Here is a 42921-nt window from a genome sequence, read left to right as displayed (position 1 = left end):
GGCAGCCTCCGCCGATTCCGCCGGTACGGCGTGTGCCGGTGCGGCAGCCTCCGCCGGCGCTGGCGTGGGTTCCGCCGGTTCTGGCACTGGTGGTGTTGGTGGGGTGTGGATGTGGTTGTCGTCCATGGTCTGGCCCAACAGCAGGGCCGCGGCAACATCGGCGCGCAACTGGGTTAGGGTCCGTGATTCGTGGGGTCCTTGGGCGGCTTGGGCGGTGGTGGTGCACTGGGAGAAGATCGCAGCGACCGTCGGGGAAGGCCCAAACAAGCTCAACCACGCCATCCCGTCCTGTCCCCGGCCCACGCGTAGGGACCGGTCCTTGAACGCCCGCCGCGTCCTGGCTGCCATGGAGTCCGGGAAGGTGCGTTCCCTTGCCCGCCGGGCCTTGTCCCTGAAGCTCGACCCCGCGCACCCTTCGGCCTTTCCCAACAACACCTGTTCGAAAGCATCAATGACGGACTGTGGGTGCCCGGCGTCCCGCAACACGGTCGTCTCCTCAGCAATCACGACCGCCTGCTCCCACCCCAACCCACCCTCACTAAAAATCTTCATCGTCGCCGGAAGGTGATGGACCAGGACCGCGGCATGATCCATCAGCTTCCCCGCGACCGCTTCGGTAATGGTCAGCAACCCGGCCACCTCAGCCCGGATGCCCATCATCTGGGTCTGGCGCTGCCAGGCATCCAACCCCAACACCGCACCCTCCACCCGGGCGGCCGCTTGGAGGCGTTCGACCAACACCACCAACAACGCCGCACACCGGTTCCGATGCACACCCAAAGCAACAAGGGCGTCAGTGCAATCATCCAACAAGCCCCGCACCCCACCCAACCGCGAGGAACCACGATCCTCCGAGGTGGCATTAGGGACAGGGAAATCAGGCAACCCCGCCAAACCAGCCACATCCACAGCAAGGGAGGAAAAAGAAGGAAGAGTCAGCCCAGTGATATGGTCCGCCACAGAAACTGCGGTGGATGAACCCTCCGGACCCGCCGGGAAATTCACTGAACTACCCATACCCCCATAATAAACCCCACCAACGAGTAGAACAAGAGAAGCGAGAAGCTATTCGAAACTATCTTCCCATTGAATCGGCGCCAGAATTCATGTCCATTGAATGCCGCGCCAGCCAACTGCCAAGACCAGGCAATGTAAATCCTGTCCCTACCTGTTGCGGTCAGCCCCATTTGTTGGTGCCCGTAGTTCAGGATCTGGCCTGCATCTCATTTCCTCGAGAACAGTGAATCTCACATTTCGTGGGCATATTGTCTCAATACATTGCCCGTCTGAGCATCAATGTGCACTAGGGGTTCAACCGGTACTGTGGGCTACCCAGCTTCAAGACTCCACACGCTGCCCAGTGATAAGGCTTGGAAACCCCATCAAGCGATTCCAAGGGATGCCTCCGTTATGAATCTCGGGGGACGCAATTTGGCCAAGAGGATGAAGGTATGGCGGCCAGATAAGCGTGGCTGTCTGCACCAGTGGGCGCAGATCCACGTTTCTGTCAGTTGATGGCCCGGTGGCGTGCCGGCAGAGATGAAAGCTTGTGGCCGCCATGTGGGTTTAAATGCTGGTTCGGAAATGATGGCGGATCCTGCAACACAATTCATGTGGAGGCATCTTGGGGTTGAAAGCACAAAGGTAGCAGTGTTGTGAAGAACCTGCCCGGGGCAACGAGGGTGGCCGGGGGACTGCCGCGTTTTGCGTTGGTTGCTGTGCTTAGGCGGGGTTGCAGGTGGGCCAAACAGATCCAGCAGGGTCCGCCAGTCACACATGCCAGGCCATATGGGGCAGGTACCGAGTGTGCTGTGGGCTGCCGGAAGTGGCCTGGTGGAGTGGTGCTGAAAACCTCTATGCCCCAAGCCCTGACGTGCTCCAGGCCCGGCACGGACCCATCGCGGGGAGATGAACCCGAGGGGCCGAATTGTTCCTCAAATATGATGCGGGCTTGGTAAAAGAACTTTGGCCCTTGCGGAATCTGCACACGTGAAGGGTCCTTGGTGATTGCCGTCCTTGATCGCTTTGGCAGACCCTTGCTTTTGATCGGCAAATTGCCCGTCAAGGTGAAGCAAGGCGGGATGGGGACCATCGATCGAAAATGTCAGAGCGTTATTGCAGAAGAGAGGTTTCACGTGAAACTCGAATCATCGGCAGGCGCTATTGACTACCCGCTACCCAGACACACACCGACCGTGCAAAAAAATATTCCTTAGGATCGATCTGGGGGAATCGAACACCATAGATCATTTTAAGCAAAGGCAGGCCGGACAATGTCCGGCCTGCCTTTGTGAATTAACTTCCTACTTCAAATAGTCAGCAAATTCCTTCTCAAAGTACTGCTTGGGGCGCGCACCAATAACCGTGCTCTTGACCTCGCCGCCTTGGAACAAATACACGGCCGGAATCGAGGTGATGCCGTACTTGGCTGCAATGCCGGGGTTGGCATCCACATCCACTTTCACCACTTCGATCTTCTCGGAGTAGTCCACGGAGAGCTCATCCAGGATAGGACTGAGTTTGCGGCAGGGGCCGCACCACTCGGCCCAGAAGTCCACAATGACAGGCTTCTCTGAGTTCAAGACCGTGTCGTTGAAGTTTGCGTCGGTTGCATTGCTTGCATTGCTCATGAGTAGCTACTTTCTCTTAGGAATGGTGCTCGGCCAGGAAATGCTCCACGTCCAAGGCAGCAACGCATCCTGAACCTGCAGCGGTGATGGCTTGGCGGTATGTCGGATCGACCACGTCGCCGGCAGCGAAGACCCCTTCGACACTGGTCTTGGAGCTCCGTCCGGCAACGGCAATGGTTCCGGCCGCTGTCAGCTCAAGAACGCCCTTGACCAGGTCCACGCGGGGGTCGTTGCCAATGGCAACGAAGACGCCGGTCACAGCCAACTGGGACTGTTCACCTGTCACCAGATTGTTAAGGCGGACGCCGCTGACCTTGCTCTCGCCTTCGACCTCCACCACCTCGGAGTTCCAAATGAAGTTGATCTTAGGGTGGTTGAGGGCCCGGTCGGCCATGATCTTGGATGCGCGCAAGGTGTCGCGGCGGTGGACCACGGTGACGGACTCGGCGAATTTGGTCAGGAAAATGGCCTCTTCCATGGCTGAGTCGCCACCGCCAATAACGGCAATGTTGTGGCCCTTGAAGAAGAATCCGTCACAGGTGGCACAAGAACTGACGCCATGGCCAACAAGACGCTTCTCGCCTTCCACACCCAGTTCACGGTATGCGGATCCGGTGGAAATAATGACCGTGCGGGCCTTGAATTCCTGGCCATCGGCCAAGGTAACAGTCTTGACTGCACCCTCAAGCTCCACGGATGTAACGTCGTCGTACATCACCTCGGTGCCAAATTTCTCTGCCTGCTGACCCAAATTTTCCATCAGGTCCGGGCCCATGATTCCTTCGGGGAAACCGGGAAAGTTCTCCACTTCGGTGGTGTTCATCAGCTCACCGCCGGCAGTGACGGAACCGGCGATCATGAGAGGTTTCAGATCCGCACGGGCAGTGTAAATTGCTGCCGTGTAGCCCGCGGGACCGGAGCCGACGATGATGACGTCGCGGATATCATGTGCGGGGGTGGCTTGCGTGCTCACGAGTGAGTTTTCCTCTTCCTTCGGTGACCGGACTGCCCGAATGCAGTCCATGGACCTTCACCATTCATAACAGGGACGGTTGGATGGATATTCCGCTACAGGGCTGCAGCGGAGGAACCAAGGGCTTACTTGATGCTGATCTCAGTGATCTTTAGACCATAGGGATATGTTACGAACGGTTGAAGCCGGGGCAGTTCCGTGAAGCTGATGATGACGTACTTGGCCTTGACGCCGGGAGGGGCCGTGAAGGTGAAGTCCGGAGCGCTGAAGGAGCCGCTGCCGATCTTGGTGGCGCCCTCAAGTCCGGGCGTGCTGTTGGTCAAAATGTTGAACTGTCCGCCGGAGCCGGTCAATTGGTTGATGGTGACCGAGCTGATGTCGGATTCCGCGGCGAGCTCCACAACCAGGTTGATGCCGGTGTTAAGGCCGGCGAAGTCGGCTCCGGAGTACTCAACCGTGGGCCAGTAGGTGGCCTTGTTGCCGTCAAAGGCATCTTGGAGGCGGGGGAAATAGGCTTCACCGTAGTTTTGCACACCGGGTGCGTAGGCGGTGATGTCGGTTATCCCGGCAATGACGGGGGCAACAGGTGCCGGAGCGGCGGGCGCAGAGGGGGTCTGTTCCGCGTCAGATGGCGCGGCCTCGGCCGAAGTGGTGGTGTCCGCGGCCTGATTGTCCGTATCACCAAAGAGCGTGCCAATATGCTGCACCGCGAACACCAGGGCGCCAATCAACAGGACGGTGAAAAGGGCGCCGGTCAGCCAACGCCCGCCGGTTCGGGGCGCGTTGGAGACGTCGTCGTCGTCCAGCTCATCATCCTCATAGCTGTCATCAATGTCATTCCCACGCAGCTCTGCCGGGAATGTCCCGGCCGGTCGCGCAGCGGTTTCCGGCCCGTCCTCCTCGAGGGGGCCATAATCGTCCTGCTCCCACAGGGTGACCTTGGGTGCTGCAGCGGTTTGCGCGGCCAGGGGAGGCACGACGGCGGCAGCCGGGCTGATCTTTTTGGCCGGAACCGCCGCCGTGGCGGGCGCAGTTGCCGGTGGGGACTTCTTGGACACCGCTGGCTGGGGTTCTCCGGGTGTCAGGGGACTGTTGTCTTCGTAAACGTAAGGTCCATCAACCGGCGCAGGGTCACGGCTGGTGCCAAAAATTTCCGTGCCCAGCGTGTCGGTGAAAAACGGCTCCTGATAAACCTCTTCCGCAGGCTCGGTGGGAACCACAAGGTCCAGCAATTCGGCCGGGGATGTTCTTGAGGCAATGAGATAGGTGGCCTCATCCTGCACACCCAGGTCAAGGATGGAGACGTTGGAGACGCGGCCGCCAGTGGCCACTTCGCGTGCACTCTGCATCAAGTGCTGCGAGTTCTCCACTGCGGCCACCAGTATGCTGACCGGACGGTTCAGGACCTGGTCCAGCCCGTCCAGAATGACGTCGTTCTCAGCTGACGCCAAAATCCGGCCGGTCACTTTATAGCGGCCGCCAAGGATGGAGCCCACATCGATGGGTTGTGGCACCAAGTCCTCCTCATTGCATGCATGGCGGCTTGTGGAAGTGCTGCGCACTCAGCCGTATTTTCACTGATTCTATAGGACAAAGCGCCCAGTCCCATGGTTGTGGCATGCATTGCGGCTGGTTCACAAAATGCAATCAGCCCCGGGAAGGCAGCCGGCCGCGGACTTTGCTCAGCAGTGGAGTGAGCACGGCGTCCACTTCAGAAACACGCAGCAGCCTCAAAAGCAGCACGTAAACTACCAACATCACCGTGCCGACCACTGCCATGGTGACCACGGCCGCTGGCATGGAACTCCACATAAAACCTCCCGGCGTGGAACTGCCGAACAAGTGCAGGGCCAGTTCGCCTGCGATTCCTGCGACCAAAGCCGCCGCAATAAAGCGCATGTGCGCGCGCAGGATGAGTCCGCCGCCGTAGTTGCCCAACCGCGCCCGCAGGAAAAAGTGGCTTACCACCGGACCCAAAACGTTGGTCAAGGTGTAGCTGGCCGCCAAGGCGTAAATGATGAACTCCTCGGGCAAAAGCGCCGCAGACAGGGCCGAACCCATGCCAATGGCCACCATGATGCATTGAATGATGAAGGGTGTCCTGGCGTTTTCCTGCGCGTAAAACACCCGGTTCAGGATGAAGTTGATGCTGTAGAGCGGGGCGCCAATGGCCAAAATGGTCAAGGTGGTGGCCACTTGGCGGGCATTGATCTCACTGCCGCCGCCAAAGAGCATTCCAAAGGGCCCCGAGAGCACCACCAGGGCCACGGCGGCAAACACGGTTGCCAAGCCCGTGTTCCGCAGCGCTGCGGCCAGGGAATTCCGCAGGCCGGACATGTCCTTGTTGGCTGCGGCATGGGACATGGCCGTGAACATTACTGTGGCAATGGACAGCGCAATGATTGAGTGCGGCATGATGTACAGCTCGGTGGCACGGTTAAGCACCAGGATTCCGGGAATGACGGAGTCAGGATCGGGGGTGCCGTCACCGCCGCTTGGAATGGTGGCCACCCGCAAAATGATGATGAAGCTTAAGTTGCCAATGATCATGGTGCCCATGGTCCAGACCGCCACTTTGGCGGTTGCCCCCAGACCCGTGCCCCGGAAGCCAAAGCGTGGGCGCAAATTCAGGCCCAGCCGGTGCACGGGTATCAACAGCACGAATGACTGCACCACAATGCCCAAGGTGGCCGTCCCAGCCAACATCCACGACTGGCCAACCGTCCAGTTGTCCACGGAGTGCGGGTTGCTGGCATTGCTGCCCGCCACGGCAATGAAGACCAGCAGTCCTGCAATCGCCACCACGTTGTTGACCACCGGCGCCCAGGCATAGGCCTTAAAGGAGTTGTGGGCGTTAAGTACCTGGCCCAGGAGGGAAAACAGTCCGTAAAAGAAAATCTGGGGCAGCAGGAACAAGCCAAAGGTGATGGCCAGCTCCAGCTGCTTGCCCGTGAAGGAGGTGGACAAACCCATAATGGGCGTCACGAGCACCAGCACAGCCGCTGTCAGCGCCAACAAGCCCAGCACGCCCAGCGTCAGCAGCCGGGAAATGAAGTCGGAGCCCCGGTCGGGCTGTCTGCTGGCCTTGGCAATCTGCGGAATCAACACTGCATTGAAGACGCCGCCGGCAATCATTAAAAAGATCAAGTTGGGCAGGTTGTTGGCGCCTTCAAAGATGTTGCCCACGGTGGTGCCAAAGACGGCAATGCCAAATACAATCCCTTTGACGAATCCCAAAATGCGCGAGGCCAGGGTGCCCACAGCCATGGAGGCGCTGGAGCGGGCCGCGCTCGCAGCAGGCTTGGCCGGGTGCTGCTCCCCACCTTCGGACGTGCCGGGAGCAGATGTCTGCGAAGCGGCGCCGTGTTTGTTCGCCGTGGCCTTTTTTACCGACTGCGGCATGCCGGCGTCGGCCGCAGCGGCAACCACTGGTTGCCGCTGCGTGTAGGGCGGGGCCTGCATGGCTGCCTGCGGGGACGCTTGAACCACGGCCAACATGGAGGTATCCGTGCTGGCCTGCATGGCAGCGGATCGTGGCGAGGCAGTGGGCTGGGGCGGGACGTTGGCCCGTTTTTGGTAAGACATCAATCCCATCATCTCACTGGAGGCCCTGAACAGGCTGTTAGAGCCAGGGCTGGAAGTGCTCCGGGAGCAGTTCCCTGGCGAGATCGGTTATGCGGCGTTCATTGGGGAATGAGAGTTTGCGGGCCAGTTCATCCAGGGGAACCCATGCCACATCGACGGCTTCATGGTCCGGATCGTTCTCAATGGTCAAGAATCCGCCGGTGGCCCGAAGCAGGAAGTGGTGGACCGTTTTGTGCACCCGGTGGCCGCTGACGGTGAACCAGTAGTCAATGCTGCCCAAGGGCGCCAAAATTTCCCCGCCGATGCCGGTTTCTTCCTCAATTTCACGCACCGCCGCTTCAGCGTGGCTTTCCTGACCTTCCGGATGGCCCTTGGGCAGGCACCACTCAAGACGGCCGCCACGGTTGACGCGGGCAATAATGGCCACCCGCGGGACGCCGTCGTGCACCTCGACCACCACCCCGCCGGCTGACACTTCCTCCACGGTGGGAAGCTGGCTTGGGGCATTTTGTGGCGCGGGCATGGCCGATGAACCCGTTGGCGGAAGCAACGGGTTCCTCTTCGGCGCGCGCGGCACAGGGTGAACCATGCAGTCCACTCTAGCTATCTTTGCGCCGGGATGATGACAGCGTGCAAGGGGCATTTTGGCTGGATTCCAATGCCAGGGAAACCCGGCCAAGCCCAGCTGCGGAAAAGTCTGGCATTCTTAAGTAACCATGGATTTTACCCCTGACACCACCAAACTTGACCCAGCAGTCCTTGAGTTGGGACAGCTCTTTGCCGACGCCGGATATGAGCTTTCCCTTGTAGGTGGGCCCGTCCGCGACCTGTTTCTGCAGCGGACATCTCCCGATCTGGACTTCACCACCAATGCCACCCCGGACCAGATTTTGGCCGTGGCAGCCGGGTGGGCCGATTCCCACTGGGAGATGGGGCGTGATTTTGGCACCATTGGTTTCCGCAAACGCAAGCGGAACAAGGAGGTGCTGCTCATTGAAATCACCACTTACCGGGCCGAGGCCTACGACCCCGACTCCCGCAAACCCATCGTGGCTTTTGGCGCCTCACTGGTGGATGATCTGCAGCGCCGCGATTTCAGTGTCAACGCCATGGCGCTGCGCTTGCCGGAGCTGGAGCTCGTGGACCCCTACGGCGGTGCGCAGGACCTTGCCGCAGCGCTCCTGCGCACCCCGGCGGCGGCGGAGGATTCATTTTCCGATGACCCGTTGCGGATGATGCGGGCCGCGCGCTTTGCCTCGCAGCTGGGGTTCTCCTTGCACCCTGACGTCCTGGCCGCCATGAAGGGCATGGCCGGGCGGATCAGCATCATTTCCGCCGAGCGCATCCGCGATGAGTTGGTCAAGCTCATTTGCGGCGCCCACCCGCGCACCGGCGTGGACATTTTGGTGGAGAGCGGTTTGGCCGAACTGGTGCTGCCGGAGATTCCCGCGCTCAAGCTGGAAAATGATGAGCACCACCGGCATAAGGACGTCTACCAGCATTCGTTGCAGGTTTTGGAGCAGGCGGTGGAACTGGAGGACGGCCCCGACGGTGCTGTGCCCGGCCCGGACTTTGTGCTGCGCTTCGCTGCCCTGATGCACGACGTCGGCAAGCCCAAGACCCGCCGTTTTGAACCCGGCGGCGCTGTCAGTTTTCGCCACCATGACCTTGCCGGGGCCAAGCTGACGGCAAAGCGCATGAAAACCCTGCGCTTTGACAATGACACCACCAAGGCCGTGTCCCGCCTGGTGGAGCTGCACATGCGCTTTTACGGCTACGGCGAAGCGGGATGGAGCGATTCGGCAGTAAGGCGTTATGTCACCGATGCCGGCCCGCTGCTGGCACGCCTGCACAGGCTTACACGCTCCGACGTCACCACCCGCAATCAACGCAAGGCCGAGCGCCTGTCCTTCGCCTACGACGACTTGGAGGCGCGCATTGCCGTGCTGGCCGAGCAGGAGGAGCTCAACGCCATCCGCCCGGACCTGGACGGCGGCGCCATCATGGCACTGCTGGGCATTAAACCGGGACCCGTTGTGGGCCGTGCCTACAGCCACCTGCTGGAGCAGAGGATGGAACAGGGGCCCTTGGGGCGTGAAAAAGCCGAGGCGGCGCTGCTGCAATGGTGGGCGCGGCAACCGGAGGCGCAGGCTGCTCTGGCTGCGGCACCAGCGGCGCAGGAGACTGCGGAACCCATTAACACCTTAGGAAAATCATGAACAGCTCTTCAGTGCCGTCCCTGCCGTCAACAGTGCCCCCAGTGCCAGGGGGCCCCAAACTCTGGCTGCTGCGCCATGGGGAGACGGCCTGGTCCCGCAGTGGCCAGTACACGGGACTGACGGATATTCCCTTGACGGAAATTGGCCAGGAGCAGGCGCGTTCGGCGCAAAGGGCGCTCGACGGCGTCGACTTTGATCTGGTTCTCACCTCGCCGCTGCAGCGTGCCCACCTGACGGCCACCCTGGCGGGTTTTCCGCAGGCAGTGGTGGAGCCCAACGCTGTCGAATGGGATTACGGCGATTACGAAGGCATTGACAGTGCAGTGGTGCGCGCCCGAAATGCCGGGTACCTCATCTGGGACGACGGAGTCCCCAATGGCGAGTCCTTGGCTCAAGTGGCTGCCCGGGCGGACCTGATTGTGGAGCGGGTCCGCGGGTTGGAACGGCACGACGGCGCCCCGGCAAATGTGCTGCTGGTGGCCCACGGGCATTTCCTGCGCATTCTCACAGCACGCTGGCTGGGCCTGCCCGCAACTGCCGGCAGGCACTTTGTGCTGGGCACGGCGAAGGTTTGCACGCTGGGCTGGGACAAAAAGACTCCAGCCGTGGAGCAGTGGGGACTGTAACTTGGCAGGGGCGGACCCGGGGCAGCCGCTGCATCAGCCGGTAGGCTCGTGGCATGCAGGATTCACACGTCCCGGGGACACCGCCCCGGCAACCCCTGGTGGTGCCCTCACGCAGTGATGCCTTGCTGCGCAGGCTGACGGAACCGGCCGGAGGTCCCATGGGCCGACGCACGGCGCCGGGCCGCACCGACCCCGGCTTTTTCACCGTGGAACGTGTGCTGGTCATCATGACCGCGTTTGCGGCGCTCCTTGCCGTCATGGCGAAGGGGCATTGCCGCACCACGGGTTGGAACACCCCGGATCAACAGTCCACCGTGTGCTGGTCCATGTTTCCCAACGCCTACGTGGAGCACAGGCTGGACGTGGTGTTCCCGTTTTTCGGCCAAGGTTCCAATTTTGACCAGTCGGTGGTGGCTGGTTCGGTGGCGGGTGCAACTGCGTGGCTGACCCGGTCCTCGGGGGAGGGCGCACTACGGCAGCTCGCCTTTTTTGATCTCAATGCGGCCCTGATTGCAGTGCTGTGGATTGCCGTGGTGATCCTGCTGGCACGCAGCGCCGGGCGCCGGCCCTGGGATGCGGCCATCGTGGCAGTCAGCCCCGTGCTGATACTCACCGCCTTTGCAAGTTGGGAAATGTGGGCGGTGGCCCTGGCGGTATTGGGCCTTTACCTTTTTGTGCGGATGAGGACCCTGTGGGCAGGGGTGTTCTTTGGACTTTCCGCGCTGGCTTCCCCCTTCGGGGCGGTGGTGCTGGTGGCGCTCCTGTTCCTGGGGTTCCGGACAGGGCGCGCCACCCGGATGTTGGAAATGCTGGCAGCGGCCATCCTGGCCTGGGTGTTGGCGCTGGCGCCACTGATGGCGCGCAACCCGCCGGCCTTCCCCCTCTACATTCGAGGGCTGTTTGCTGCGGAAGCCTCCGACTCCTCCCTCTATGGCGGGTGGAACCTGGTGGCGGGGCGTATGGCCCTGCCGCTGCTGGGACCGGCGGCGGCCACCGCCGTCGCGGTCGTCCTGGTGCTGGCAGTGCTGGCCGGTGTCGCCTGCCTGGCGCTCTACACGCCACGCACTCCGCGGGTGGCGCAACTTGTCTTTCTTGCTGTGGCAGGCTGCCAATTGGTGGGCAAGGATGCACAGCCGTGGCATGCAGTGTGGCTGGTGCCGCTGGTGGCGCTGGCCTTGCCCCGATGGCGTCCGGTGCTGTTATGGCAGGTGGCCCTGGTGGCGCACTTCATTGCCTTGATGCTCTTTCAAAGCAAGGTCCTGGGCGGGATCAGCAATCAACATGCCATTGACACGCCGTATTTTGTCATTTCCGCCCTGGTGGCCGGGTGCGCCACGGGTGCGTTGATGGTGCTGGTCATTCGTGACATGTTTGCTCCCGCACATGACGTGATGCGCCGCGGCGGGGTCGAGGACCCTCAGGCCGGGGCCTTGCAGGGTCCACCCAGCGACCCGCGGCATGCGCTCGTTTCCCAGTCCAGAGAAACAAAACATCAACGGATCCAGGCGCCCGCCGGGATTGGAGGGCGGCCGGCATGATTGACGTGGCAGTGGTGGGATCAGGTCCCAATGGTTTGGCGGCGGCGGTCACCATGGCACGCGCGGGGCTTTCGGTGCAGCTCTTTGAAACCGCCGGCACCCTGGGAGGCGGCATGCGGACCGCCGAACTCACAGTGCCCGGGTTTCACCACGATGTGTGTGCCTCCGTGCATCCGATGGCCCTGGCGTCACCTTTTTTCAAGGCCTTTGAACTGCAGCGCAGGGTGGAGCTGCTGGTTCCGGAAATCAGCTACGCCCACCCGCTCGACGGCGGCCGCGCCGGCATTGCCTACCGCAGCCTGGAGCGCACTGTGGAGGGTCTTGGCGCTGACGGCCGGATGTGGCGGACCATCATGGAACCCCTGGTGCGGGATATTGCAGGGGTCCTGGATTTTACGCAGAACCAGCTCCTGCGCCTGCCCCAGGTGCCGGCCGCCGCGGTCAAGTACGGCCTGCGCACACTGCTGCAGGGGACGCCGGCATGGAATGCGGGCTTCGCCCACGACGTGGCGCCTGCGATGCTGACGGGCGCCGGCGCGCACGCCATTGGCAGGCTGCCATCCTTGGCCACATCGGGCGCCGGCCTGCTCCTGGGGGCCTTGGCCCATGCAGGCGGCTGGCCGGTGGTTCGTGGCGGATCGCAGGCCATCGCCCAGGTGATGGCTGAAGACTTCAGCTCGCACGGCGGTGCCATCAACCTCTCCCACAGGGTGGACAGTGTGGCGCAGCTGCAGGCGGAGACCGGTGCGCGCGCCGTCATTTGCAACACCACTCCGCGGGCGCTCGCAGCCATGGGAGCCGGGCTGCTGCCGGATCGATACCTGCGAAAACTGGAGTCCTTTAAATACGGTTCCGGGGTCTGCAAGGTGGACTTTGCACTCTCAGCACCCGTGCCGTGGACAGCAGCCGAGCTGCATCAGGCGCCCACCCTCCATTTGGGTGGTTCCCGGGAGTCCATTGCCCGGGCGGAAAACGAAGTGCTGGCAGGGCGTCATCCGGAAAACCCCTACGTGCTGGCTGTGCAGGCAGGCGTCATTGACGACAGCCGGGCACCTGCTGGCGCCCACACCCTATGGGCCTACACGCATGTCCCGGCCAATTCGTCCCAGGACTGCACCGAATCCATCATTCGGGCTGTGGAAAGGCATGCCCCAGGCTTTCGGGACGTGATTATTGCCAGCAGCACCCAAACGGCGCAGGACGTGGGGGCATACAACGCCAATTACATTGGGGGGGACATCAGCTCCGGAGCGGTCACCATCACCCAATTGCTTAAACGTCCCGTGATCTCACTTGATCCGTGGCGCACTCCCGTGCCAGGGCTGTACCTGGGCTCAGCCTCCACACCGCCGGGGCCCGCCGTGCATGGCATGGCGGGCTGGTTCGCGGCCCGCTCGGCCCTAAAGCACAGCTTTGGGCTGCCCGCTCCGGATCTGGCTTTTGACGCCGCGGGCTAAGCGCGCTTGAAACTAGTTCCGCCGGTCCAGCTTACCGAGGGTCTGCCCCGCACCGTCGGTCACCGTCATGACATCGCCGTCAATGTCTGCACCAGCTGCCTTGGACAGCCAGGTGTCCACCCCGTCGCAGGCCATCATGGTGCCACTGAGCTGCTGGAAAGAGAGCTCGTCGCCCACCAGGAACCACTGCCCTGACAGCCGGTTGCAGCCATCGCTGCCGCTGACAAAACCAGCCTGATCAAAGTTTCCTTCACTGTCACTGTCCGCGCCAAGTGACAGTTCGAAATAAGGTTCCTTGTCGGTGTTGTAGCCCTGGCCCCATGTGCCCACCGGCCCGGTTGCGGAACCACAGGAAGAAAGGGTCAAGGCTAAGAAAATGCTGCCGGCAAGGGCTGCAAGGCGTTTCATGAAGGTCATGCTCCGATCGCGCTGGTCTAGACATGCGTTTCACTCATGTTAAGGCATGGCCCCTGATTCGCTCTGCTCGGCTGCGACGGACAGGTCAATTAAGCAGTTGTGGCTGGACACGGGGGGCAGTTGGCGAGGGCATTTGACCTTGACAGGAAATCCTTTTCTTCAACTTCAAGGGAAACGTTCCAAGGTGGATGGGTCTTTTGCCAAAAAATCAACCAGCAGAAGGGCATTTTGGCGTAGGCTCAGCACTACCGCGTGCAAGGATGCAGGAGGACATCGAGTGGCTTTTTCGCAAGGCAAATCGCGAACGTTCCAAAGTGGCATGGCAGTCATCTGCCTGCTGTTGGCTTCCGGTGGCTTTGTGGGGGCCGGTTATGTCAATAACTCCCTTGCCGACGACGCCGCCGCGCAAGGTGCGGTCCACACCTCCCCGGCAGCAGCCCCAGCGCAGGGAGCCGGCCTTCATTCCTTTTCCGCCCAGGGTCTAAGCACGGACATCTCCTTTGCCAACACCTTGATTGGTGCCAAAAAGCCCGCCGCCAAACAGTTTCTTGACCTGAGCAATCCCAATGCCAAGACCCCGCACCTGGCACGCAGCGTCAACGCCATGCGTGGGGAGGTTCCGGAAATCGCCCCGGAGCTCATTTCCCGGGCCCGCAAGGAAATCCTTGCCGCCGCCTATCAAGGCTTGGGGCGTCCCTACGTTTGGGGCGGTACAAGTTTTGATCACGGATGGGATTGTTCCGGCTTTGTCCAATGGGCCTACAGGCAGGCCGGGGTGGCCTTGCCGCGCACCGAGCAGTGGCTGCCCATGGTGGAGACCGACAGCCCGCAGCCCGGGGACCTGGTGGTGCAAAACCCCGATGGGCCCAATCACTGGTCCCACATTGGCATTTACATTGGCAAGGGGCTCATGATCAGCGCCCTGAATCCCTCCGTGGGCACCATCCTGCACAAGCCCGGCGATGTCAGCAGCTCCTCAAGCTACTTCACCATGCCAGTATTTGCCGAAGCTGACGCCAAGGCGAAGGCGGCGGCTGAAGCGAGAAAAAAGGCTGAGAATAATCAGTCAGCGTCAGCTGCTCAAACCGCCACAGCCACCGGGCCGAAAACGCCCGCACCAGGCACAAGCGCCCCCACCTCCGGTGCACCGGCAACCGTGAAGCCCAGCCCCACGCCCTCCGGCACCACCAGCCCTACGGTGAAGCCCAGCCCCACGCCCTCCGGCACACCGGCAACCGTGAAACCCAGCCCCACGCCCTCCGGCACCACCAGGCCCACGGGTGAACCGGGGACATCACCCACGGAAACCGGGAGTGCCAAACCACCGGCGCAGACACCAAGTTCCACATCCCCGACGGATTCCACAGCGGCGCAGACGCCGACCTCCACCAAAGCAGGCGGCGGCACCGCCACACCAAACAGCTAGCCTTCCAGGCGTTGCTGCCCTGTCATGCGCGCGAATGCTGCGTGCGGCACTTTTTGAATCGAGCCCACTGCGCCATGTGCTGGTTTCCGTCTGGGCTGTGCCATGGGACTGCCAGTACTTGAGCTCAACATGAATGCCGGCGGGCCGCTGCACAATTTCCGTGTCAAGACCCTTGCTTGGTGACGCTGCCGGCCCCGAAGGCCTGATCACGGCCGAAGAATTGTTGGCAGCGGCAAACCGGGAACTGTGGGTTCACTTCGAGCACCGCACAGTGGGACGAAACCGCGGCAGGCAGCACCTCTATGGCCACGATAAGCGCAGCGGCCGCGGGAACACCCGGAGCAGGAGCCCGGCAATCCCGGAGCGCCCGGGCAACACGGCTTTCCACCCCACTCATTCGGTCAGGTGCAGCCTGCCGCATCAAGGCGCATGCCTGGTGGATAATGAACTGCAGGGTCCCCTGTGCAGTGCTGTTGCTTTTGAAAAGGTGGAGTCATGAAATACGCTTTCACGCTCCTTGCAGCCGCTGTGGGAGTGGCGGCTGGTGCAGCAGCCATCGTCCTTGGGGAAGCCGACGATTCACCAGGACTGCAGGGCCTTGGGGCCCTGCTTGTTTCCGTCATGCTTGTGTTGGGAATCCGGACATGGCGCACCAGGCGGCGCGGCAGCTAGGGCTCTCTGGACAACGGTGCATCCGGAACCGCGGAAGATGGCAGAATTGGCGCGTGGGACACATAGACGTTGCAAACATTGACTACTTCCTCTCCGACGGCCGGCAACTGCTCAACGGGGTGAACTTCCGCGTCTCCGACGGCACCAAAACCGCCTTGATCGGCCCCAACGGCACGGGCAAGACCACCTTGCTGCGCATCATCTGCCAAGATTTGAAGGCCGATGAAGGTGTGGTTTCAAGGTCCGGGTCCATGGGGGTCATGCGCCAGTTCGTTGGCCAGGTCCGGGATGACAGCACGGTGCGGGACCTTCTGCTCTCCGTGGCCTCGGCCAACATTGCCGCGGCGGGACGGGCAGTCGACGCCGCCGAACTTGCCATGCTGGAGCGCGACGACGAACCCAGCCAAATGGCCTACGCCCAAGCCATTGCCGACTGGGGCGACGCCGGCGGGTATGAAATGGAAACAACCTGGGATGAAGTCACCATGGCAGCCATGGGCATGGATTTTTACTCCGCCCAATACCGCAAGGCCGCCTCGCTCAGTGGTGGAGAACAAAAGCGGCTGGTTCTGGAGGCATTGTTTTCAGGTCCGGATGAGCTGTTGCTGCTGGATGAGCCGGATAACTATTTGGACGTACCGGGCAAGCGCTGGCTGGAAGCCAAAATGGCTGAATCAAACAAGTCGGTTCTCTTTGTCAGCCACGACAGGGAACTGCTGGCCAATGCCGCGGACAGGATTGTCACCTTGGAGCCGGGCATCAATGGTGCTTCAAGCTGGACGCATGGCGGCGGCTTTGAGTCCTACGTCAAGGCCCGCGAAGACCGCAATGCCCGCTTTGAAGAGCTGCGCAAACGGTGGGACGAGGAGCACATCAAGCTCAAGGAACTCGTCAACATGTACAAGACCAAGGCCGCGTTCCGCTCAGACATGGCCAACCGCTATCAGGCGGCCCAAAGCCGGTTGGCCCAGTTTTTGGAAAAGGGCCCGCCGGAGGCGCTGCCCATTGAGCAGAATGTGAAGATGCGCCTCAAGGGCGGCCGCACCGCCAAGCGGGCCATTGTTGCCACCCAGCTGGAGCTGACGGGCCTGATGAAGCCCTTCAGCACTGAAATCTGGTTTGGTGACAGGGTGGGGGTGCTGGGCTCAAACGGGTCCGGCAAGAGCCACTTCCTGCGCCTGCTGGCGGCTGGAGGCTCGGATCCGGACAAGGAACACGAGCCCGTGTCCGACGTGGAAATTGCCCCCGTTCCGCACCTTGGCACAGCCAAACTCGGCGCCCGCATCCGTCCAGGATTCTTTGCGCAGACGCACGCCCGTCCAGATCTGCTCAGCCGAACACTTCTTGACATTCTGCACCGCGGCGATGAACACCGCTCAGGCCTGGGCCGTGAAGCCGCGGCCGGTGCGCTGGACCGCTACGGCCTGGCCGCCAGTTCCGAACAAAAATATGATTCGCTCTCCGGTGGTCAGCAGGCACGGTTCCAGATCCTGTTGTTGGAGCTCTCGGGCGCGACACTGCTGTTGCTTGACGAGCCGACGGACAACTTGGACCTCCATTCCGCCGAGGCCCTGGAAAAGGCCATTGACTCCTTCGAAGGAACCGTGCTGGCGGTAACCCACGACAGGTGGTTTGCCAGATCCTTTGACAGGTTCCTGGTGTTTGGCTCCGACGGCAAGGTCTACGAATCCAATACTCCTGTATGGGACGAGAAACGAGTCGACCGTGCCCGGTAGGCGCGGCCCTGTCAATGAACAAACACCCGTTCCATCCCGCGAAAAGGGCACACCAGGCATGAATCAACAGCTTATCCGCCGGGCGGCCATAGCCACCTTTGTCATCTTTGCCGTCAATGGTTTTGTGTTTGCCAGCTGGGCGGCCCGCATTCCCGCAGTGACGCGCATCCTCGAACTCAGTGCCGGACAAATGGGCATCCTGCTGCTGACCATTGCCGCAGGTTCCGTCATTGCCCTGCCCCTGGCGGGCACGGTTGTGGCCCGCATCGGTACCGCCAGCACCATCAGGACCGGTGGCGCGTCGGCAGCCTTGGGCGGCTTGATCATTGCCGCCGGTTTGGCTGCCGGCGGTGTGGTTCCCACCGCCGTGGGCCTGTTCTTCTTTGGCGTCGGCATCGGATTGTGGGACGTGGCGCAGAACATTGAGGGTGCCGAGGTGGAACGGCAGCTGCGTAAAACCATCATGCCCCAGTTTCACGCAGGGTTTAGCGGTGGGGCCCTGCTCGGTGCGCTGGTGGGAGCAGGGCTTTCAGCCTTGAAGGTAAGCATGCCTGGACACTTGCTCGCCATTGTGGTCCTGGTTGTCATCGCCATCATTGTGGTGCCCCGGCACTTTTTGCCGCAGACGCTGCAGGAGGCCAGCGTGGTGGTTGTGCAATCAACGGGGCAGCAGGCTGTTCCCGTCAAGGAACGCAGCGCATGGTTTGAAAAGCGGACCCTCTTGGTGGGATTGGTGGTGCTCAGCGCGGCGCTCACCGAGGGAGCTGCCAACGATTGGATTGCCAAAGCCACGGTGGACGGCCTTGGCGCCAGTGAATCCGGCGGCGCCATCATGTTTGCCGTCTTTGTTGCCGCGATGACCTTGTTCAGATTCTTCGGGGGTCGGTTGGTGGATCAATTTGGCCGCATTCCCGTGCTTTACGGGAGCTTGGGCTCGGCGCTGCTGGGACTGGTGCTGTTTGTGGTGGCCCCCAACATTTGGCTGGCCGGGCTGGGTGCCGTCTTTTGGGGTGCCGGTGCGGCCATGGGCTTTCCGGTGGGAATGTCCGCTGCCGCCGACGATCCCGCCCGGGCGGCAGCGAGGGTATCGGTGGTCTCCACCATTGGCTATGTGGCGTTTTTGGCAGGTCCGCCCCTTTTGGGCTTCCTGGGTGATCACTTCACCATCCGTTGGGCATTGCTTGCCATTGCCGTGGCCATGGCCGCGTCCCTGCTCACCGTGCGCGCCACCAAGCCGCTGCCAACCACGCACTGAGAACCAAGCGCCGCTGGCGGCGGCACTGTGGCGTTTAACCGGCCGGTATATTCCTTTGTAGGCATTTATCCCGCAACAGGGCCCACAGCAGCAAGGTCAGTCCGATGCCCAACAGGGCCCCGGCCAAAGTGTCCGTGACCCAGTGCGCGCCGACATAAATGCGGCTGAACATCATGGTGATGCTCAAAATGGAACCGCAAATCCAGATCCAGGCCCGGCTCAGCAGAACCGCCGTGACAATCATGGCCGCGACGGTGCCACTTGAATGCCCGGAAGGGTATGAACCGAAGTCAACGTCGACTATCCTGTTTTCCGGCCGGGGTCTGGACACGAGGAATTTCAGCAGGTGGGTGGCCACCACGCCGCCTAAATTGGCGGCGGCCGTGAACAGTGCCAGCCGCCAATGGCGGCGCCACAACAAAAACAGGAACAACATCAGGCAATACATGATCATGCCTTCATTGCCCACAAGGTCCAACACCCAATTGCTTTCATTGAGCCAGGGTGTCCGCAGCCCCACCGCCCAGCGGTGCCAGTGGCCGTCGAGTCCGGCCAACAGCGAATTGTTTCCTGCTTGGGAAAACAGGATTGCACCGGCAAGAACCACCAGCAGCGAAGGAAGGGACAACCACAAAAGGCTGTGCCTGCTCCATTCCAGAGGCCGAAGCCACGCTGGGGAGGGTTCAAAAGTCGGTGTTGTTCGCTCAAGCATGGGGTTAGTCTAAGGGCTGCACCAGGGTGGATCCGGTGCGGCATCATCCCTTAGGACTACCCTGATTCAACACTGAATCATCCCTGAGATAAACATATTTGTGTCCGTCATTGCGTACCGTAGGGGATAGATCCACAGACCCGGCCGTTGCGGCTGGGAGACACCCAAAGGGGACAAGCATGATTGAGGCAGTAAACCTGGCCAAACACTACGGTGCCAAGACAGCCGTGGGCGGTGTCAGCTTCACTGTCCAACCCGGCATGGTCACTGGCTTTCTCGGCCCCAACGGCGCCGGGAAGTCCACCACCATGCGCATGATTGTGGGCCTGGACAAACCAAGCCACGGCACTGTGACCGTCAACGGAAAACCGTACGCCCAACACCACGACCCCCTGCACCAGGTGGGGGCACTGCTCGACGCCAAGGCCGTGCACACCTCACGCAGCGCCTACAACCATTTGCTGGCCATGGCCGCCACACACAACATCCCCAAGCAGCGCGTCAATGACGTCATTGACATGACGGGCCTGGCCGCCGTCGCCAAGAAAAAGGCCGGCGGATTCTCCCTCGGCATGGGCCAGCGCCTGGGAATTGCCTCCGCATTGCTGGGCGATCCGCAGACGCTGATTTTGGATGAGCCCGTCAATGGCCTGGACCCTGAAGGTGTTTTATGGGTACGCAACCTGGCAAAGCATCTCGCCGCGCAGGGCAAGACGGTATTCCTGTCCTCACACCTCATGAGTGAAATGGCGCAGACGGCTGACCACTTGATAGTCATTGGCCGTGGCCAAATCATTGCCGATGCCCCCATTGCCCAGATCCTCGCCGGAACACAGCAGAGCAAGGTCCGGGTGCGGACCCCCGAGGTCACACGCCTTAGCCAGCTGCTGGGCAACAACGGCGTGAAGGTGGAATGCCACGAAAACGAGACCCTTGAGGTCACGGGTTTGGACACGCGCCAAATTGCCCAAACCGCCTTGGCGAACCAGGTGCTGGTCTATGAACTTACGCCGCTGACCACCTCGCTGGAGGATGCGTACTTCAACTTGACCAAGGACGCTGTGGAATACCACTCGCAAGAACTTAACAACGCCGAACCGGCTGCAGCCTCGAAGGGACTCTAAAGATGAGCACGACGATGACTTCCCCACCCAGGCGCGCCAGTGGCGGGGCAGTGACATTTGCCGGAGTCCTGCGCAGCGAGTGGATAAAATTCCGCTCGCTGCTGTCCACCCGCTTGTTGCTGATCTTCACCTTCGTGGCGGTGGTGGGTGTGGCCGCCATGGCCGCCTGGATTCAGGCACTGTCACTTGAAGGGATCATGCAGAACGGCATGGGCATGGGCATGCCGGGGGAACCCGTGGAGCCCATGACTTTGGAGCAGGCCCAACAGGTAATGGGCTTTAGCATCTACGCCATTCCCAATGCCGGCTTGCAGATCGGGGTCTTGATCCTGGGCGCCCTGTCAGTGTTGTTGATTTCCTCGGAATTTGGCACCGGCATGATCCGCTCCACCATGACAGCTGTTCCCAAGCGCCTGCCGGCCTTCTTCGCCAAGGCGCTGGTTTTGGTAGTGGTGTCCTACATCTTGACTCTGGTGGCCGCGGTGGTGAGCACCCTGGTGGCCATGCCCATCTTCAGCGCTTACGGAGTGGAGCTGAATTTTGGCACTGAAGGTGTGTTGTACTCCATCCTTATGGGTGGGCTTTACGTGGCCGGCGTGGCTTTGATGGGCCTGTCCCTGGGCGCCCTTGTCCGCAGTTCCGCAGGCGGCATCATTGTTTTGGTCGCGCTGATGTTCCTGTTGGAAATCGGTACCAGCCTGTTGGGTCTGGCGCCTGGAGAATTCTGGAAGTACGTGGGCCAGTATGTGCCCAGCGTGTCCGGCGGACGCATGTTGGAAATCACCGACAAGGAAGCCTTCATAACCCCATTGTCGGGTGGACTGATTTTCCTGGGCTGGATTGCGTTGATCACTGTTCCAGCCGTCATTTCACTCAAGACCCGTGACATCTAAGCCAGTCAACAGGCCCGTTCCAGGGCTGTAGGCGACTTTTATGCGCACCATGAACCAGGCGGGGAAGCCGGAACGAACGGCCGCCTTCCCCGCCGAACCACCCTCGGTTGAGCGGCGGGCCGAGGAGTTCTCGGCCCGCCGCCTGGGTGTGGTCAGAAAGTATTTCCGCGCCCACCCACGCATCATGGATTTGGTGGTGGTGCTGGTTTACCTGGTGGCCGGTTCAGGCGTCTTTGTCAGTGGCAACTACCAAATTGATTTGGCACCCCACATGGTCATTGTGCTGGCCTCCGCCGTTGTCCTGATGTTCCGCCGGGACCACCCCCTGACAGTGTTGGCCATACTTTCCGTTTTTGAAGTCATCAACCTTGCAGTTGTGCCCATTGCCAGCAATGTGGGGGCCAGTGTTTGGTTTGGACTTTATGCCGTTGGCGTGAAATACAAGCCCGTGCCCAGTTTTTTACTTGCCGTTCTGGCCGCGGTGCCGCTGACCATGTACCTGCTTCTGCTCTACCAGTATCCGCAGGATTTCCTCGCCGTGGGTGGTCCCAGTGCTGAAGTTGCCACCAGCATTTCAGTTATCATCATGTTGTTTTCCAATGTTTTGTCCGTGGGGATTGGGGCCTCCGTGCGGCGCAGCCGCGCCCATGAGCAGGAACTGCAACAGTGGGCAGTGCGGAACTCCCAATTGGCATCCGTGGCGGAACGCAACCGGATTGCCCGCGAAATGCATGACGTGGTGGCACATTCCCTCACCGTCATGGTTGCCCTCAGTGACGGGGCCGCAGTGGTGGTAAAGCGGAACCCAAGCCAAGCGGCCCAGGTAATGGATCAAATTTCACAAACCGGCCGGACGGCGTTGGCTGACATGCGCCGCGTTTTGGGTGTGCTGCGTGACAGCGGTGGCGCGAACCGCTCGCCGCAACCTGACTCCGCCAACATGACGGATCTCATTGACGGGTTCCGGCATGCCGGATTGCCCATCACCTTCTCCCAGACGGGTCCGGCCATCTTGGAGGACCCGTCCCTGGCCCTGACGGTGTACCGGATTGTGCAGGAATCACTGACCAATGTTTTGCGCTACGCGACGGCAGTGTCACGGGTGCAGGTGGAATTGACCAACAACCCCACCAAGGGCCTGTTGCGGATTGTGGTCCGTGACGACGGGCATGGAGCGTTGAATGCCGCGCTGGGCGCGGGGCATGGCATTGTAGGAATGCAGGAGCGGGCACGTTTTTATGCCGGGACTGTCCACGCCGGGCCCCAGCCGCAGGGCGGGTGGCTTGTCGAGGCGGTGTTGCACCCCGCTGAGGGACCATAAACCATTATCAAAGCAGGGGGACATGCTGTGACTGAGGTACCTGCCATCAAGGTGTTGCTGGTGGATGATCAACCGCTTTTGAGGATGGGTTTCCGCCTGATTCTCGAGGGCGAGAACGACATTTGCGTGGTTGGTGAAGCTTCCAACGGCAGGCAGGGGTGTGCGGCCGTGGAACAACTGCAACCGGACGTGGTGCTCATGGACGTGCGGATGCCCGGAATGGACGGCATTGAGGCTACCGGAGTGATCAGCTCCTCGGCATCACAGGCGCGGGTCATCATTCTGACCACCTTTGACCTGGATGAATATGCCTTCGCAGGTTTGCAGGCCGGGGCCAGTGCCTTCCTGCTCAAGGATGTTGCGCCGTCGGACCTGGTGCAGGCCGTGCGGTTGGTGGCCAGCGGTGACGCCGTGGTGGCGCCGCGCGTCACCCAGCGCCTGCTGGAAAATTTTGTGCGCAACAGCCCTTCCCGGCAGGCCCAGCCCGCCGATCCGCTCCTGGAGGAACTCACACCGCGGGAGTTGGAAGTGGCGCAGTGCATTGCCCAAGGACTTTCCAATGCCGAGATTGCCCACAAACTGTTCCTCTCTGAAGCCACGGTTAAAACCCACGTACGCCGGATCCTTACCAAACTGCATTTGCGTGACCGTGTGCAGGTGGTGGTCTATGCCTACGAGACGGGGCTGGTGGTTCCCAGCAACCCTGACTACTAGCGCGCATGATTGAATCAAGGCATGACTTCTGCTGAGCACATTCTGGACCTTCGCGACTTCATTGCCGCTTCACCCTCAAGCTTTCATGCAGCCCATGAGGCGGGCCGGCGCCTGGCCGAAGCCGGTTTCATCCAAGTGGATGAGGCCCAGGATTGGCCGGTGCATGGAAAGTTCTTCCTGATCCGCGACGGCGCCATCATGGCGTGGATCGTGCCTGAGACGGCCACTGCCACAACCGGCTTCAATATTTTGGGATCCCATACGGATTCGCCCTCGTTCAAGCTCAAACCCAAGCCCACCACCGGCCGTTTTGGTTGGTTGCAGGCCGGAGTGGAAGTTTACGGCGGGCCGCTGGTCAATTCCTGGCTGGACAGGGAACTGCAGCTAACCGGGCGCCTGGTGGACCGTGACGGGACGGAAACCCTTGTAGCCACCGGTCCGCTGCTGCGATTCCCGCAGCTGGCCATTCATTTGGACCGGGCAGTCAATGACGGCTTGAAGCTGGAACGCCAACAGCACCTGAACCCGGTGTGGGGGCTGGGCGATCCGCAGGACAATGATCTGCTGGGCCTGCTTGCCTCCCGGTCAGGTGCGGACGCGGCCACCATTGGCGGCTATGACATTGTGGTGGCCGATACCCAGCCCGGACAGGTGTTTGGTGCCCGGGAGGAGTTCTTTGCAGCTGGCCGCATGGACAACCTCACCTCGGTGCATGCTTCATTGGTGGCCTTGCTGGCGGCTGCCGCGGTGCCGTCGAAAACGACCATTCCCGTGCTCGCCGCCTTTGACCACGAGGAGATTGGCTCCGGTTCACGCTCAGGTGCCTGCGGGCCGATCCTGGAGGATGTGCTGACCCGGGTTTCCGACGGGCTGGGCGCCTCGGTCAGTGAACGCCGCCGGGCCCTGGCCAACTCCTTCTGCATTTCCGCCGATGCCGGGCACGCAGTGCATCCGAACTACTCCCAGCGCCACGACCCGGCCAACCTGCCGGTGCTGAACGGGGGTCCGCTGCTGAAAATAAACGCCAACCAGCGCTACGCCACCGACGGTGTGGGTGCTGCGGCATGGGCCGGCCTGTGCGAACGGGCCGGTGCGCCGTACCAGGAATTCGTCTCCCACAACGATGTCCCCTGCGGCTCCACAATCGGGCCCCTGACTGCCACGCGCCTGGGGATCCGCACCCTCGATGTGGGCGTGCCCCTGCTGTCGATGCACTCGGCCCGAGAGCTGTGCGGAGTCGCCGATCCCGCCTACCTGGCCGCCATTGCCACAGTGTTCTTCGTCGACGCGCTTTAGCTTCCCGCCGCGGGCCCGTGCAGCATGGGCACCGGCCCGCAGAGGCCAATAAAGGCGCCCAGTTCCGCCATGGCTTCGGCCCGGGCCGGCATGAAGTTGCTCAGTGACGGGGAGCGGATGACCACTGCCCGCCACTGGCCGCGGGACACGGCCACGTTGATGCGGTTGCGGTTGAGCAAAAACTCCATGCCCCGGGGCGCCGCCGCCGGATCGGCGCATGCCATGGTCACCAGCACCACCGGCGCCTCCTGGCCCTGGAACTTGTCCACCGTGCCGGCCCGGACCCCTGACATCCCGGCGGCGTCGAGGGAGGCGCGGACCAGGTGGACCTGCGCGTTGTAGGCCGCCACCACCAGAATGTCCTCTTGGGTCAGGACCCGTGGAGCCTGGTCCTGGCCGGGAGTCCAGGCAAGGCCAAGATGTTCGCGCACCTGGGCCACCACCATGGCCGCTTCGGCGGGGGATGATTGCTTGTTCTCATCCCCGTTCGCCGGCGGGGTGTGGACCAGCACCATTTCCACCCCCGGGGCCTTCCCCGCCAAGTGGCGTTGTCCGGCAGCCGGGGCGGACTGCAGTTTTCCGTCGTAGCTCAGGCGTGACACGGCGGCGCAGAGCTCCGGATGCATGCGCCACGAATCGGCCAGGAAGTACCCCAGGTCAGCAGGCAGGGTGGCGTGGTCGGCGGAGAGCCAGCCCAGTGCGGATTCATCCACGGGCGCCGGGTGGGATCCCTGTGTCACTTGTGGCAGCTGCCGGGGATCCCCCAGCAGCAGCAGGCGCCGCGCGGCTCGGGACACCGCCAAGGTGTTGGCCAGCGAATACTGTCCGGCTTCGTCAATGACCAATAAATCCAACGATCCTGCCGGAACGTTGGCGCCGGTCATGGTCCATGCAGTGCCGCCTATCAGGGCGCCGCCCTCGCGGCTGAGAAGTTGGCCAAACTGTTTGTCATCGGTGGTTTTCCAGGGCACCGTGTGGTCGCCATGACGCTTCTTCCCCACACATTCCGGGTCCACGCCGGCTTTTTCCACGGCTGCGCGCAGCATGTTTTCCACCACGGCGTGGGACTGTCCCACCACGCCGATTTTCCAGCCCCCGCGCACCAGCGCGGCAATGACATGGGAGCCCACGTGGGTCTTGCCGGTTCCGGGCGGTCCCTGAACGGCAAGGTAGGAATTATCAAGCTTCCGCACGGCGTCCGTGATGGCGGTGACGTAGTCGTGGCTTCGTTTGCTGTGTCCGTCACTGTTCAGCACCGCGGAGGGCAGTGGCCCGCCGGAAGTAAGCCGGGGCGGGGACCTGCGCAAAATGTCGACGCCGGGATGCTTGGCCAAGCGGGGCAGATTCGAGCCCACGGTGTCCGCAAGTTCGGCAAGGGCTGCCCTGATGCTGGTGGTGGAAACGGGTTGGTCAGGTGTCAGGGCACAAGGAAACTGCCCATAGGGCTGGACCTTGGTGGTTGATTTTTCCACCACCAGCAAGGCGGTCAGCTCCGGTGTGGCCGGGTTGGAGACGTCCTCAATGACGGTGACATTGAACAGCCCGCCGCGGAGCGGGGCGGCGGAGGCCGGGGTGTCCGCCAGGACGGCGGAGTTCTGGGCCATGCCTTCCGGCAGCGGGGCGTTGTGCATCCCGAACCAGTTGCTTCCGGGCCGAAAATCGGAACCCTCCGTGGCTGTGCCGGTAATTTTCAAGGTGCGTGTCTGGGTCCTGGCCCGGGGCTTGTCCTCCGGTTTGGCCCAGTCCGCCACCACCTCGACGCTTTCAATGCTGAGCATGTTGCGCTCTTCAGCCCAGTCTCCCGGGCCCTTGCCGAGCCGATCAAAGTGGCCCCACCAGAACTGTTTGTCCTCCCGGCGGTGGTAGCTGGCAGCCGCGGCCACCAGCTCAATGGCCCGTTCTTCAGAGCTCGGCTTGTGCTCCTTGTCCTCCCGGAGCGCAGCCGTGAAGGCGTTGATGGCGGCTTCGCCGGATCCGGGTTCGTAGCTGGCCTTCCGTTCCCTTAACAGGGTGTGTTTCCCGCTGCCCGCATTCCAGTTTGGAAGCTGCTTGGCGGCGCCAATGCTGAACAGCCAGTCCCGCAGTCGCAGGGTGGCGACACAGTCCTCACGGTTGTATGCCCTGATGGCCGCCAGCGTTGCTGCCGCCCTGGCCTGGTGGGCGGCGGTGTCCGAGGCGTCTGCGCCCAGTGCCTCGTCGCGCTGTTGGCAGTAATGGGCATAAGCCACCACGGAGGCCCCGGCGTCCGTCACATCCCCGTCACGGGGCTGGTCCATGTAAAAAGGTTCCAGCTTTTTAATGGAGTAGGAGGAAGCTGAAATCCGCACCGACTGGCGCACAGTGTCCAGCAAATCCACCAACAACCCGGTGCGCAGCCAATCATCCACCACCTCCTCGCCCCACCCGGACCCGTGGCGGAGGGACAAATTCCGCAGGGCTGTTTTTTCGTAGGGCGCGTAATGGTAAACGTGCATATCCGGCCACTCCTTGCGCCGCTGTTCCACATAGCGCAGAAAGGCCTCAAAGGCTGCACGCTCCCCATCACGGGAGTGCGCCCAAAACGGGGTGAACTTCAGCGCGGCATTGGCGGCGGCGCCTGTCCCACCCGCCGGGGGTGCTTCAATGGAGCCAAACAAGTACTCCAACCCCCAGCTGCCGTCTTGGGAATCCTGCCACAGGGGATCGCCCTCGAAATCAAAGAAAATGTCTCCCGGGCTGGGTTCGGGCAGTTTGCTGATGGTCTCCAGCACCTTGTATTTCAACGAGCCTGCAGCAGCTGCATTAGCTGTTGGCGCCGCGTGGGCCGTGGGTTCGAGCCCCAGCTGCATGCGGGCCTGATCGCGCAGGCGCACCAGCGGCCCTGAAGGTGGCGCGGGCAGTTCCGCCAACCCGGCCACGGTGGTGATGCCCCGTTGCCTGAGCTTGCGCCGCTGGGCGGTGCCCATGCCATGGACCAGCAAGAGATCCTGGTGCTCCCGAACCTGCACGGCACAGTAGTCGCAGCGTCCGCAGTGGCCCACCCCCGCCTGCAGCCAGGCCACGGGGCGCGGCTGGCTGCGGTGGCGGGCGGCAAGGGCCCTGAACCTGTCCCGATGCTCGCCATACACTGGCAGCAGATCCGGCAGTGGGTGCCGGCTTTCGCTCTTGTCACCCAATTTCAGGACGGCGGTGGGGTGGACGGGGATTTTCGAGCTCTGCAGCTGGTCTGCGTAGGCGGCCAACTGCAACAATGCGCCCACCCGGGCATGGCGGGCCAGTTTGGTGTCATGCACCGCGTAGGAACCATCGGGCTGGCGCAGCAAAAAGTCTGCAAAGCCCACCAGTTCGCCGTCGAAAAACGTTGCCTGGAACACCACGTCTGCGCCGGTTCGCAGCGCATGGAGGGTCTCATCGCGTTTGGCCACCAGGGCCGGCCAGCTCAACTCCGCACGTTCAATCCGCTTCACCCCGGTACCACGCACGGCGTCCCACAGACCAAATTCGGCTTCGTAGCCTGCAAGGATCGCGGCTTCAAAGTCGTCCCCCAATTGAGCGGCCCGCTGCAGCATTTCATCCTGGCCGAACTCTGCCTTGGCTGTGCGGAACAATTTTTCATCCAGGATCCGCAGTGTCCGGTACTGGCATTCGCTGGCCGCGACAAGATCAGAGGCCGAAAAAATCAGCTGTTGGCTGCCTAAGGGGGAATTCAGGAAAAACATGGTGCCACCTTCCGAAGGGCTTCTGCCCGCAATGTGAATCTAGCAAGCGGCGCTGACATTGCTGCTGCCCGCTGCACGCGGCAGCCATTTAGGGCAAGATGGCACCAGGGTGCCTGTGTCAACGCGGCAGCCGTCCAGGAACTACCAGCAGGAGGATTCCATGCCAGTGTTTCACTATGAAACGCACCTTCCTTACGCCCGCGAGGATGTGTTTGGCTGGTTTTCCCGGCCCGGTGCCCTGGTGCGGCTTACGCCGTCGTTCTTTGGCTCCATTCTGGCCGAGCCAAGCGACGGCCTCAATCCAGGGTCGACGGCGGCCATGGGCGTCAGCGCGCCCGGCGGCCTGGGCATGTGGCTGGGTTCGGCGGCGGGCACCATTCGGGGACTGCTGCCCAAATCCATTGCAGGCAGCAAATGGACGCGCCCCGAGGTCCGCTGGGACGCGCTGCACACGGAACTGGTGCCCGGCACCAGCTTTACCGACGTCATGGACAAGGGCCCGCTGGCTGCGTGGACCCACAAGCACAGCTTCCGTGACGGCGATGCAGGCAGCACCATCATGGTGGATGAGGTCAATTACGAGCTCCCGGCTGCTGCCCGCGGAGAGTGGGCCGGCGGAAAAATGGACGCCGAACTCCAACGCATGTTCGCCTTCCGGGAACGCCAGCTCCGTGGCGACCTGGCATTTCATGCCACGCATCAGGGTGAAGCCAAGGTGATTGCGGTCAGCGGGGCGTCAGGGCTGGTGGGGCGGGCGCTGTGTGCGCTGCTGACAGGCGGCGGGCATACCGTGCTGCGGCTGGTCCGCCGGGCACCGCGGAACGCGGAGGAAATCTTCTGGGACCCCGACGCCGGCATCCTGGACACCGCAGGGCTGGCACGGGCCAGCGTTGTGGTGCATTTGGCCGGCCATCCCATTGGTGGACGGTTCACTGACGCCACCAAGGAGGCCATTTACCAGAGCCGGATCCGCGGCACGCGCCTGCTGGCGCAGAGCCTGGCGGATTTGGCGGCCGACGGGGTGGAGCGCACACTGGTGTCCGGTTCCGCCGTGGGGTACTACGGGGCGCACCCGAATGCTGCGGCCGCATCAACTTCCCTGCAGTCAATGCGCCAAGAGTCGAGGGAACTTGTGGAATCCGACCCGGTGGGGGACGACTTTTTGGCCACCGTGTGCCGGGACTGGGAAGCGGCCTGTGCGCCTGCCGCCGAGGCCGGAGTCAGGGTGGTCAACGTTCGTACAGGCATTGTGCTCTCCGCCGCGGGCGGCGTCCTGCAGCGGCTGCTTCCGCTGTACCTTGCAGGAGTGGGCGGACCTCTGGGAAATGAACAGTGGCAAAGCTGGATTGGTGTTGATGACATTGCCGGAATCTTTGCCCACGCCGCCTTGGACGCCAAGACAAGCGGCGCCGTCAACGGGGTGGCGCCCCATCCGGTCACGGCGGCGGAATTTGCAGCCACCCTGGGCCGTGTGCTGGGCCGGCCGGCGGCCGTAAAGGTGCCGGCCCTGGGCCCTAAACTGCTGCTGGGCGAACAGGGCGCCGCCGAGCTTGCGCTCGCGAGCCAGCGTGCATCGGCCGCTAAAATCCAGGAATTGGGCTACGACTTCCGCACCCCCGAGCTGGAAACGGCGCTGCGCCACATTTTGGGCCACCCGCCGCTCTGAACTGCCAGCGGGCCCCAAACTCCCATCCGGGCTAGGACGCCGTGCCGGTGACCTGCTCCGCGGCGGCTGCATCCGGCGCCGTGCGCAGGGCGCGCAGGCCAAGGGCAGCCATGACAATCAGCACGGCGGCCGCCATCATGTTGACCCACAAGAAGCCGCCGGCCGCCAGGACCGGTCCGGCCAGGGCTGCCATGGCGGCGGCGCCGAAGTTCATCATCATGTCGTTCGCGCCCTGAAGGGGGACGCGCAGCTTTTCCGGCGCAGATGCATTCAGCAGCGACGAGCCTCCGATCAGGCACGCCGACCAGCCAAGTCCCAGCAGGGTCAGGGCCAGGGACATGGGGAACGGTTCGCTGCTGTCTGAAACCACCGCGCCGGTGATGATTGCGGCGAGGAAAATGCCGCAGCCCATCAGCACCACGGTGAGGGCGCCGAGCTTGTCCACGAACCAGCCAAAGAGCGGACTGGCTGCGTACATGCCCAGAATGTGCAGGCTGATGACGACGCCGATGACCTCCAGGGAATGCCCGTGCGCGTCCATGGCGACGGGGGTCATGACCATCACGCCCACCATGATGGCGTGCCCGCCCGTGACGGTGGCCAAAGCGGCCAAGGCGCGCGGGTTGTGGCTGGCCAGGCGCAACGCGCGCCAGGCGCCGTGTGATTTCGCCAAAGTTGCCGGATCCGGGGCCGGGCTGCCCTGGCCGGCACCGGTTGGAGGCGTGCCGGCAGCCGGTGCCAGGAAGAACACGGCCATGACCAGGGCCGCCGTGACGAAGGCTGCCAGCGAGAACACAAACGGGCCCGACAATGGCACCAGGCCCAGCGAGATGCCAAACAACCTTCCCGGCTCGGACAGGTTGGGGCCCGCCACCGAACCAGCAGTGGTGGCCCAGATGACGATCCCCATGGCCCGGCCGGCCTTCTCGGGCGAAGCCCCGTCAACTGCGGCGTAGCGGGCCTGCAGGCCCGCGGCAGTGGCCGAGCCAAAGAACAGCATGCCGGCGGCCATCAGCCAGAACTGCCCCAGGAAAGCCGCCAACAGCACCATGGCTGCCCCCGCGGCGCCCAACGCAAAACCGGCACTCAACGCCCATCGGCGTCCGGCCCGCACCGCAAGATTGGCCAACGGCACGGCAACCAGCCCTGCACCCAGGGCCGACGCTGTCTGGACAAAGCCGGACGCCGCGGTGGTACCAGCCAATTGGGCAGCCAATATGCCGCCCACGGCCACCCCTGACGCAACGCCAACCCCTGACAACAGCTGGCCCACAACCAGTACGATCTGGTTGCGGCGCTGAACATGGGGATGGCTCATGTGTTGATCCTTGTTGCCGGACGGGTGCGATGGCTGTGCCCTGAGGTGGAAGTGGACCAAACCAGTGTGACAGAGGATGCACCGGACCAAGACAACCACCCGGAAGATGCCACTGGCCTGACCGCCCGGCCCGCCGCAGGGCAGGATTCCATTGCGGCCGGGCGGGCTGCGTGCCCGGCCCGTGGACGGCAAGGAAGCTGCCTGCGCGGCAGGTGCGGATGCACTAAAGGAAGCCCATTTCCACTTGCAGGAAAGCCTCGGCCGAGCGCACGGCACCAGCAAATGCCTCGTCTTCCGTGGGGGACTGCTGGGGCCTGCGAATGTACCACTGGTGGATGTTGGTCCGCACCCGGACCACCCCGCCACCGGCCGGGGCGTAAAACAAACCAAAGCGCTGCACAGGCCACTCCGCCGACGTTTCAATTCCCACCAACAGGGCACAGTCCAGGGCAGGGTTGTACCACTGGGCAATGGGTCTCCGCCGGTCCTCCACAAACAACCCGGCAGCATAGCGGCCTGCCGCAGCCTGCCCCATTTGCACAGACAACCGCTCCCGCCACAGCGGCAGGATTGCCGTGTCGCGGCGCTGCCACATGGCAGGTATCAGAGGTCTGTCACTGCGCGAACCCATGCAGCAAGTCTAGTTAAGAGCCGGATGGTTACCAGGGCAAGTTTTAATTCCACGCCGGCTTGGCTGCGGCGCTGCCGTCCAAGGTCTGCAAACAGCGGAAGGCTGCAACACAAAACAAAACTGCAGGAAATAATTGAACTATTTTGGCAATTTACTGGTGCGCCCGGGTTTGAATGGGGTATCTTATAAACAGTTCCGGTGAATTAATCCCGGAATGTCCGCGTGCAAGCAGAAGGGAGGCCATGATGTTTACAGTAATCAAGACCGCAGATCATATGTTCGGTACGGCCCCCACTGGCCGCGACTCCAGGACATCGTAACAACCCCACGTTACGAATGCTGTGGTTGCTAAACCACAGCCGTCCCAAGCCACCAATCCTTCAGGTTTAACGCCCAGCGGCAAACGTGGCTTTTCATGCACAAAAACATTCGCGCACTTTTGTGCTCTCATAATGCCTTTTATCAAAATAAACAGAGGCTTTATTTGCCGCGCCACAAATCCGTTTTATTTAACATTTACAGCAAAGGGGGTGAAAAATGAAAAAGTCCTCATATCCCAAGCGTTCTTCAACGCTGCAGCGGGTGTTCAATGCGCCCTTGGACCAGCAGAAACTTGAGCAGGTTCGTGTGCGTGCGCAGCAGGACCTCATGGCAATCAATCTGCACACCATCCGCTAGTGAACGCCGCTTCCAGAAGGGAGGTGGCATTGATGGCCATTACCCATCACCACCACTGTCAACGGCAATTGGGGCAGGGCCACGATCCTAAAAATGCCCACGCCCATGTTGGTGTCCAACCCATCCATAAAACAGCCCGCACTGTTCCTTGGCGACAAGGAACAGTGCGGGCTGTTTTGTTTGGCGTGGCACCGGTCATTGCAGGTGTTTATTCGCAACCCACGCCATCACCATCGCGGTCCAGTTTTGACTGAAAACCCGGCTGGCCAGCGTAGATGGGTGCGGCGCCTGCCGCACGCACCGCGGCGCAGTTGGGGTAGGGGGCCACGGGCACGGCCGGCGCCACCGGAGCTGCCTCCGCGGGAGCCGCGGGCACGGGAGCCGCGGGCACGACCGGGGCGGCCGGTGCCACCGGGGCTGCCTCCGCGGGGGCCACGGGCACGGCCGGGGCGACCGGGGCTGCTTCGGCGGGGGCTGCGGGCGCAGGAGCCTTTTGATTGGTGGGGGCCAAAATGTCCGCGCAGTCCGCTAGGACCTTTTCCATGGCATCATGTTCACCCGCAGTCACCCACAGCGAGTAGGTGGCCTTGACGGATATTTGCCGGGCCACGTATTCACAGCGGAAGGACTTGTTGGCCGGCAACCAGGTGGCGGCATCGCTGGCACCTTTTTGTTGATTGCTGGGACCATCCACGGCCAGCAAATTCAACGGGTCATTTGCAAAGGCCATGCGTTGATCCGCAGAGAGTTGCTGGGCGCCTTTTTGCCATGCGTCATTCAGGGCCACCACATGGTCAATTTGGACGGCGCTGCTCGTTGCCGGGCCACGGACAAAATCAATGGTGGTTCCCGTGTAGGGGTCGGCGAGCCCGCCCGTGAGCACTATGCAGTCGTGAGTGCCGGGCTTGAATGTCTCAGCGGCCAGGTCCCGCGCCAAGATGTCATTGCGGGTATCGCAGCCATTCCTGTCCACATCCGCCCACGCCGGGCCAAACTCTTCCCGGCTGTAACCGGTCTTCGGCGCCCGCCCCTTGATGGGCAAGGTGGCCAAAGCTGCCAGGGCCGTGGTTGCATAGGCCGGCTGAACGGTGCCTGCCAGGCTGGCGTTGCCGGCATCAGGAACCGTGTCACCATCCAAGGGCGCAACATCGGCGGCGATGTCCTGGGCCTGTGGGCTTGCGCTGGCAGTGGCCGTCTCCACGGAGGCGTCCGACGCCGGTGCCGCCGCCGGTGCCCCGCCGCAGGCGGTGGCGGTGAACAGGACCGTTGCAAGAACAGATCCCAAGATGAAATCACTGGACCTGAAGGTGCGGGGAAGTCGTGATGAAGGCGCGGTGGATGAAGGCAAGGCAGAGTTCTCCCAAGGTGAAATAGGGCAATAAGACTCAAGCTTAGTGCCCGACGCCCCGCACTTACGCCCGTGCCTCCACGCTGGCGCCCGCTGTGACCTCCGCAAGAATTTCCCGCAGCATTTCCTCCCCGGCCAAAATGCCCCGTTGGGAGGTGAGCCGAAGCTGGGGGGCGGCAAATCCGGCGTCGTGCAGTTCCCCGTGAAGGGGCCGGAAAGCCAGCTGCGCGAACTCCAACATGCCCTGATCCAACAAGGAATCCCCGGCCGCAATGACGGTGTCGGCGCCGGTGCGCCGGGCAATTTCAGCCAGGGCATCTGCCTTGTTGATGGGGGCCGGCACGCAATAAAGCTTGCGCCCCTGCACTGAGACTGTCCAACCGCCGCCGGCGCACAAATCCTCCAACTCGATCAGGAAGCTTGCCGGCATGGCTTCACGGTCCACAATGGCGTAGACAAACAAATCCTCGGCCCGGCGCAGACGCAATATCCAGGCCGAAAATTCCGGCCGTGCCAAGTGGGCCTCGATGCTTTCCAGGGGTGCGCAATTGGCATTCATCAAGGCAGCCAATTCCGTGTTCCAGGCGGCATCAGGCACCCCATGATGAAGCAGCACACCACCATTTGAAGTTATCGCATACTCTGCAGTGGCGCCGGGCAGCTGCACACGTTCATATTGCGCCTGCGTGCGGGTGGTGGCGGGAACAAAGGTGGCGGCACGCTGCACTTGGCTGAGCAGCTCCTGCGCCGTGCGCGTCATGTAAGACAGCGGGGCACCGTCATAGACCTCCGCAACCACCATGGCAGGTGCGTCCTTGTCGGCCCCCGTAAGCCAGAGCGCGCTCTTGGAGTATATGAGGGTACGGTCCAGATCACACGCCACCAAAGGTGCAACACTCATGCGTTGGGCACTGCCTTTCCGTCGGCACCCACGGCGCTCTTGTCAAACTGCGGATGGATCAGTCCCACACAGCTGTAGGGCAGTCCCGGAACGTCCTCCACAGGCGTGCCGCGCTGTTCGGCCAGGAGCAGCACGTGGGCCACATCCTCCAGGGCGTCGGGATTGACCAGCACCCGCCAGGGCACACGACGCAGGAGCACGCGGGTGGTCTCGCCCACGCCGGGCTTGACCAGGTTGACGTTGTTGATCCCGTAATCGGCACTGATTTTTTCCACCGCATCCCAGCCACTCCACGTCACCTCCGGGACTTGGCCCTGCTGTGTTGCCAGCTGCCGGGCCACCGCTGCGCCAACGGAGTCGAAGTGTGCGGCAATGGCGTCCAGAAAGTCGTTGGAGACATCATTGCCGGCGAGCTGTGCGTAAAACTTGGCACCGTGAAAATCACCAGGATCAATGTGTTCACGGTTAAACACGGTGCGGGAAACCAGACCCGAGACGGTGGAATTCAGGCACGCGGAGGGGATCAAGTAGTCCTCCCGCGTGCCGAACATGGATACACAGTGGCCCGGATCCGCCAAGACCGCCAAATCGGCGTGGAAGCGGATGCCCGTTTGAGTGGCAAAATCATCCACGGCTGCCGCGAGTTCCCGGGAGATGGCGCCCTTGCCCGTCCATCCGTCCACAAACAGGATCTGTTCGGGCCTAAAGTGCGCTGCCAAATAACGCAGGGCGTTGTGGTCCATGCCCACTCCGCGCACAATGCTCATGGTGAAGTGCGGCACGTCCAGACCGTGGACGTGCCGGGCCCAGCGGCGCATGAGGATGCCGATGGGTGTACCGGCCCGGGCCAGGGACACCAGCACAGGATTGCCGTCCCGGGCCGCCAACGCCAATTCCGTCACCACGCCCACGGCTGTGGCAATCCGCTCGCCCGCGCGCTCCAGGGCCTGGTTGTAAAGGGCTTGGTATTCGGGACTGGGGGAGTATTCCACGGGAAGGGATTCGGCATAGTTCGCGGCACCTGATTGAATGGCGCGTTCCCGCTCTGCAGTGGCCGCCTCCAGGGGCACATGGCTGAGGTCTTTCAGCAACCAGGTCACCTCATGCGCGGCGTAGGAGCCAAAGTCCGGGCCCCTTAGCGGGGTGGGGAGTGTCAACTGGTTCATGAGGCGCTGCTTTCCTGGCGGGGTGCGGTGGTGGAACACGGTGACGGGATGTCTGCGGGCAGGAGGACCACTACAGCGTCCCGTGCCGCGGTGGCCATGGCCGCCCCCAATGAGGGCAGCTGGGAGACGGAGCTGTGCACCACTGCGTTGCGCGGGGTGCCGGGTTCGGGGAACACCACAATGGTGCCGGGGCGCTGGTGCGAGCCGTTGAGGTTATAGGCAAAACGGATCCCGGGGCCATCGTGGCTGAGGTCGTGGCTGGCGAAGCTGAGTGCACCATTGACGGCATATCCCGGGGTGTCCACGGGAACAATGGGTGAGCGGGTGGTGGTGGAGAACAGTACCTGCGTCCCGGGCAGCAGGGCCTCGAGGGCATGGGACACCGCCAGGGGCAGGAACATGTTTTCCTCACACCCCACCACTGCAACCGGGCCCTGGCAGGCCGTGGTTTGAAGATGCGCGGCAACCTGGCGGGCAATGGCTGCAATGGTGGTTTGATCCGGCGGTGCGGCATTGCCAAAACGGTCACTGCGGATGGGGGCGGCCTGCGCTGCTGAAAGCTCCACAAAGCTCAGCCGTCCGGCGGCAACCGTGCCGGCCTCCACTGGCGGCAGTTCGGCAATTAGTTCCGCGGCACGGCCCAGAATGTCTGAACCCAGTTCAATGTGGCCGGTGCCCAGCGCCGTCACCTTGATCCGGCAATCCAGTTCCGCGGCCAGGGCCTCAAAGCGGGCCTTGTCGGCGGCGCTGCGTAAATCTATCAAGGCCGCCACCACGTACAAGGAATGCGGCACCAAGGCATGCAGTTCACGAATGGTGTTGATGACAGTTGAGCCCGTGCTGAATTCGTCGTCGACCAGCACCACCGGTCCGTCACCGTCAAGCCACTGCGGGGAAGTGGGCACCATGGCATGGGAGGTGGCATGGGAGTGCCCCTCCTGGAATCCCGCGGACGGCTCCACGCCGGGGGTGGCATGACGGGTGGAGTGGATGTAAAAGGCTCCCAGGGCGTTCGCCACCAAGCGTCCCAGGCCGGTGGCCGTTTCGGCGTAACCAATGACAATGGCTTCGGGGGCCTGGCTGGACAGCTGCTCCAGCTGGGCTGTGAGGGCCGCAAGGGCTTTGCCCCGCTGACCCACAGTGGAGTGCAACACCGTGCTCAACTGTGCAGCCGCAGCGCTCAATCCACGGTGCAGGCCAACGTTGTGGGCCCCGGTGCCGCCGCCGAGTGCCGCTTCCAGTTCCGCGGCCACAAAGGCTCCCAGCAAAGCACCTGCCGCCATCACCAAGGCAGGCTCGGCAGGGATATGTTTGGCCAGAACCGTGGACACCAACAGGTGCGCCCGCTTGGGATTGCGGCGAAGCGCCAAACCCACCAACTCTGCAACAGCCACGGCGGCAGCAGGATCGCTGTGCAGGCGCACTCCAAGTTCCCTGGCCACAAAGTCACCGTTCCATGGCACGTCGGCTGTCAAAGAATGTGCGGTGGGCGCAGCAGTCACGGCATGCTCCCTTCCAGCAGATCCACGAATGTCACGTCGGATGCGGAAACACCAAAGGCCTCTGCACGCAAAAGTGTGCTGCGGGCCCAGCCCTGGTGTGGTTTCATCTCGTTCATTTTATTGCCGTAGGGTGAGGCGGCTGCACCGCCGTTGACGTTCCCGGCAATGGCCAGCGCGTCCAGGTATTCTTCGTGGCTGACCACACTCATGGCACGAACCAATGCCACATGCGTGGGGTGAATGACGGTTTTACCCAAGAGCCCATTGGCCAGGTCCAACTCGATTTCACGAATCAACACATCCAGGTTGGCCGTCATGATGCGTTTGCGCAGTTCCCGCTCCTGGGTGCCGGCAAAGGGTGTGGCGCGCAACTGCGGACGCAGCACCCGTTCAGTGTTGTTGTAGTGCTCCCATACGGGACCGGAGATAATGAAACCACCTGTGGGTCTGCCCAGAACATTGACAATGTCACTGATGACATTGGCCACGACCTTGACGTCATAGATGGTCAGGTCCCTGGAGCGCCGCAGGCCGAAGGCGCTCCCCATGTCAGTGGCGCCAATCCGGATGGATAAAACATCCGCACGGTTGGCCGCCAGCAAGGCAGCAATGTTCTGCAATGCCGCAGCACGGGTTTCCACGTGGATGACGGCCGGGGACTCCAAAATGGGCATGATGCGCAGGCGATGTTTGCCTGCGGTCCGGCCGTCCAAGCCCAGTTCGGCCTGGACCAGGTGCAATGCGTCGAAGAAGGCGGCGGCCACACCGGATTCGTTATCAAACTTGGGAATCACAAACCCTGCCAACACAGCTGTTGCGGGACCGGCCTGGCGTGCCACCGTCAGCAACTGCCCGGGCGTGCGCACGCGCACAAACAGCAGGGGCAGATCCCCGCCACGTTCCGCCAAGGTTTCCAAGGTGGCTACCACTGCCTTTTCGGCGCTGGGGACATCCGCGTCGGCAATGGAATCCTCCAGGCACAACACCATGGATCCACAACCAAGTTCGCTTTGCCGCAGCACATCCTTGACCAGGTCGGGCCGGTTGGCCGGGGTGTAAAGGGTTCCCCCCAAAGCGACCGCTTGAAGTTCCGGGCCGCTGTGCACTGACACCTCGGCGGGGAGGCGGTGGAAAAGTGCCGCCGATTGGGCAGCTGGCAGGGAACGGAAATGGCGCATGAGACCTTTCGGCAGAGAGCAGGGAGTGACTGGAGCCTTAACGACCATACGTTGAAGACGGCGCCCGGTGGGTCATGGTGAAATCAAACTCTTGCCAAATTTTTACATCCGGCCAGTCCAACGGGACGGGCTCGGCCCGAAGCTCCAGCACATTGCCAATGCGGTGCACCAGCAGCACAATTTGGGCACCGTTGGCGGCAGGGGGCAGGGCCACGGTTTTACCGGAAAACAGCCTCACCCCCATGGCTGCATTGCTGCGGTTCATGAAAAGGGCGCGACGCAAATGCCGCACATGGCGCAGCGAAATGAGGGCATCCGGGCCCTGGTAGCCCACCAGTTCACGGTTCCCGGTGGTCATGATGGGCGTGCCCACCTGGTGCCCGTCCACCGTCCGCCCGCCCGCGACAAAGCGCACGCTTTCCCAAGCAGTGGCGGTGCTGCCCGTGATGACCAGGGTACCCACGGCCGACTCCAGGGGTGAGAGCCGGCAAACGCGCTCCGCGAGGTTCAGCTCGTACAGCTCGGCAATTCCGGGCGCGGGAAAGAGCAGGCCCACCTCATGATCCTCATGCTGTGCCTTTTGCCGTTGGGCTGCCAAGGCCTTGGCCCGCGGACCGCTGGCCGGCGGTGCCGCAGCGCCGCGTGCCGGTCCGCCCTGGCCCAGGCTGAGGGAAGCGGATGCGCGGGTGCCGGTGGGGGTTGATGACGGTGCGGCAGCGGCGGAACCGCTGGAACGGCCTAGAACGAGTCCAGACGGCGGCGCTGAAGTCCCTGCCGGGGCCTGGACTGTGGCGGCGCGGGCGGGCGGAGTGGCGGCCGTGGTGGTGGCCGTGCCGGACGACGGCGTGGGCACTGTTCCGGGCTTGATGCGGCGACGCAAAAATCCGAGGTCGGTGCGGGGGGACGGGGAAGGATTCAATGTTCTGGCCTACAGCTTGATTCCGTAGTCTTTGGCCACTCCGGCCAGCCCCGTGCTGTAACCCTGGCCAAGGGCGCGGAACTTCCAATCATTGCGGTGCCTGTACAGTTCCCCGAAGATCATTGCCGTTACGGCCTCCAGCCCCGAGGTCGACAAGTCAAAGCGGACCAGCTCCCGGTTCTCTGCGGTGGCAACACGAATATGGGCGCTGCGCACGGAGGAGAACGTACCGGGGCCGCGGAACTCGGGATCGACATAGACGAAGAAAACAATTTTTGAAATCTCCGCCGGGACACTTGAAAGGTCCACGTCAATTTGCTCCTGGTCGGTGTCGCCCAAAAATGTCACCGAGGAGTCAACACTGACCAGCTGGTTAAAGAACACCAGGTGCTCATTGGATGCGGCCTGGCCACTGGAGTCGCACATGACGGCAAAGGGAACCAACTCGGTTTGCGGCCCCCTGGCAGGAATGGTGTCCCATGCCATGCCCACCACTACATGGTCCAGTCCTGGATTTTCTGCCGTCAGTGCGGCATTGGCCCCCGCCACTAGTGTTGCCAAGTCTGGCCCTCCAAACGCAATGGGTCTCGGTCGGTTGCTGGTTGTTGAAGCTGCAGGGCGGCGTCCTGGGCGGAAAATTTATCGGCCAAAAAGCGTCCGTGCGTCGAAAGTTCCTCCACGGCGCCAATCCGGATTTGATTGAGCAAGTCCTTCAAGGTCGCTTCCAGCGTGGCCAGTTGCTCGGCGAAGAGGAATGTTGCCGATGATTCCTCCCCGTGATGCGTTGGCGGCAAGGCCAGGTACGCCTGCAAAGGTGTGGGCACATAGCTACAAATCATCGCGTTCAGGAGCACCCGCTGCTCCGTGGAACAGCCCCGCACCAAAATGTCCGCCACTGCGTCCCGCATGAGATCACCCAATTGACGCAACTGCGAGGTCAACAGCGGGGGCAATTTGCTGCCGGAGCGGCGCACGGAGGACCGCAGCGCATCCACCGCTGCCCCCATTTGCGCAATTTCCTGCGCAACGGGGTCGACGGCGGGCTGCGGGGGCGCCGCCGCCGGCCCACCGCCGCCAAATCTTCCCGACCCAAAACGGCCAATCATTGCATCATCCTTGCCTCATGCTTGGTGGTGCTAGTCCCGTTCGGACTGGCGTGAGCGCTCCAAATACGGCTTGGCCTTGGCCAGTCCGTCCTCCAGGGCGTGGACAGTGCCTTCCATGTTCCTGGCCGCCGAGGCCCGGAAGGTGTCAATGGCGTCCATGGTCTGGAAAACATTGTCAAAGGCCTTCTGCAACGTTTCCACGCTGACACCGGAGGTGGATGCCTGCTCGTGGATGCGCACAGTCTGGTCCTTGAGCATCTCAGAGGTCTTCAAAATCATGTTGTTGGTGGTGGTGTTGATGGCGTCGATTTGGTCCAGGACCATCTTCTGGTTCGCCAGTGCCTGCGCCACAATGACTGCGGTGCGCAACGCCGAAATGGTGGTGGTGCGTGCCCTGTCAACGCCTTTGATGAGTTCCAGGTTGTTCTTCCGGATCAGGTCCATGGCCAGGTAGCCCTGCACCGACACTGCAAGCTGCGTCAGAATGTCCTGGTGGCGCTGGCGAATGGGAAACAAGACGTCGGCTTCGAGTTTCTGGGCCTGCTCAATTTGACCTGCGGCACGGGTGGCGTCAATCTTCTCCACGCAGGCAGCATCCAATGCCTTGGCGAAAACGGCATATTCACTCAGGCTTTGCATGGTCTCCCACAGCTGAACCTTTTCGCCGGCCAGGGAGGCGTTGTCCTTGAGGAGCTCGTCCTGCCCGGCCATCAGGGACTTGATGATCGCATCAAGCTGGGTTTGGGCCGATTCATACTTCTGGAAGTACTTGGCCAGTTTGTTCCCCCCCGGAATGAAACCCAGAATCTTTCTTCCCACACTTAGATCGGCATTATTGGGGGTGAGGTCCTCAACGGTGGTCCGCAGCTCGTTCAAGGTCCCGGCCACTTGGGCCTGGGGGCCGTTGCCGCTTTTTTTGGCGCCGGCCATGGACGTGGTGGAACGCTCCAACATGCGGCTGGAAGCATTCGAGGACGTGGTCATCTCATTCCCGGCCAGCTTGGAAATGCCATCTATCTTGCTGGTGAACTCGGGGCTGCGGGCATCATAGGCGGCAATTTCACTAATGTAATCCCGAGCCTGGGCATGAATCTCCGCCTGGCGTTCCGCCGGAACGGGAACCATGCCCGGGGCCTCTTCGACGGCAACAACGGCGGGCGCGTCAGGGGCCTTGAGGACCAAGGCCGTCTCGGTTTCAGAAGGAGGTGTCAACGGTGAAGTCATAGTCGGATCCAATTCATCTTTCAAGGCGGAGGGAGTTGGGGCAGGGGTGGGAATTATCCCAGCGGGACACCAAAGTCGGCGGCAATGCCGGCCAGGCCCGTGGCATAGCCCTGGCCCACTGCCTTGAACTTCCATTCCCCGCCGCTGCGGTAAATCTCGGCAAACAGCATGGAGGTTTCAGGGGCAGCGTCTTCACTGAGGTCAAAACGCACAATTTCAGAGTCGTTGGCTTGGTTCAGCACGCGGCAGTAGGCGCCGCGAACTTGGCCAAAGTTCTGCCGGCGTTCGTCGGCCTGGTCAATGGAGACCACAATGACGACGCGCTCGACGTCGGGAGCGACAACTGTCAGGTCAATCAGGATCTGCTCGTCATCCCCTGCACCCTCACCGGAGCGGTTGTCACCAAGGTGGGAGACGGACCCGTCCTTGGCGGTGGGCTGGTTGTAGAAGATGAAATCATCGGCGGAGCGGACCTTGCCGTTGGCGGCCACGAGCAACGCCGAGGCATCGAGGTCAAATGCTTCACCGGTGGTGGTGCGCGGATCCCAGCCCAAACCCACCACTGCCTTTTGCAGACCAGGATCGGTCTTGGTCAGTGAAAGGTTGTTGCCTTTTGCAAGTGTCAGTCCAGCCATGAGGGTTCTCATCCTTACTAGGTAATGGTGCAGGGGCGGGGTGCGGTCTGCCGCCACACTCCCGAAGCGAAACTAGTCCAAAACAATCCCGTAATCCGTGGCAATGCCATGCAAACCGCTTGCATATCCCTGACCCACGGCACGGAACTTCCATTCGGCGCCATTGCGGTAGATCTCAGCAAAGACCATGGTGGTTTCGGAGGCGGCATCCTCGGAAAGGTCGTAACGAACCACTTCCTGATCCGTGTCCTGGTTCACCACGCGGCAGTACGCGTCACGCACCTGGCCAAAGTTCTGCCGGCGGGCATCGGCCTGATCAATGGAGACAACTATGATCACCTTGTCAATGTCGGTGGA

General features: G+C 62.3%; 37 protein-coding genes (1 of these 37 running past the window's edge). 15 read left to right on the top strand and 22 right to left on the bottom strand.

Going from position 1 to position 42921, the window contains the following annotated elements; genetic code table 11:
* The 6 genes from ACFUCV_RS07680 to ACFUCV_RS07655 form a co-directional block, all read right to left on the bottom strand.
* A partial coding sequence (locus ACFUCV_RS07680; protein ID WP_380814160.1) for a DUF222 domain-containing protein occupies positions 1-885 on the bottom strand: 885 nt, incomplete at its 3' end.
* A 1418-nt stretch (positions 886-2303) separates the two neighbouring features.
* Complete coding sequence (gene trxA, locus ACFUCV_RS07675; protein WP_380814158.1) at positions 2304-2630, bottom strand: thioredoxin; 327 nt, start codon at positions 2628-2630, stop codon at positions 2304-2306.
* A 16-nt stretch (positions 2631-2646) separates the two neighbouring features.
* Positions 2647-3603 (bottom strand): thioredoxin-disulfide reductase, encoded by a 957-nt coding sequence (gene trxB, locus ACFUCV_RS07670; protein WP_380814156.1) that lies wholly within the window; start codon positions 3601-3603, stop codon positions 2647-2649.
* Between the two features lie 125 nt (positions 3604-3728).
* The gene (locus tag ACFUCV_RS07665) at positions 3729-5117 is read right to left on the bottom strand and encodes an ABC transporter substrate-binding protein (RefSeq protein ID WP_380814154.1); all 1389 of its coding nucleotides are present in this window, start codon (positions 5115-5117) and stop codon (positions 3729-3731) included.
* 133 nt (positions 5118-5250) lie between these two features.
* Complete coding sequence (locus ACFUCV_RS07660) at positions 5251-7188, bottom strand: lipid II flippase MurJ (RefSeq protein WP_380814153.1); 1938 nt, start codon at positions 7186-7188, stop codon at positions 5251-5253.
* Positions 7189-7225: 37 nt separating this feature from the next.
* Positions 7226-7777 (bottom strand): NUDIX hydrolase, encoded by a 552-nt coding sequence (locus tag ACFUCV_RS07655; protein ID WP_380814151.1) that lies wholly within the window; start codon positions 7775-7777, stop codon positions 7226-7228.
* Positions 7778-7904: 127 nt separating this feature from the next.
* Here ACFUCV_RS07655 and ACFUCV_RS07650 point away from each other — a divergent pair, with 127 nt between their 5' ends.
* The 4 genes from ACFUCV_RS07650 to ACFUCV_RS07635 are packed head-to-tail and all read left to right on the top strand — an operon-like array spanning position 7905 to position 13028.
* The gene (locus ACFUCV_RS07650) at positions 7905-9407 is read left to right on the top strand and encodes a CCA tRNA nucleotidyltransferase (protein ID WP_380814149.1); all 1503 of its coding nucleotides are present in this window, start codon (positions 7905-7907) and stop codon (positions 9405-9407) included.
* The gene (locus ACFUCV_RS07645) at positions 9404-10033 is read left to right on the top strand and encodes a histidine phosphatase family protein (protein ID WP_380814147.1); all 630 of its coding nucleotides are present in this window, start codon (positions 9404-9406) and stop codon (positions 10031-10033) included. Before ACFUCV_RS07650 ends, ACFUCV_RS07645 begins: the two co-directional genes overlap by 4 nt.
* Before the next feature lie 53 nt (positions 10034-10086).
* Complete coding sequence (locus ACFUCV_RS07640; RefSeq protein WP_380814145.1) at positions 10087-11571, top strand: glycosyltransferase family 87 protein; 1485 nt, start codon at positions 10087-10089, stop codon at positions 11569-11571.
* Positions 11568-13028, top strand: a complete 1461-nt coding sequence (locus tag ACFUCV_RS07635; protein ID WP_380814143.1) for a phytoene desaturase family protein — start codon at positions 11568-11570, stop codon at positions 13026-13028. Before ACFUCV_RS07640 ends, ACFUCV_RS07635 begins: the two co-directional genes overlap by 4 nt.
* 12 nt (positions 13029-13040) lie before the next feature.
* On the opposite strand, the gene ACFUCV_RS07630 is transcribed toward ACFUCV_RS07635, so the two are convergent.
* Complete coding sequence (locus ACFUCV_RS07630; protein WP_380814141.1) at positions 13041-13436, bottom strand: META domain-containing protein; 396 nt, start codon at positions 13434-13436, stop codon at positions 13041-13043.
* A 328-nt stretch (positions 13437-13764) separates the two neighbouring features.
* Here ACFUCV_RS07630 and ACFUCV_RS07625 point away from each other — a divergent pair, with 328 nt between their 5' ends.
* From ACFUCV_RS07625 to ACFUCV_RS07610, 4 genes are all read left to right on the top strand, one after another.
* A complete protein-coding gene (locus tag ACFUCV_RS07625) occupies positions 13765-14871 on the top strand; it encodes an NlpC/P60 family protein (protein WP_380814139.1) in 1107 nt (368 codons plus the stop codon).
* A gap of 495 nt (positions 14872-15366) precedes the next feature.
* Positions 15367-15543, top strand: coding sequence for a hypothetical protein (locus ACFUCV_RS07620; RefSeq protein WP_380814137.1), 177 nt, complete (start codon positions 15367-15369; stop codon positions 15541-15543).
* A gap of 53 nt (positions 15544-15596) precedes the next feature.
* Positions 15597-17279 (top strand): ABC-F family ATP-binding cassette domain-containing protein, encoded by a 1683-nt coding sequence (locus tag ACFUCV_RS07615; protein ID WP_380814135.1) that lies wholly within the window; start codon positions 15597-15599, stop codon positions 17277-17279.
* Between the two features lie 58 nt (positions 17280-17337).
* Complete coding sequence (locus ACFUCV_RS07610) at positions 17338-18534, top strand: MFS transporter (RefSeq protein WP_380814133.1); 1197 nt, start codon at positions 17338-17340, stop codon at positions 18532-18534.
* 34 nt (positions 18535-18568) lie between these two features.
* Here the strand turns inward: ACFUCV_RS07610 and ACFUCV_RS07605 are convergent, their stop codons facing one another.
* Positions 18569-19246 (bottom strand): phosphatase PAP2 family protein, encoded by a 678-nt coding sequence (locus ACFUCV_RS07605; protein WP_380814131.1) that lies wholly within the window; start codon positions 19244-19246, stop codon positions 18569-18571.
* A 179-nt stretch (positions 19247-19425) separates the two neighbouring features.
* Between ACFUCV_RS07605 and ACFUCV_RS07600 the strand changes: the two genes are divergently transcribed.
* The 5 genes from ACFUCV_RS07600 to ACFUCV_RS07580 are packed head-to-tail and all read left to right on the top strand — an operon-like array spanning position 19426 to position 24594.
* The gene (locus ACFUCV_RS07600) at positions 19426-20370 is read left to right on the top strand and encodes an ABC transporter ATP-binding protein (RefSeq protein WP_380814129.1); all 945 of its coding nucleotides are present in this window, start codon (positions 19426-19428) and stop codon (positions 20368-20370) included.
* Between the two features lie 2 nt (positions 20371-20372).
* Positions 20373-21263 carry an ABC transporter permease gene (locus ACFUCV_RS07595; RefSeq protein ID WP_380814127.1) on the top strand — a complete coding sequence of 297 codons (891 nt, stop codon included), beginning with the start codon at positions 20373-20375 and terminating at the stop codon, positions 21261-21263.
* A gap of 40 nt (positions 21264-21303) precedes the next feature.
* Entirely contained in the window at positions 21304-22584 is a 1281-nt protein-coding gene (locus tag ACFUCV_RS07590; protein ID WP_380814125.1) for a sensor histidine kinase, read from the top strand.
* Between the two features lie 27 nt (positions 22585-22611).
* Positions 22612-23298, top strand: coding sequence for a response regulator (locus ACFUCV_RS07585; protein WP_380814123.1), 687 nt, complete (start codon positions 22612-22614; stop codon positions 23296-23298).
* A 21-nt stretch (positions 23299-23319) separates the two neighbouring features.
* Positions 23320-24594 (top strand): M18 family aminopeptidase, encoded by a 1275-nt coding sequence (locus ACFUCV_RS07580; RefSeq protein WP_380814121.1) that lies wholly within the window; start codon positions 23320-23322, stop codon positions 24592-24594.
* Here ACFUCV_RS07580 and ACFUCV_RS07575 read toward each other — a convergent pair.
* Positions 24591-28292 (bottom strand): TM0106 family RecB-like putative nuclease, encoded by a 3702-nt coding sequence (locus ACFUCV_RS07575; RefSeq protein ID WP_380814119.1) that lies wholly within the window; start codon positions 28290-28292, stop codon positions 24591-24593. The genes ACFUCV_RS07580 and ACFUCV_RS07575 overlap by 4 nt on opposite strands.
* A 160-nt stretch (positions 28293-28452) precedes the next feature.
* On the opposite strand from ACFUCV_RS07575, the gene ACFUCV_RS07570 reads away from it, so the two are divergent.
* A complete protein-coding gene (locus ACFUCV_RS07570) occupies positions 28453-29958 on the top strand; it encodes a TIGR01777 family oxidoreductase (protein WP_380814117.1) in 1506 nt (501 codons plus the stop codon).
* Between the two features lie 31 nt (positions 29959-29989).
* Here the strand turns inward: ACFUCV_RS07570 and ACFUCV_RS07565 are convergent, their stop codons facing one another.
* Together ACFUCV_RS07565 and ACFUCV_RS07560 are read right to left on the bottom strand one after the other, a co-directional pair.
* On the bottom strand, positions 29990-31276 hold the full coding sequence (locus ACFUCV_RS07565) for an MFS transporter (protein WP_380814115.1): 1287 nt from the start codon (positions 31274-31276) through the stop codon (positions 29990-29992).
* A gap of 223 nt (positions 31277-31499) precedes the next feature.
* Positions 31500-31907 (bottom strand): hypothetical protein, encoded by a 408-nt coding sequence (locus ACFUCV_RS07560; protein ID WP_380814113.1) that lies wholly within the window; start codon positions 31905-31907, stop codon positions 31500-31502.
* 537 nt (positions 31908-32444) lie between these two features.
* On the opposite strand from ACFUCV_RS07560, the gene ACFUCV_RS07555 reads away from it, so the two are divergent.
* Positions 32445-32585 (top strand): hypothetical protein, encoded by a 141-nt coding sequence (locus ACFUCV_RS07555; protein ID WP_380814111.1) that lies wholly within the window; start codon positions 32445-32447, stop codon positions 32583-32585.
* Between the two features lie 208 nt (positions 32586-32793).
* On the opposite strand, the gene ACFUCV_RS07550 is transcribed toward ACFUCV_RS07555, so the two are convergent.
* The 11 genes from ACFUCV_RS07550 to ACFUCV_RS07500 form a co-directional block, all read right to left on the bottom strand.
* Positions 32794-33870 (bottom strand): DUF1524 domain-containing protein, encoded by a 1077-nt coding sequence (locus ACFUCV_RS07550; protein ID WP_380814110.1) that lies wholly within the window; start codon positions 33868-33870, stop codon positions 32794-32796.
* A gap of 127 nt (positions 33871-33997) precedes the next feature.
* Positions 33998-34834 carry an HAD family hydrolase gene (locus tag ACFUCV_RS07545; protein WP_380814108.1) on the bottom strand — a complete coding sequence of 279 codons (837 nt, stop codon included), beginning with the start codon at positions 34832-34834 and terminating at the stop codon, positions 33998-34000.
* Positions 34831-36000 (bottom strand): cysteine protease StiP family protein, encoded by a 1170-nt coding sequence (locus ACFUCV_RS07540; protein ID WP_380814106.1) that lies wholly within the window; start codon positions 35998-36000, stop codon positions 34831-34833. The genes ACFUCV_RS07545 and ACFUCV_RS07540 overlap by 4 nt, the downstream gene beginning before the upstream one ends.
* Positions 35997-37502: a phosphoribosyltransferase domain-containing protein gene (locus tag ACFUCV_RS07535; RefSeq protein WP_380814104.1), complete on the bottom strand. Its 1506-nt coding sequence runs from the start codon at positions 37500-37502 to the stop codon at positions 35997-35999. The genes ACFUCV_RS07540 and ACFUCV_RS07535 overlap by 4 nt, the downstream gene beginning before the upstream one ends.
* Positions 37499-38680 (bottom strand): HpcH/HpaI aldolase/citrate lyase family protein, encoded by a 1182-nt coding sequence (locus ACFUCV_RS07530; protein ID WP_380814102.1) that lies wholly within the window; start codon positions 38678-38680, stop codon positions 37499-37501. Before ACFUCV_RS07530 ends, ACFUCV_RS07535 begins: the two co-directional genes overlap by 4 nt.
* 37 nt (positions 38681-38717) lie before the next feature.
* Positions 38718-39599 carry a hypothetical protein gene (locus tag ACFUCV_RS07525; RefSeq protein WP_380814100.1) on the bottom strand — a complete coding sequence of 294 codons (882 nt, stop codon included), beginning with the start codon at positions 39597-39599 and terminating at the stop codon, positions 38718-38720.
* 9 nt (positions 39600-39608) lie between these two features.
* Complete coding sequence (locus ACFUCV_RS07520; RefSeq protein WP_380814098.1) at positions 39609-40160, bottom strand: TerD family protein; 552 nt, start codon at positions 40158-40160, stop codon at positions 39609-39611.
* Entirely contained in the window at positions 40148-40705 is a 558-nt protein-coding gene (locus ACFUCV_RS07515) for a hypothetical protein (protein ID WP_380814096.1), read from the bottom strand. The genes ACFUCV_RS07520 and ACFUCV_RS07515 overlap by 13 nt, the downstream gene beginning before the upstream one ends.
* A gap of 30 nt (positions 40706-40735) precedes the next feature.
* On the bottom strand, positions 40736-41929 hold the full coding sequence (locus ACFUCV_RS07510; protein ID WP_380814094.1) for a toxic anion resistance protein: 1194 nt from the start codon (positions 41927-41929) through the stop codon (positions 40736-40738).
* 53 nt (positions 41930-41982) lie between these two features.
* Positions 41983-42564, bottom strand: coding sequence for a TerD family protein (locus ACFUCV_RS07505; RefSeq protein ID WP_380814091.1), 582 nt, complete (start codon positions 42562-42564; stop codon positions 41983-41985).
* 72 nt (positions 42565-42636) lie between these two features.
* Positions 42637-42921 carry the 3' portion of a TerD family protein gene (locus tag ACFUCV_RS07500; protein WP_380814089.1) on the bottom strand. Its footprint extends 297 nt past the window's final position, so 285 of the gene's 582 nt are visible here — the last part of the coding sequence; its start codon lies off the right edge, out of view — the gene reads right to left on this strand; its stop codon occupies positions 42637-42639.

Origin of the sequence: Specibacter sp. NPDC057265 (genome assembly GCF_042668835.1) — a bacterium.
Taxonomy (GTDB): domain Bacteria; phylum Actinomycetota; class Actinomycetes; order Actinomycetales; family Micrococcaceae; genus Specibacter.
Note: the sequence above shows the minus strand (reverse complement) of the source record. Positions and strands in the feature narration are given on the sequence as shown.

What these genes read in the sequence shown, in the direction of transcription:
- ACFUCV_RS07660 (WP_380814153.1), bottom strand. Translation starts at nt 7,188, where the DNA reads ATGTCTTACCAAAAACGGGCCAACGTCCCGCCCCAGCCCACTGCCTCG.
- ACFUCV_RS07610 (WP_380814133.1), top strand. Translation starts at nt 17,338, where the DNA reads ATGAATCAACAGCTTATCCGCCGGGCGGCCATAGCCACCTTTGTCATC.
- ACFUCV_RS07625 (WP_380814139.1), top strand. Translation starts at nt 13,765, where the DNA reads ATGGCAGTCATCTGCCTGCTGTTGGCTTCCGGTGGCTTTGTGGGGGCC.
- trxA (WP_380814158.1), bottom strand. Translation starts at nt 2,630, where the DNA reads ATGAGCAATGCAAGCAATGCAACCGACGCAAACTTCAACGACACGGTC.
- ACFUCV_RS07590 (WP_380814125.1), top strand. Translation starts at nt 21,304, where the DNA reads ATGCGCACCATGAACCAGGCGGGGAAGCCGGAACGAACGGCCGCCTTC.
- ACFUCV_RS07570 (WP_380814117.1), top strand. Translation starts at nt 28,453, where the DNA reads ATGCCAGTGTTTCACTATGAAACGCACCTTCCTTACGCCCGCGAGGAT.
- ACFUCV_RS07595 (WP_380814127.1), top strand. Translation starts at nt 20,373, where the DNA reads ATGAGCACGACGATGACTTCCCCACCCAGGCGCGCCAGTGGCGGGGCA.
- ACFUCV_RS07540 (WP_380814106.1), bottom strand. Translation starts at nt 36,000, where the DNA reads ATGAACCAGTTGACACTCCCCACCCCGCTAAGGGGCCCGGACTTTGGC.
- ACFUCV_RS07635 (WP_380814143.1), top strand. Translation starts at nt 11,568, where the DNA reads ATGATTGACGTGGCAGTGGTGGGATCAGGTCCCAATGGTTTGGCGGCG.
- ACFUCV_RS07530 (WP_380814102.1), bottom strand. Translation starts at nt 38,680, where the DNA reads ATGCGCCATTTCCGTTCCCTGCCAGCTGCCCAATCGGCGGCACTTTTC.
- ACFUCV_RS07605 (WP_380814131.1), bottom strand. Translation starts at nt 19,246, where the DNA reads ATGCTTGAGCGAACAACACCGACTTTTGAACCCTCCCCAGCGTGGCTT.
- ACFUCV_RS07515 (WP_380814096.1), bottom strand. Translation starts at nt 40,705, where the DNA reads ATGATTGGCCGTTTTGGGTCGGGAAGATTTGGCGGCGGTGGGCCGGCG.
- ACFUCV_RS07600 (WP_380814129.1), top strand. Translation starts at nt 19,426, where the DNA reads ATGATTGAGGCAGTAAACCTGGCCAAACACTACGGTGCCAAGACAGCC.
- ACFUCV_RS07580 (WP_380814121.1), top strand. Translation starts at nt 23,320, where the DNA reads ATGACTTCTGCTGAGCACATTCTGGACCTTCGCGACTTCATTGCCGCT.
- ACFUCV_RS07655 (WP_380814151.1), bottom strand. Translation starts at nt 7,777, where the DNA reads ATGGTTCACCCTGTGCCGCGCGCGCCGAAGAGGAACCCGTTGCTTCCG.
- ACFUCV_RS07510 (WP_380814094.1), bottom strand. Translation starts at nt 41,929, where the DNA reads ATGACTTCACCGTTGACACCTCCTTCTGAAACCGAGACGGCCTTGGTC.
- ACFUCV_RS07640 (WP_380814145.1), top strand. Translation starts at nt 10,087, where the DNA reads ATGCAGGATTCACACGTCCCGGGGACACCGCCCCGGCAACCCCTGGTG.
- ACFUCV_RS07505 (WP_380814091.1), bottom strand. Translation starts at nt 42,564, where the DNA reads ATGGCTGGACTGACACTTGCAAAAGGCAACAACCTTTCACTGACCAAG.
- ACFUCV_RS07650 (WP_380814149.1), top strand. Translation starts at nt 7,905, where the DNA reads ATGGATTTTACCCCTGACACCACCAAACTTGACCCAGCAGTCCTTGAG.
- ACFUCV_RS07545 (WP_380814108.1), bottom strand. Translation starts at nt 34,834, where the DNA reads ATGAGTGTTGCACCTTTGGTGGCGTGTGATCTGGACCGTACCCTCATA.
- ACFUCV_RS07645 (WP_380814147.1), top strand. Translation starts at nt 9,404, where the DNA reads ATGAACAGCTCTTCAGTGCCGTCCCTGCCGTCAACAGTGCCCCCAGTG.
- ACFUCV_RS07560 (WP_380814113.1), bottom strand. Translation starts at nt 31,907, where the DNA reads ATGGGTTCGCGCAGTGACAGACCTCTGATACCTGCCATGTGGCAGCGC.
- ACFUCV_RS07555 (WP_380814111.1), top strand. Translation starts at nt 32,445, where the DNA reads ATGAAAAAGTCCTCATATCCCAAGCGTTCTTCAACGCTGCAGCGGGTG.
- ACFUCV_RS07630 (WP_380814141.1), bottom strand. Translation starts at nt 13,436, where the DNA reads ATGAAACGCCTTGCAGCCCTTGCCGGCAGCATTTTCTTAGCCTTGACC.
- ACFUCV_RS07620 (WP_380814137.1), top strand. Translation starts at nt 15,367, where the DNA reads ATGAAATACGCTTTCACGCTCCTTGCAGCCGCTGTGGGAGTGGCGGCT.
- ACFUCV_RS07565 (WP_380814115.1), bottom strand. Translation starts at nt 31,276, where the DNA reads ATGAGCCATCCCCATGTTCAGCGCCGCAACCAGATCGTACTGGTTGTG.
- ACFUCV_RS07575 (WP_380814119.1), bottom strand. Translation starts at nt 28,292, where the DNA reads ATGTTTTTCCTGAATTCCCCCTTAGGCAGCCAACAGCTGATTTTTTCG.